The sequence below is a fragment of the Aeromicrobium duanguangcaii genome, from assembly GCF_024508295.1.
GTDB lineage: Bacteria > Actinomycetota > Actinomycetes > Propionibacteriales > Nocardioidaceae > Aeromicrobium > Aeromicrobium duanguangcaii.
In genome coordinates this window covers 1,409,809-1,465,987 of the sequence record NZ_CP101990.1, presented here as the reverse complement: position 1 = coordinate 1,465,987, position 56,179 = coordinate 1,409,809, and the positions used below count along the sequence as shown (strand labels likewise).

The 56,179-nt window shown below is 70.2% G+C and carries 57 protein-coding genes and 1 pseudogene (2 of these 58 running past the window's edge); 18 read left to right on the top strand and 40 right to left on the bottom strand.

Annotated elements, in window-relative coordinates:
* From NP095_RS07355 to NP095_RS07315, 9 genes are all read right to left on the bottom strand, one after another.
* Nucleotides 1–140 carry the 5' end (the start) of an RsmB/NOP family class I SAM-dependent RNA methyltransferase gene (locus NP095_RS07355; RefSeq protein WP_232416567.1) on the bottom strand. Its footprint begins 1,132 nt before the window's first position, so 140 of the gene's 1,272 nt are visible here — the first part of the coding sequence; it begins with the start codon at nucleotides 138–140; its stop codon lies beyond the left edge, outside the window.
* Nucleotides 137–1,060: a methionyl-tRNA formyltransferase gene (gene fmt, locus NP095_RS07350; RefSeq protein ID WP_232416569.1), complete on the bottom strand. Its 924-nt coding sequence runs from the start codon at nucleotides 1,058–1,060 to the stop codon at nucleotides 137–139. Before fmt ends, NP095_RS07355 begins: the two co-directional genes overlap by 4 nt.
* A 31-nt stretch (nucleotides 1,061–1,091) precedes the next feature.
* Nucleotides 1,092–2,987 (bottom strand): primosomal protein N', encoded by a 1,896-nt coding sequence (locus NP095_RS07345; protein WP_232416570.1) that lies wholly within the window; start codon nucleotides 2,985–2,987, stop codon nucleotides 1,092–1,094.
* A 5-nt stretch (nucleotides 2,988–2,992) separates the two neighbouring features.
* Nucleotides 2,993–4,180, bottom strand: a complete 1,188-nt coding sequence (gene metK, locus NP095_RS07340; protein ID WP_232416572.1) for a methionine adenosyltransferase — start codon at nucleotides 4,178–4,180, stop codon at nucleotides 2,993–2,995.
* Nucleotides 4,181–4,258: 78 nt separating this feature from the next.
* A complete protein-coding gene (coaBC, locus tag NP095_RS07335; RefSeq protein ID WP_232416574.1) occupies nucleotides 4,259–5,461 on the bottom strand; it encodes a bifunctional phosphopantothenoylcysteine decarboxylase/phosphopantothenate--cysteine ligase CoaBC in 1,203 nt (400 codons plus the stop codon).
* Nucleotides 5,462–5,471: 10 nt separating this feature from the next.
* Complete coding sequence (rpoZ, locus tag NP095_RS07330) at nucleotides 5,472–5,765, bottom strand: DNA-directed RNA polymerase subunit omega (RefSeq protein ID WP_232416576.1); 294 nt, start codon at nucleotides 5,763–5,765, stop codon at nucleotides 5,472–5,474.
* 26 nt (nucleotides 5,766–5,791) lie between these two features.
* Nucleotides 5,792–6,388, bottom strand: coding sequence for a guanylate kinase (gene gmk / locus NP095_RS07325; protein ID WP_232416578.1), 597 nt, complete (start codon nucleotides 6,386–6,388; stop codon nucleotides 5,792–5,794).
* The gene (gene mihF / locus NP095_RS07320; protein ID WP_232416580.1) at nucleotides 6,381–6,701 is read right to left on the bottom strand and encodes an integration host factor, actinobacterial type; all 321 of its coding nucleotides are present in this window, start codon (nucleotides 6,699–6,701) and stop codon (nucleotides 6,381–6,383) included. Before mihF ends, gmk begins: the two co-directional genes overlap by 8 nt.
* 10 nt (nucleotides 6,702–6,711) lie before the next feature.
* On the bottom strand, nucleotides 6,712–7,143 hold the full coding sequence (locus NP095_RS07315; RefSeq protein ID WP_232416582.1) for a hypothetical protein: 432 nt from the start codon (nucleotides 7,141–7,143) through the stop codon (nucleotides 6,712–6,714).
* A 103-nt stretch (nucleotides 7,144–7,246) separates the two neighbouring features.
* On the opposite strand from NP095_RS07315, the gene NP095_RS07310 reads away from it, so the two are divergent.
* From NP095_RS07310 to NP095_RS07295, 4 genes are read left to right on the top strand one after another with little or no spacing between them, the layout of a single operon-like run.
* The gene (locus NP095_RS07310; protein WP_232416583.1) at nucleotides 7,247–7,843 is read left to right on the top strand and encodes an RNA polymerase sigma factor; all 597 of its coding nucleotides are present in this window, start codon (nucleotides 7,247–7,249) and stop codon (nucleotides 7,841–7,843) included.
* The gene (locus tag NP095_RS07305) at nucleotides 7,840–8,277 is read left to right on the top strand and encodes a hypothetical protein (protein ID WP_232416585.1); all 438 of its coding nucleotides are present in this window, start codon (nucleotides 7,840–7,842) and stop codon (nucleotides 8,275–8,277) included. Before NP095_RS07310 ends, NP095_RS07305 begins: the two co-directional genes overlap by 4 nt.
* A 10-nt stretch (nucleotides 8,278–8,287) precedes the next feature.
* On the top strand, nucleotides 8,288–9,958 hold the full coding sequence (locus NP095_RS07300; protein WP_232416586.1) for a S8/S53 family peptidase: 1,671 nt from the start codon (nucleotides 8,288–8,290) through the stop codon (nucleotides 9,956–9,958).
* Between the two features lie 48 nt (nucleotides 9,959–10,006).
* Entirely contained in the window at nucleotides 10,007–12,403 is a 2,397-nt protein-coding gene (locus NP095_RS07295) for a CHAT domain-containing protein (RefSeq protein ID WP_232416588.1), read from the top strand.
* A 77-nt stretch (nucleotides 12,404–12,480) separates the two neighbouring features.
* On the opposite strand, the gene pyrF is transcribed toward NP095_RS07295, so the two are convergent.
* From pyrF to NP095_RS07250, 9 genes are all read right to left on the bottom strand, one after another.
* Nucleotides 12,481–13,302, bottom strand: coding sequence for an orotidine-5'-phosphate decarboxylase (pyrF, locus tag NP095_RS07290; RefSeq protein ID WP_232416590.1), 822 nt, complete (start codon nucleotides 13,300–13,302; stop codon nucleotides 12,481–12,483).
* On the bottom strand, nucleotides 13,299–16,613 hold the full coding sequence (gene carB / locus NP095_RS07285) for a carbamoyl-phosphate synthase large subunit (RefSeq protein ID WP_232416592.1): 3,315 nt from the start codon (nucleotides 16,611–16,613) through the stop codon (nucleotides 13,299–13,301). The genes pyrF and carB overlap by 4 nt, the downstream gene beginning before the upstream one ends.
* Nucleotides 16,597–17,721, bottom strand: coding sequence for a glutamine-hydrolyzing carbamoyl-phosphate synthase small subunit (carA, locus tag NP095_RS07280; RefSeq protein WP_232416593.1), 1,125 nt, complete (start codon nucleotides 17,719–17,721; stop codon nucleotides 16,597–16,599). Before carA ends, carB begins: the two co-directional genes overlap by 17 nt.
* Nucleotides 17,718–18,995 (bottom strand): dihydroorotase, encoded by a 1,278-nt coding sequence (locus tag NP095_RS07275; protein WP_232416595.1) that lies wholly within the window; start codon nucleotides 18,993–18,995, stop codon nucleotides 17,718–17,720. Before NP095_RS07275 ends, carA begins: the two co-directional genes overlap by 4 nt.
* Complete coding sequence (locus NP095_RS07270; RefSeq protein ID WP_232416596.1) at nucleotides 18,992–19,924, bottom strand: aspartate carbamoyltransferase catalytic subunit; 933 nt, start codon at nucleotides 19,922–19,924, stop codon at nucleotides 18,992–18,994. Before NP095_RS07270 ends, NP095_RS07275 begins: the two co-directional genes overlap by 4 nt.
* The gene (pyrR, locus tag NP095_RS07265; protein WP_439647415.1) at nucleotides 19,921–20,478 is read right to left on the bottom strand and encodes a bifunctional pyr operon transcriptional regulator/uracil phosphoribosyltransferase PyrR; all 558 of its coding nucleotides are present in this window, start codon (nucleotides 20,476–20,478) and stop codon (nucleotides 19,921–19,923) included. The genes NP095_RS07270 and pyrR overlap by 4 nt, the downstream gene beginning before the upstream one ends.
* 568 nt (nucleotides 20,479–21,046) lie before the next feature.
* Nucleotides 21,047–21,175, bottom strand: a complete 129-nt coding sequence (locus NP095_RS07260) for a hypothetical protein (RefSeq protein WP_255668654.1) — start codon at nucleotides 21,173–21,175, stop codon at nucleotides 21,047–21,049.
* A gap of 53 nt (nucleotides 21,176–21,228) precedes the next feature.
* The gene (locus NP095_RS07255; protein WP_232416598.1) at nucleotides 21,229–21,807 is read right to left on the bottom strand and encodes a dihydrofolate reductase family protein; all 579 of its coding nucleotides are present in this window, start codon (nucleotides 21,805–21,807) and stop codon (nucleotides 21,229–21,231) included.
* Between the two features lie 226 nt (nucleotides 21,808–22,033).
* On the bottom strand, nucleotides 22,034–22,678 hold the full coding sequence (locus tag NP095_RS07250) for a TetR/AcrR family transcriptional regulator (protein WP_232416599.1): 645 nt from the start codon (nucleotides 22,676–22,678) through the stop codon (nucleotides 22,034–22,036).
* Nucleotides 22,679–22,772: 94 nt separating this feature from the next.
* Here NP095_RS07250 and NP095_RS07245 point away from each other — a divergent pair, with 94 nt between their 5' ends.
* Nucleotides 22,773–23,813 (top strand): NAD(P)-dependent alcohol dehydrogenase, encoded by a 1,041-nt coding sequence (locus NP095_RS07245; protein WP_256766133.1) that lies wholly within the window; start codon nucleotides 22,773–22,775, stop codon nucleotides 23,811–23,813.
* Nucleotides 23,814–23,979: 166 nt separating this feature from the next.
* On the opposite strand, the gene NP095_RS07240 is transcribed toward NP095_RS07245, so the two are convergent.
* The gene (locus tag NP095_RS07240) at nucleotides 23,980–24,927 is read right to left on the bottom strand and encodes a DUF2510 domain-containing protein (RefSeq protein ID WP_232416614.1); all 948 of its coding nucleotides are present in this window, start codon (nucleotides 24,925–24,927) and stop codon (nucleotides 23,980–23,982) included.
* Nucleotides 24,928–24,998: 71 nt separating this feature from the next.
* Here NP095_RS07240 and NP095_RS07235 point away from each other — a divergent pair, with 71 nt between their 5' ends.
* The 3 genes from NP095_RS07235 to NP095_RS07225 are packed head-to-tail and all read left to right on the top strand — an operon-like array spanning nucleotide 24,999 to nucleotide 25,983.
* Nucleotides 24,999–25,193, top strand: a complete 195-nt coding sequence (locus NP095_RS07235) for a hypothetical protein (protein ID WP_232416615.1) — start codon at nucleotides 24,999–25,001, stop codon at nucleotides 25,191–25,193.
* 23 nt (nucleotides 25,194–25,216) lie between these two features.
* Entirely contained in the window at nucleotides 25,217–25,483 is a 267-nt protein-coding gene (locus NP095_RS07230) for a LysR substrate-binding domain-containing protein (protein ID WP_232416616.1), read from the top strand.
* Nucleotides 25,484–25,515: 32 nt separating this feature from the next.
* Nucleotides 25,516–25,983, top strand: coding sequence for an SAM-dependent methyltransferase (locus NP095_RS07225; protein WP_232416618.1), 468 nt, complete (start codon nucleotides 25,516–25,518; stop codon nucleotides 25,981–25,983).
* A 6-nt stretch (nucleotides 25,984–25,989) separates the two neighbouring features.
* Here NP095_RS07225 and NP095_RS07220 read toward each other — a convergent pair whose 3' ends face one another.
* The 5 genes from NP095_RS07220 to NP095_RS07200 all read right to left on the bottom strand — a co-directional run bounded on the left by NP095_RS07220 (nucleotide 25,990) and on the right by NP095_RS07200 (nucleotide 30,768).
* Complete coding sequence (locus tag NP095_RS07220) at nucleotides 25,990–26,940, bottom strand: class II glutamine amidotransferase (RefSeq protein WP_232416619.1); 951 nt, start codon at nucleotides 26,938–26,940, stop codon at nucleotides 25,990–25,992.
* Nucleotides 26,941–27,215: 275 nt separating this feature from the next.
* Nucleotides 27,216–27,980 (bottom strand): ABC transporter permease, encoded by a 765-nt coding sequence (locus NP095_RS07215; RefSeq protein WP_232416621.1) that lies wholly within the window; start codon nucleotides 27,978–27,980, stop codon nucleotides 27,216–27,218.
* On the bottom strand, nucleotides 27,977–28,876 hold the full coding sequence (locus tag NP095_RS07210; protein ID WP_232416623.1) for an ABC transporter ATP-binding protein: 900 nt from the start codon (nucleotides 28,874–28,876) through the stop codon (nucleotides 27,977–27,979). Before NP095_RS07210 ends, NP095_RS07215 begins: the two co-directional genes overlap by 4 nt.
* Nucleotides 28,877–28,969: 93 nt before the next feature.
* Nucleotides 28,970–29,626 (bottom strand): response regulator, encoded by a 657-nt coding sequence (locus tag NP095_RS07205; protein WP_232416625.1) that lies wholly within the window; start codon nucleotides 29,624–29,626, stop codon nucleotides 28,970–28,972.
* Entirely contained in the window at nucleotides 29,623–30,768 is a 1,146-nt protein-coding gene (locus tag NP095_RS07200) for a sensor histidine kinase (protein ID WP_232416627.1), read from the bottom strand. Before NP095_RS07200 ends, NP095_RS07205 begins: the two co-directional genes overlap by 4 nt.
* A 187-nt stretch (nucleotides 30,769–30,955) precedes the next feature.
* Here NP095_RS07200 and NP095_RS07195 point away from each other — a divergent pair, with 187 nt between their 5' ends.
* From NP095_RS07195 to NP095_RS07185, 3 genes are all read left to right on the top strand, one after another.
* Nucleotides 30,956–31,663: a hypothetical protein gene (locus NP095_RS07195; RefSeq protein ID WP_232416629.1), complete on the top strand. Its 708-nt coding sequence runs from the start codon at nucleotides 30,956–30,958 to the stop codon at nucleotides 31,661–31,663.
* Complete coding sequence (locus tag NP095_RS07190; RefSeq protein ID WP_232416630.1) at nucleotides 31,663–32,196, top strand: RNA polymerase sigma factor; 534 nt, start codon at nucleotides 31,663–31,665, stop codon at nucleotides 32,194–32,196. Before NP095_RS07195 ends, NP095_RS07190 begins: the two co-directional genes overlap by 1 nt.
* Nucleotides 32,197–32,359: 163 nt before the next feature.
* Nucleotides 32,360–34,051, top strand: a complete 1,692-nt coding sequence (locus tag NP095_RS07185; RefSeq protein ID WP_232416631.1) for a TolB-like translocation protein — start codon at nucleotides 32,360–32,362, stop codon at nucleotides 34,049–34,051.
* Between the two features lie 15 nt (nucleotides 34,052–34,066).
* On the opposite strand, the gene NP095_RS07180 is transcribed toward NP095_RS07185, so the two are convergent.
* The 14 genes from NP095_RS07180 to NP095_RS07115 all read right to left on the bottom strand — a co-directional run bounded on the left by NP095_RS07180 (nucleotide 34,067) and on the right by NP095_RS07115 (nucleotide 46,037).
* Nucleotides 34,067–35,170, bottom strand: a complete 1,104-nt coding sequence (locus NP095_RS07180) for a ScyD/ScyE family protein (RefSeq protein ID WP_232416633.1) — start codon at nucleotides 35,168–35,170, stop codon at nucleotides 34,067–34,069.
* Between the two features lie 122 nt (nucleotides 35,171–35,292).
* Nucleotides 35,293–36,330 (bottom strand): zinc-dependent alcohol dehydrogenase family protein, encoded by a 1,038-nt coding sequence (locus NP095_RS07175; RefSeq protein ID WP_232416634.1) that lies wholly within the window; start codon nucleotides 36,328–36,330, stop codon nucleotides 35,293–35,295.
* A gap of 33 nt (nucleotides 36,331–36,363) precedes the next feature.
* Nucleotides 36,364–36,900, bottom strand: a complete 537-nt coding sequence (locus NP095_RS07170) for a hypothetical protein (protein WP_232416635.1) — start codon at nucleotides 36,898–36,900, stop codon at nucleotides 36,364–36,366.
* Nucleotides 36,901–36,954: 54 nt separating this feature from the next.
* On the bottom strand, nucleotides 36,955–37,599 hold the full coding sequence (locus NP095_RS07165) for an NAD(P)-dependent oxidoreductase (protein WP_232416637.1): 645 nt from the start codon (nucleotides 37,597–37,599) through the stop codon (nucleotides 36,955–36,957).
* Between the two features lie 123 nt (nucleotides 37,600–37,722).
* Nucleotides 37,723–38,712, bottom strand: coding sequence for an aldo/keto reductase (locus NP095_RS07160; RefSeq protein WP_232416639.1), 990 nt, complete (start codon nucleotides 38,710–38,712; stop codon nucleotides 37,723–37,725).
* Nucleotides 38,712–39,572 (bottom strand): aldo/keto reductase, encoded by an 861-nt coding sequence (locus NP095_RS07155; RefSeq protein WP_232416640.1) that lies wholly within the window; start codon nucleotides 39,570–39,572, stop codon nucleotides 38,712–38,714. The genes NP095_RS07160 and NP095_RS07155 overlap by 1 nt, the downstream gene beginning before the upstream one ends.
* An 88-nt stretch (nucleotides 39,573–39,660) precedes the next feature.
* The gene (locus NP095_RS07150; protein ID WP_232416641.1) at nucleotides 39,661–40,068 is read right to left on the bottom strand and encodes a DUF6069 family protein; all 408 of its coding nucleotides are present in this window, start codon (nucleotides 40,066–40,068) and stop codon (nucleotides 39,661–39,663) included.
* Entirely contained in the window at nucleotides 40,065–41,051 is a 987-nt protein-coding gene (locus NP095_RS07145) for an RNA polymerase subunit sigma-70 (RefSeq protein WP_232416642.1), read from the bottom strand. Before NP095_RS07145 ends, NP095_RS07150 begins: the two co-directional genes overlap by 4 nt.
* Nucleotides 41,052–41,151: 100 nt before the next feature.
* Nucleotides 41,152–41,820: an enoyl-CoA hydratase-related protein gene (locus tag NP095_RS07140; protein WP_232416644.1), complete on the bottom strand. Its 669-nt coding sequence runs from the start codon at nucleotides 41,818–41,820 to the stop codon at nucleotides 41,152–41,154.
* A 63-nt stretch (nucleotides 41,821–41,883) separates the two neighbouring features.
* Nucleotides 41,884–42,828, bottom strand: coding sequence for a GNAT family N-acetyltransferase (locus NP095_RS07135; RefSeq protein WP_232416646.1), 945 nt, complete (start codon nucleotides 42,826–42,828; stop codon nucleotides 41,884–41,886).
* 4 nt (nucleotides 42,829–42,832) lie between these two features.
* Nucleotides 42,833–43,288, bottom strand: a complete 456-nt coding sequence (locus NP095_RS07130; protein WP_232416648.1) for a GNAT family N-acetyltransferase — start codon at nucleotides 43,286–43,288, stop codon at nucleotides 42,833–42,835.
* Nucleotides 43,289–43,307: 19 nt separating this feature from the next.
* Nucleotides 43,308–44,261, bottom strand: a complete 954-nt coding sequence (locus NP095_RS07125) for an NAD(P)-dependent alcohol dehydrogenase (protein ID WP_232416650.1) — start codon at nucleotides 44,259–44,261, stop codon at nucleotides 43,308–43,310.
* 7 nt (nucleotides 44,262–44,268) lie between these two features.
* Nucleotides 44,269–45,444, bottom strand: coding sequence for an SGNH/GDSL hydrolase family protein (locus NP095_RS07120; RefSeq protein ID WP_232416651.1), 1,176 nt, complete (start codon nucleotides 45,442–45,444; stop codon nucleotides 44,269–44,271).
* A complete protein-coding gene (locus tag NP095_RS07115; protein ID WP_232416653.1) occupies nucleotides 45,441–46,037 on the bottom strand; it encodes a TetR/AcrR family transcriptional regulator in 597 nt (198 codons plus the stop codon). The genes NP095_RS07120 and NP095_RS07115 overlap by 4 nt, the downstream gene beginning before the upstream one ends.
* A 216-nt stretch (nucleotides 46,038–46,253) precedes the next feature.
* Between NP095_RS07115 and NP095_RS07110 the strand changes: the two genes are divergently transcribed.
* Both NP095_RS07110 and NP095_RS07105 read left to right on the top strand, forming a co-directional pair.
* Entirely contained in the window at nucleotides 46,254–46,769 is a 516-nt protein-coding gene (locus NP095_RS07110; RefSeq protein ID WP_232416655.1) for a DUF1269 domain-containing protein, read from the top strand.
* A 208-nt stretch (nucleotides 46,770–46,977) separates the two neighbouring features.
* Entirely contained in the window at nucleotides 46,978–47,640 is a 663-nt protein-coding gene (locus tag NP095_RS07105; protein WP_232416657.1) for a GAF and ANTAR domain-containing protein, read from the top strand.
* A 70-nt stretch (nucleotides 47,641–47,710) separates the two neighbouring features.
* Here NP095_RS07105 and NP095_RS07100 read toward each other — a convergent pair whose 3' ends face one another.
* Entirely contained in the window at nucleotides 47,711–50,143 is a 2,433-nt protein-coding gene (locus NP095_RS07100) for an immune inhibitor A domain-containing protein (protein WP_256766132.1), read from the bottom strand.
* Between the two features lie 211 nt (nucleotides 50,144–50,354).
* On the opposite strand from NP095_RS07100, the pseudogene NP095_RS07095 reads away from it, so the two are divergent.
* A pseudogene (locus tag NP095_RS07095) lies at nucleotides 50,355–50,825 on the top strand (GAF domain-containing protein); the annotation flags it as partial.
* 108 nt (nucleotides 50,826–50,933) lie between these two features.
* Here the strand turns inward: NP095_RS07095 and NP095_RS07090 are convergent.
* Nucleotides 50,934–51,752 (bottom strand): alpha/beta hydrolase, encoded by an 819-nt coding sequence (locus tag NP095_RS07090; protein ID WP_232416661.1) that lies wholly within the window; start codon nucleotides 51,750–51,752, stop codon nucleotides 50,934–50,936.
* 410 nt (nucleotides 51,753–52,162) lie between these two features.
* On the opposite strand from NP095_RS07090, the gene NP095_RS07085 reads away from it, so the two are divergent.
* The 4 genes in view from NP095_RS07085 to efeB are tightly spaced (at most 52 nt apart) and all read left to right on the top strand, a layout consistent with a single transcriptional unit that may run on beyond the window.
* On the top strand, nucleotides 52,163–53,332 hold the full coding sequence (locus NP095_RS07085) for an HNH endonuclease signature motif containing protein (RefSeq protein ID WP_232416663.1): 1,170 nt from the start codon (nucleotides 52,163–52,165) through the stop codon (nucleotides 53,330–53,332).
* Nucleotides 53,333–53,384: 52 nt separating this feature from the next.
* Nucleotides 53,385–54,242, top strand: a complete 858-nt coding sequence (efeU, locus tag NP095_RS07080; RefSeq protein WP_232416665.1) for an iron uptake transporter permease EfeU — start codon at nucleotides 53,385–53,387, stop codon at nucleotides 54,240–54,242.
* Entirely contained in the window at nucleotides 54,239–55,450 is a 1,212-nt protein-coding gene (gene efeO, locus NP095_RS07075) for an iron uptake system protein EfeO (protein WP_232416667.1), read from the top strand. Before efeU ends, efeO begins: the two co-directional genes overlap by 4 nt.
* Nucleotides 55,447–56,179, top strand: the 5' portion of a protein-coding gene (efeB, locus tag NP095_RS07070) for an iron uptake transporter deferrochelatase/peroxidase subunit (protein WP_232416669.1). The gene runs 506 nt beyond the window's last position; only the first 733 of its 1,239 coding nucleotides appear in the window; it begins with the start codon at nucleotides 55,447–55,449; its stop codon lies off the right edge, out of view. Before efeO ends, efeB begins: the two co-directional genes overlap by 4 nt.

Below are 56,179 nucleotides of genomic sequence, written 5' to 3'. Positions count from 1 at the left end.
TCGGTCGCCAGCGCGGCGTCGCGATCGGACAGTCCACCGAGCAGCGTCGGCAGCAGCAGATTGACGTACACCTCACGCGTGCGGACGGCGGACATGACGTCGAACGCGACCTCGCGGGGATCGGTGATGGCGTTGCTCATGCGAACACCACCTCCGTGGCGCCGCCGAGACCTCGGCCCCAGTCGGCGGCGGCCATGGCCTTCTTGCCGTGCGGCTGCACCTCACCCAGGACGACGTCCGTGGTGGCGGTGCCGACCCGGACCTCGCGCTTCGCGATCGAGACGACGCCGGGCTCGAGAGTCGACTCCTCGGCGATGGTGAGCGGGCCGACCTTGAGCCGGGCCCCGCCCACCTCGGTCCAGGCGCCGGGTGCCGGAGTGCACCCGCGCACCTGCCGGTCGATGGCGAAGGCCGGACGACGCCAGTCGATGCGGGCGTCCTCGGTGGTGAGCTTGTGGGCGTACGAGACGCCGTCCTCGGGCTGGCTGACGGCGCCGATGTCGCCGTCCTCGATGTGGTCGACCACGTCGACGACGAGGCGGGCGCCCTGGTCGGAGAGTCGGTCCAGCAGCGTGCCGGTCGTGTCGTCCTCGCGGATCCGCTCGGTGATCGTGCCCAGCACCGGGCCGGCGTCGAGCGCCTCGACGAGGCTGAACACGGTGGCGCCGGTGACCTCGTCGCCGGCCATGATCGAGCGCTGGACGGGCGCCGCACCACGCCAGGACGGCAGCACCGAGTAGTGCAGGTTGATCCAGCCGAACTCCAGCGCGTCGAGGACGTCGCGGCGCAGCAGGGCCCCGTAGGCGACGATCACGCCGACGCGGGCGCCCGTGGCGGCGAGCGCCTCGAGGAACTCCGGGTCGGACGTCGAGCTCGGCTTGAGGACCTCGATGCCGTGGGCCTCGGCGGCGACCGCGACCGGCGACGGCTGCAGCGACCGCCCCCGGCCGACGCGGGCGTCGGGACGGGTGATGACGGCGGCGACCTCGTGGCGGCTGGCGACGAGCGCCTCGAGGGTCGGTACAGCGGTGGCCGGGGTGCCGGCGAACACGATCTTCACCCGCCGAGTCTAGGTCGTGGTCACCCGAGGCTCAGAAGGCGACGGGGTCGATCTGGATCCGCACCGGCGGTTCCTTGGCCGCGCTGCGCTCGGCGGCGATGCCCTTGAGCACCTTCGCCAGGGCCAGACCCTCGCGTCGGGGCACGCGCAGGATCAGCCGATCCCTGCCCGGCTCGACCGGGACCGGCCCGAGCACGTCGACGAACGGCGGCCACTCACGCGTCGAGAGTCCGGTGATGACGGCCTCGGGTCCGTCGACCGTGGCCAGGCGGCCCACCGGGGGCAGGTGGGTCTGGGCGCGGTCGGCCAGCTCGCGGGCGGCGACGCCGGCCGGGTCGGCTCGCACGAGGCCCTGCAACGTGCCGCTGTCCCCCACCGCAACCGCGCGGGCGCCGTACGCGGCCAGCGCGAGGGCGTTGAACCAGCGCCGGTGCGACTCCTCGAAGACCCGGACGTCGTCGCGCGCCAGCATCAGCCAGGTGTCGAGCAGCACGACCACGGCGTAGCCACCGGGCACCACGGGCTCGGCGCCCGGCGTGGCCAAAACCAGAGCAGACTCGTCGCGCTCGATCCGATCGAGCACCGTCTGGCCACCGGACGTCACGATCGCGCGACCGGGAAACGCCGCGGCGAACTCCTCGGCGGTGCGCAGCTGGCCCACGACGGGCGCGCGCAGCCGGGTGCCGTGGCACTCGCCGCACTGCCACTGCGCGACCGTGGTGGCGCACCAGCGGCAGACCAGGGGCGCATCGGCGCGATGCTGGACCAGCGGACCGGCACACGCGGGGCACTGGGCCGGGGTCCGGCACTGGTCGCACACCAGCGAGGTGCGATAGCCCCGTCGCGGCACCTGCACCAGCACCGGGCCCTCGGCCCCGCGGACGGTCTCGAAGACAGCCGCCGGGAGCCGTGCGGGCGCGGCGCCGTGCTCGGTGCCGTCGGTGACGTCGACGACGGGCCACTCGCGGCGCCGGGCCGGCTGGTCGCCCACGATCTCGGCACACCAGCCCTGCTCGACGAGGGACTGTGCCTCGGCCGTGCGTGCGTGGCCGGCGATCAGCACCGCGGCGCCGGTCTCGACGGCCCGGGTCAGCAGCACCTCGCGGGTGTGGGGGTAGGGCGCGCGCGGCTCGGCGTGCAGATCGTCGCCGTCGTCCCAGATCGCCACCAGTCCGAGGTGGTGCACCGGCGCGTAGGCAGCGCCCCGCGTTCCGAGGACCACCTGGACCTCGCCACGGGAGACGCGCAGGAAGTTGCGGTAGCGCGCGGCGGGCTTGTCGGCCGCCGTGAGGGTGACGTGGGCATCGGGACCGAGGGCCTCGGCGAAGACCGCGTCCCAGCGCGCCACGTCGCGCACGTCGGGCACGCAGACGACGGCGCCACGGCCTGCGCGGACGGCCGCGGAGACCGCCTCGGCGACGGCGCGCTCGGGCTCGTGGCGCGGCAGGACGTTCAGGACCGCCCGGGGTGACTCCCCCGCTCCCAGCGCGCGCACGAACGCGGCACCGTGCAGGTAGGCGTGCCAGGACGCGTCGCCGATCGCAGGCGGCTCGGGCGGCGTCGCGCCGCCCGGGTGGGCCTCGGCGCGGGCATGCCGCGGCGGGATCGCCAGGCGCAGCACGTCGCCGGCCGTTCCGGCGTACCGGTCGGCGACATCGCGCGCGAGCTTCGCGATCTCCGGCGTCAGGACCGGCTCGGACGAGACGACCTTGGCGATCGGCGCGAGCTTGCCCTCGTGATCACTGTCGTCCGCGAGCTCGAGCACGTAGCCGTCGACGAGGCGCCCCGCGAAGCGCACCTTGATGCGGCACCCCGGGACGACGGAGTCAGCCAGGTCGTCGGGGACGACGTAGTCGAACGGGCGGTCCAGATGCGACAGCGGCGTGTCGACGAGGATTCTCGCGACACGCCGCTGGGCGGGACTCACTCCGGTCAGAGGCCGGCTGCCGCGCGCAGTGCGTCGGCGCGGTCCGTGCTCTCCCACGGCAGGCCCGGGCGGCCGAAGTGACCGTAGGCGGCCGTGGCGGCGTAGATCGGGCGCAGCAGGTCCAGATCGCGGACGATCGCGGCCGGGCGCAGGTCGAAGACCTCGAGCACGGCGTCACGGATCGTGTCGACCGGGACCTTCTCGGTGCCGAAGGTGTCGACGTAGAAGCCGACGGGGCGGGCCACGCCGATCGCGTACGCGACCTGGACCTCGGCCTTGGTGGCCAGACCCGCGGCGACGATGTTCTTGGCGACCCAGCGCATGGCGTAGGCGGCCGAGCGGTCGACCTTGCTCGGATCCTTGCCGGAGAAGGCGCCGCCGCCGTGACGGGCGTAGCCGCCGTAGGTGTCGACGATGATCTTGCGGCCGGTCAGGCCGGCGTCGCCCATGGGGCCGCCGATGACGAACTTGCCGGTCGGGTTGATGTGCGACTTGTAGTTCGAGGAGTCGATGTCGTACTGGCTCAGCACCTCGTCGATGACGTGCTTCTTGAGGTCGGCCGGCAGCTGGTGCTCGAGGTCGACGCCCTCTTCGTGCTGCGTCGAGATGACGATGGCCTCGACGCGGACGGGACGGTCGTTGTCGTCGTACTCGATGGTGACCTGGGTCTTGCCGTCAGGACGCAGGTACGGCAGCGTGCCGTCCTTGCGGACCTTGGTCAGCTGCTCCGAGAGACGGTGCGCGATCGTGATCGGCAGCGGCATCAGCTCGGGGGTCTCGTCGCACGCGAAGCCGAACATGAGGCCCTGGTCGCCGGCGCCCTGCAGGTCGAGCGGGTCGGTGGCGCCGCCGACGCGGGCCTCCTCGGCCGTGTCGACGCCCTGCGCGATGTCGGGCGACTGAGCGTCCAGCGTGACCTGCACGGCGCAGGACTCACCATCGAAGCCCTTGGTGGACGAGTCGTACCCGATCTCGAGCACGCAGTCACGGGCGATCCGAGCGATGTCGGCGTAGGCCTCGGTCGTGACCTCACCGCCGACCAGGACGAGTCCGGTGGTCACGAACGTCTCCGCTGCGACGCGGCTCTTGGGGTCCTGCGCGAGCAGGGCGTCCAGGATGCTGTCGCTGATCTGATCGGCGATCTTGTCCGGGTGACCCTCGGTCACGGACTCGGAGGTGAAAAGACGGCTCACGGTTACCTCTCTGGCTGTTGGGCTACGACGTCGCGGACGTCGTGTCGACTGTAGTGGGCGTACGGTGACGCCCTTGGTTCATTCCACCCGTTGGACGATCGCGTCCCAGATGGCGTGGGCGATTTCGCCCTTCGCCGCGCGGGGCACGGGGTGCTCGGATCCGTCGGCGGACAAGATGGTGACCTCGTTGTCGGGGCGGCCGAAGACCTGCTCGGACCCGACGTCGTTGACCACGAGCAGATCGCAGCCCTTGCGGGCCAGCTTGGCCCGGGCGTGGTCGAGCACCGTGCCGTTGGCGTCACCGGTCTCGGCGGCGAAGCCGGCGATGACCGGCGACCGGCTCGTGCGGGTGCGCACGAGCTCGACGAGGATGTCGGGGTTCTCGGTCAGCTCGATGGTGGGCGCGACGCCGTCGGCCTGCTTCTTGATCTTGGCGTCGGCCATCGAGACGGGCCGGAAGTCGGCCGGGGCGGCCGCCATGACGATGGCGTCGGCCGAGGCGGAGGCCTTGCGCATCGCCTCGCGCAGCTCGGCGGTCGTGACGACGCGCACGACCTCGGCGCCGGCCGGCAGATCGAGGCTGACGTTGGCGGCCACGAGAGTCACGGAGGCGCCACGGGCCAGCGCGGCCTCGGCCAGGGCGATCCCCTGGCGGCCCGAGGACCGGTTGCCCAGGAAGCGCACCGGATCGAGGAACTCGCGGGTGCCGCCGGCCGAGACGACGACGTGCCGTCCGGCGAGGTCGCGCGGGCGACCCTGCAGGACCTGCAGGCAGAAGGCGAAGATCGCCTCGGGATCGGGCAGCCGTCCCGGTCCGGTGTCGGCACCGGTGAGGCGGCCGGAGTCGGGATCGATCACCAGGACGCCGCGGTCACGCAGCGTCTCGACGTTGGCGACCGTGGCCGGGTGCTGCCACATCTCGGTGTGCATGGCCGGAGCCATGACCACCGGGCACCGTGCCGTCAGCAGGGTGTTGGTCAGCAGGTCGTCGGCCAGGCCGTGGGCGGCCCGCGCCAGCGTGTTGGCGGTGGCCGGCACCACGACGACGAGGTCGGCGGTCTGGCCGAGCTTGACGTGCGGGACCTCGGGGACGTTCTCGAAGACGCCGGTCTGGACCGGGTGGCCCGAGAGCGCCTCCCACGTCGGGGCTCCGACGAACTCGAGCGCGGCGTCGGTGGGGACGACGCGGACGTCGTGCCCCGCCTCGGTGAAGAGCCGCAGCAGCAGCGCCGCCTTGTACACGGCGACGCCTCCGGTGACGCCGAGGACGATGCGGCTCATCGCGACAGGCTCAGGCCTCGTCGGTGGACGCCGCGGCGGTCTCGGACGGGATGTCCTCGACGGTCAGCAGGCCGGCGTTGATCTCGCGCAGGGCGATCGACAGGGGCTTCTCCTGGACCTGCGTCTCGAGCAGCGGGCCGACGTACTCGAGCAGGCCCTCGCCCAGCTGGGAGTAGTAGGCGTTGATCTGACGGGCGCGCTTGGCGCTGTACAGGACCAGCTTGTACTTGGAGTCCGCCTTCTCGAGCAGGTCGTCGATCGGCGGGTTGGTGATGCCTTCGGCGGCAGAACGTGTCGTGGACACTCAGAATCTCCAGAAGTGTGGTGGGGTCACCCGGCAGGGTCGGCCGTCGGGTGGGATCTGAACAAGTCTACCAACTCGCGCCCTGCTTCATCGACTTCGGTGTTGACGATGGTGGTGTCGAACTCCGAGACCGCCGCCAGCTCCTCGCGCGCCGTCTCCAGGCGCCGCTCGCGCTCGGCCTCGGTCTCGGTGCCGCGCCCGACGAGGCGGTTCACCAGTTCCTCCCAGCTGGGCGGCGCCAGGAACACCAGATAGGCCTCCGGCATGTGCGCGCGCACCTGACGCGCGCCCTGCAGATCGATCTCGAGCAGGACGGACTCGCCCTGCGCCAGCTTCTCCTCCACCGCGGCGCGCGGAGTGCCGTAGCGGTTGACCCCGTGGACAACGGCCCACTCGAGCAGCCCGTCGTGGGCGACCAGCCGGTCGAACTCCTCGTTCGAGACGAAGTGGTAGTGCTCGCCCTCGATCTCGCCGGGACGCGGCGGACGCGTCGTGGCCGAGACCGACATCCAGATCTCGGGGTGGTGCTCGCGGACCCAGGCCGCCACCGTGCCCTTGCCGACGGCGGTGGGGCCGGCCAGCACGATCAGCCGGCCGCGCGCCGGACGCTGCGGATCAGCCACGGCGGGCGATCTCGGCGATGAGGACCTTGGCCTGGTTGGCGCCGAGCCCGCGCAGACGGCGGCTCTGGGCGATCTTGAGGTCGTCCATGATCTGCTGGGCGGTCAGCTTGCCGATGCCCGGGATGCTCTGCAGCAGGTCGAGCACCTTGATCTTGGCGATCGCCTCGTTGCGCTTTGCCTCGGCCAGCACCTGGGCGACCGTGGCGCCGGAGTGGCGCAGCCGGTTCTTCACCTCGGCACGCACCTGGCGCGCCTCGGCGGCCTTGGCCAGCGCCTGGCGGCGCTGTTCGTCGGTCAGTTCGGGCAGGGCCACGATCAACTCCTCACTTCTCGGACAGGTCGATGCCGCACTCGTCGTCCACGTTCTCGACGACCGCGACCCGCTGGGACCGGGTGTCGTTGAAGGCCTCGTGGGCGGCGGTGATGCGGTCGATGTCCTGCTGGGACAGCGCGTTCACCTTGACCTCGTCCTTCATGTCCTGCAGACGGAAATCGGCCTTGCGGTGCGCGACGACGACCTTGCGGGTGGCCTTGGCGATGGCCTGCCACTCCTTCTTGACGTCCTCCGGCGCGACCTCGGCGATGTCCTTCGTGACCTTGGCGTACGAGGCGAAGGCGGCGTCGGTCTGCTTGCCGAAGGAGGTCAGTGGCTCCTTCGCGTCGTCGATCGCGTCGCAGTACGGACCACCGCCGGAACACCCCGTCAGCGTGCCCAGACCGAGGACCAGACAGAGCAGCAGGATGGGTCGTCGCACCCCGACAGGCTACCGGTGCGGGCTGGCCGGACGATGCTCCCGGTCCGCATGTATCAGCCGAAACCCTTCTCGGCTCGTCCCGGATGTGCGCACAATGAAACCTGTGACCGACAGCAAGTCACACGAACCAGCAGAAGACGACGACGGCCCCTGGATCCGATCCGGCGAGGCCTTCGCACGCTGGCGTGACGGGGACCGAGCGGCGATCGACGAGCTGGTGCGTGAGATGACCCCGGTGCTGTGGCACGTGGTCCGCGCCTACCGGCTCGATGAGGACGTCTGTGAGGACGTCATCCAGTTCACCTGGCTGACCCTGGTCCGCAAGGCCGACGCGGTCGAGAACCCCCGCGCCGTGGCCTCGTGGCTCATCATCACCGCGCGCCGGCAGGCGTGGCGGGTGGCCTCGCGGAACCGACGCGAGGACGCCACCGACGACGAGGCCCTGGCGCCGGTCCTGCCGACCACGCGCGCCGCCGAGTCCGAGGCGGTCGAGGCCGACGAGAACCACCGGCTGTGGGCCGCGGTCGCACAGCTGAACGAGCGGTGCCAGCGGCTGTTGCGGGTGATCGCCTTCGACGACCGGCCCGACTACCACCACATCTCCGAGGACCTCGGGATGCCGGTGGGCAGCATCGGCCCGACGCGCCGGCGCTGCCTCGAGAAGCTCAAGTCCGTCATCGCCAAGGGGGCCTCGTCATGACTGAACGTGAACCGGTCTTCACCGACCTGCGGGCCATGTACGAGGCCGTCGACCCGCCGCCCGCGCACCTGGTCGACGCGATGATCGCCGTCGTCGCCGCCGAGGATCTCGACTCCGAGTACGAGCTCCTGAGCCTGATGAGCCGCACCAGCGAGCTCGTGGGCACGCGCGGATCGGGCGTGATGACCATCGAGTTCTCGCACGACGAGACCTCGGTGCTGCTGCGGATCGCGACGGTCGACGAGTCGATCCGCCGGATCGACGGCTGGGTCACCGGCGCCGCGCCGACCCAGGCGCGGCTGACCGCGGGTGATCGCACCTGGACCGGCGACGTGACGGACGGGCGGTTCGAGTTCGACGCCCTGCCGGCCGGGCTGATCCGCATCTACTTCCTCGGCGACGCCGAGCTCGCAACCCCCACCTTCGAGATCTGAGGAGCACCGGATGCGTCCGACTGGCAACGAGCCACCGTGGGAGGAGCAGGACCCCTGGGAGCGGGACGATGAGCTCGAGAGTGCGGCCGCCCGTGAGGGTGCGACCCTCGACCCGTCCCGAGCGACAGTCAGCCCCAACGGCGCCGAGACGCATCCGACGGCGTACCTCTCCACCAAGCTGCTGATCTCGACCCTCGTCGACGTCGACGCGGCGATCGAGCTGTTGCAGGCGGCGGCGGGCACGTTCAACTGGCTCGTCGAGGAGGACCCGACGTATCCCCGGATCGTGATCGAGGAGTCCGAGGAGGAACGCCGCGAGCGGACCGAGCGGTACCCGTGGGCCACGGGCTACGTCGGCATGGCGCGCGTCGTCATCTCCGCGACCGCCGAGTCGCTCGCGCGGCCGCCGGACGCCTGGACGCTGTTGCAGGCGGCCCGTGCTCTCGGGGCCGGGATCGACCTGCTGCAGGGCATCGGCCTCGACCACGTGATGCAGAGCAGCCCGTTCACGCGCGGCGCGCCGTTCACCCGGGGTGCGCCCTTCACCCGCGGCGCGCCCTTCACGCGCGGCGCGCCGTTCACCCGGGGTGCGCCCTTCACCCGCGGCGCTCCGTTCACCCGCGGCGCCAGTGTGGCCGTCGACTCCTACGGCGAGCAGGGCTCCGGCGGTCGCCAGCCCGTGGCTTGGGTCGGTCCTCCGCCGCACCGCTCCGCCGACAAGCCGAACGGGCCACGGCGGCCGCGGATCGGCGTGCTCGACTCCGGGTGCGGCCAGCACCCGTGGTTCACGAACGGCGCCGTCAAGGACGGATCGGGGCTCATGCAGGGTGTCGTGATCGGCAAGACCGACCCCCGCACCGACCCCGAGACCCTCGGCAACGTCTCTGGCCCGCTCGACGGCTCCATCGACGACGCGTCCGGCCACGGCACCTTCGTCGTGGGACTGCTCCACCAGGGCTGCGCCGACGCCGACATCCACTGGTGGCGGGTGATGGACTCCGACGGGACGCTGGCCGAGTCCGACTTCGTCGTCGCCCTCGCCCGGATCGTCCAGCTCGTCCGTGCCGGCGACGAGGGAGGCGGGAAGGACCTGGACGTGCTGAACCTGTCCTTCGGCTACTACCACGAGACCCCGTACGACCTGGAGTTCGATCCGACGCTCTACGAGCTGCTGGCCCTGATCGGTCGCACGGGAACGGCCGTCGTGTGCGCGGCCGGCAACGACGCCACGTCGCGACCGCTGTTCCCCGCCGCCTTCGGGCCCTGGGCTGATGTGCGCGACGAGGTGATCCTGCGTGACCCGCGGGCCACCCCCATCGTGGCCGTCGGCGCGCTGAACCCGAACGGCCGGACCGATGCCATGTTCACCAACACCGGCCCCTGGGTGCACGCCTACCGACCGGGGGCGTCCCTGGTCAGCACCATTCCGCCGTTCGAGGGTGGGCTGCAGGCCATCGCGAGGGCGACCTTCCAAGGTCGGGTCCGCGAGACCATCGACCCGGACGACTTCTCCAGCGGCTTCGCCGTGTGGAGCGGCTCGTCGTTCGCGGCGCCCGTCTTCGCGGCCGAGCTGGCCACCGAGCTCGCGAAGAACCTGCCCGCCGTGGAAGCGACCGAGGACCACGACGTCGCGATCGAGCGCGCGAGCGACGCCATCCGGCGTCTGACCGAGCCCCGGTGACGAGGCATGCTCTCGGCCGTTGAACTCCATCGGCGGGGCCGGGCAGCCATGGATGCGGGCCGGTTCCGCACGGCGCTTCGTCTGCTGGCGACCGCCTTGGAGCGCAACACCGAACCCGATCTGGCCGTGCGCATCATGCTGAACCTGTCGCACGTCGAATCGGCGCTGGGGGATCAGCTGGCCGCCCTGCGGTGGTGTGACGAGGCGGCGAGACTCGCGGACACGCCTCCGACCCGTGCCCTCGTGCACAGCCAGCGCGCCACCCTGCACCTGAACAACGGCGACGCCGAGCGCGCCGCCGCGCTCTACGACCTCGCGGTGCCGGCCCTGACCGGCTCGGCGCGGGCCAACGCGCTGATGAACCGCGGCGTGCTGCACCTGCAGCAGTGGCGCAACGACCTGGCGCGCCGCGACTTCCAGGAGGCGGCCCGGCTGTACGACGCGGGCGCCGACGAGACCGGGTGGGCCCAGGCCATGCACAACGACGGCTACGCGGCGTTGCAGGCCGGCGAGCTCGTCGTCGCGCTGGAGGCGATGGACACCGCACGCGGCCACCTCGCGGACCTCTCCCCCGTCGCCGCCGCTGTCTGCGACCAGGACATCGCCGAGGCCCTGCTGGCGGCTGGGCAGACCCGTGAGGCGGTTGGGCTGATTCTCGGCGCCGCCCGGGTCTTCGCCCAGTCACGCCTGCGCCAGCACCAGGGCGAGTGCGAGGCGACGGCCGCCCGGGTGCTGCTGTTCAGCGACCCACGGCGGGCACGGCGCCTGGCCCGGCAGGCGGCACGACGCCTGCGGGGCACCGGCAGTGAGTGGTGGGCGCTGCGCGCCGACACCGTCGCCCTGGCCGCCGAGGCCTCGTTGTTCCCTCCCGACAAGGCGTGGCTCGATCGGGCCGACGAGACGTCCCGTGCGCTGCGACAGCTCGGACTCGACCATCCGGCACAGCTGCTGGACCTGCTCGCCGCGCGGCAGGCGGTGACGACCGGGGACCTCAACCGGGCCACCGCGCTGTTGCGCCGGGGGCGGACCACCGAGCGTGACTCCCTGACCGAACGACTCCTGGAGTCCGTCGCGTTGGCGGCGCGCTCGCTGGCGCGCGGTCGGCGGCGCCAGGCTCTCGCGGACCTGCGCCGTGGGTTGGACCTGCTCCACCACTGGCAGTCGACGTTCGGCAGTCTCGACCTCGCGTCCGGCGTCGCCGGCAGTGGGCGCGCGCTCGCGCTGACCGGGATCAGGGTGGCGTTGGCGTCCCAGGACCCGGCGCTGGTGTTCGAGTGGTCCGAGCGAACCCGTGAGCTGAGCAGTCGGGTCGTCCCGGTCCGGCCCCCGCACGACCCGGAACTGGCGGCCGACCTCAGCCGCATCCGACGACTGACGATCACCGAGCCCGAGGAGGGATCGCCGGAGGCCGATGAGCTGTCCCGGCTGCGCGGCCGGGTGCGCCACCGGGTCTGGCTGTCGCGGGGGTCTGGCCAGATCGGCGAGGTCGTCGAGCCCTCGGACCTCGTCTCCTCCCTCGGCGCCGAGGACGCCCTGGTCAGCTACGTGTGGGACCGGCGCCGCCTCCACGCCCTCGTGATCACCGACGACACCCGCGTCGTGATCGAACTCGGTCCGCAGGAGCCGTTGGTCGAGCGGCTCGCCGGGCTGCAGGCCGACCTCGACATGGCGGCATCGAGGTGGAACCCGGCCCTGGCGAACGCGGTGCGTGCCTCACGCGACCGCCGCCTGACCGAGCTCGCGAGGATGCTGGTCGACCCGGTCCTGTCCTCCGTGGGCGATCGCCGCCTGGTGATCACTCCGGCCGGGCTGCTCTCGGGGTTGCCGTGGTCGATGCTGCCCGGCTTCATCGGGCGCCCCGTGACGGTCCCCGTGACCGCCACCCGCTGGCTCGCCACGCGCGGCGTGCCGGTCCCCCAGGAGGCCGCGTTCGTGGCCGGACCCGACGTCGCGCGTGCCATCGAGGAGGTCAAGCAGTCGGCAGCCCGATGGCCGGGAGCGGTGACCCTCACCGACGACGCGGCCACCGTCGCGGCCACGCTCCATGCAGCCGATGGAGCCGATCTGCTCCACGTCTCGGCCCACGGCAGGCACGCGGTCGAGAACCCCCTGTTCTCGGGCGTGCTCCTCGCCGACGGACCACTCTTCGGCTACGACCTCGATCGACTGGCCCAGGTCCCGGACGTCGTGATCCTCTCGGCCTGCGAGGTCGGTCGCTCGACCCAGCGCTGGGCCGAGGAGTCGCTCGGGATGGTGAACGCGTGGCTCCACGCCGGGGCCCGCTGCGTGATCGCCTCGCCCGCGGCCGTCGCCGACGACGAGGCCTGCGAGGTGCTGCAGGACGTGCACCGGCTCATGGCCGGCGGCACTCCCCCAGGCGTCGCGCTGGCCGAGGCCACCGCCGACCGGCCGACCTCGTTCGTCTGCTTCGGCGCCGGTTGGTGACTCGCGCCGCCCCGAGATTTGCTCCCATTTCGACCTTTCAAACCCTCTGAAAAGTGGAAATGGGAGCAAAATTCGGACTAGAGGAGCGACAGCGAGTCGTTCGCGGCGGCCGCGGCGGCGCGCAGCGCGATGACGTCGGGGCCCTTCGCCAGCACCTCGCGCGAGGTGCTGGGGACGATCGAGTCGCGCACCGGTCCGAACAGCTCGCGCAGGTGCTCGACCGTGCCGCCCTGGGCGCCGAACCCGGGCACCAGGATCGGGCCGTTGATGTCGAGCCTGCGCGTGTCCACGTGGGCCACCCGTGCGCCGATGACGGCGCCGAAGGAGCCCATCGGCTCGGCACCCTCGTTGGCCAGGGCCAACTGGGCCAGGACCTGGTCGCCCACCGTCATCCCCGACGAGGTCTTCGCGGTCTGCAACCGGATGGCCTCGGGGTTCGAGGTGAACGCCAACACGAACACGCCGGCGTCGTTCTTCTCGGCAGCCGCGAAGAACGGCGTCAGCGAGCCGAAGCCCAGGTACGGGCTGACGGTGATCGCGTCGGCGGCCATCGGCGCGTCGTCGTCGAGGTAGGCGTCGGCGTAGGCCTCGGTGGTGCTGCCGATGTCCCCGCGCTTGACGTCCAGGATCGTCAGCGACCCGGTGTGCCGCAGGTCCTGCAGCGTGCGCTCCAGGATGGCGACGCCGCGGGCGCCGAAGCGCTCGAAGAACGCCGACTGCGGCTTCACGAACGCGACCTTGCCGGCGAACGCCTCGACGCAGGTGGCGGCGAACCGGTCGAGTCCCTCGACCGAGTCCTCCAGCCCCCACTCCTCCAACAGGTGGGGGTGCGGATCGATGCCGACGCACAGCGGACCGTACGCCTGCATCGCCACCTGGGCGCGGCTGCCGAAGCTCATCGCGTCACCGTCTCCGCCCAGGACTGCAGCGAGCGCACGCCGATGCTGCCGGCGATCTCGGCCTCGATGCCCTGGACCGCGGCGGCCAGCGCCTGCACGGTCGTGAGGCACGGGATGCCCTCGGCCACCGCGGCCGTGCGGATCTCGTAGCCGTCGACACGGGCGTTGACGCCGCTGCCCAGACCGTGCGGGGTGTTGACGATCAGCTGGACCTCGCGGTCGTTGATCTTCTCGACCACCGTGCTTCCCGTGGAGCCCTCCTCGTGCAGCTTGCGCAGGACCGTGGCCTTGACGCCGTTGCGCTGCAGGACCTCGGCGGTGCCGCTGGTCGCGAGGATCTCGAAGCCCAGATCGGCCAGGCGCTTGATCGGGAAGATCATGTGGCGCTTGTCGCGGTTGGCGACGGACACGAAGACCGTGCCCGAGGTGGGCAGGCCGTTCTGCGGTCCGGACGCCGACTGGCTCTTGGCGAACGCCGAGCCGAAGGAGGCGTCGATGCCCATGACCTCGCCGGTCGAGCGCATCTCCGGGCCGAGCAACGTGTCGACATAGCGACCGTCGTAGGTCCGGAAGCGGTTGAACGGCATGACCGCCTCCTTGACCGCGATCGGCGCGGTGGCCGGCAGCCGGCCCCCGTCGCCCTCGGCGGGCAGGACACCGGCGGCACGCAGGTCGGCGATGGACTCGCCGAGCATGATCCGGGCGGCGGCCTTGGCCAGCGGGGTCGCCGTGGCCTTGGAGACGAACGGCACGGTGCGCGAGGCGCGCGGGTTGGCCTCGAGCACGTAGAGCGTGTCCGAGCTGAGCGCGAACTGGATGTTCAGCAGTCCGTGCACGCCGACGCCGCGGGCGATGGCCTCGGTCGAAGCGCGAATGCGGTCGATCTCGAGGGTGCCCAGGGTGATCGGGGGCAGGGCGCACGCCGAGTCGCCGGAGTGGACGCCGGCCTCCTCGATGTGCTCCATGACGCCGCCGAGGAACAGCTCCTCGCCGTCGAACAGGGCGTCGACGTCGATCTCGACCGCGTCGTCGAGGAAGCGATCGACCAGCACGGGCCGGTCGGGCGAGATCTCGGTGGCGTTCTCGATGTAGGTCGAGAGCGACTCCTCGTCGTAGACGATCTCCATGCCACGGCCGCCGAGCACGTAGGACGGGCGGACCAGTACCGGGTAGCCGATCTCGTCGGCGATGCGCTTGGCGCCGTCGAACGTGGTGGCGGTGCCGTGCTTGGGCGCGGGCAGTCCGGCCTCGGCCAGGACGCGGCCGAAGGCGCCGCGCTCCTCGGCGAGGTCGATCGCCTCGGGCTGGGTGCCCACGACGGGCACGCCGTTGGCCTTGAGCCCGGCCGCGAGACCCAGCGGGGTCTGGCCGCCGAGCTGCACGACGACGCCCGCGATGGGGCCGGCGAGCGACTCGGCGTGCACGACCTCGAGCACGTCCTCGAGCGTCAACGGCTCGAAGTACAGCCGGTCGCTCGTGTCGTAGTCGGTCGAGACGGTCTCGGGGTTGCAGTTGACCATGACGGTCTCGTAGCCGGCGTCGGACAGCGCCAGCGACGCGTGCACGCACGAGTAGTCGAACTCGATGCCCTGGCCGATGCGGTTCGGGCCGGAGCCCAGGATCAGCACGGCCGGACGCTCGCGCGGCTCGACCTCGGTCTCCTCGTCGTACGACGAGTAGTGGTACGGCGTCTTGGCGGCGAACTCGGCGGCGCAGGTGTCGACGGTCTTGTAGACCGGGCGGACACCGAGCGCGTGCCGGACGCCGCGGACGACGTCCTCGGACATGCCGCGGATGCGACCGATCTGCGCGTCCGAGAAACCGTGACGCTTGGCGTGACGCAGCAGGTCGGGCGTGAGCCGCTCGGCCGCGTTCAGCTCGGCGGCGACCTCGTTGAGCAGCGCCAGCTGGTCGACGAACCACGGGTCGATGCGCGTGGCCTCGAAGACCTCGTCGGGGGTGGCCCCGGCGCGCAGCGCATCCATGACCAGCTTGAGCCGGCCGTCGTGCGGCACGGAGGCCCGCTGCAGCAGGTCGTCCTTGTCCAGGTCGACCCACTCGCGCTCCCACGAGAACGCGGCGGCGGGCCGGTCGAGCGAGCGCAGCGCCTTCTGCAGCGCCTCGGTGAAGTTGCGGCCGATCGCCATGGCCTCGCCGACGGACTTCATGTGCGTCGTCAGCGTGGCGTCGGCGGCCGGGAACTTCTCGAACGCGAACCGCGGCACCTTGACGACGACGTAGTCCAGGCTCGGCTCGAAGCTGGCCGGGGTCTCCTGCGTGATGTCGTTGGGGATCTCGTCGAGCGTGTAGCCGATGGCGACCTTGGCGGCGATCTTGGCGATCGGGAAGCCGGTGGCCTTCGACGCCAGCGCCGACGAGCGCGAGACGCGGGGGTTCATCTCGATGACGACGATGCGGCCGTCGACCGGGTTGACCGCGAACTGGATGTTGCAGCCGCCGGTGTCGACGCCGACCTCGCGGATGACACCGATCGAGATGTCACGCAGGCGCTGGTACTCGACGTCGGTCAGCGTCATCGCCGGGGCGACGGTGATCGAGTCGCCGGTGTGGACGCCCATCGGGTCGAGGTTCTCGATCGAGCAGACGATCACCACGTTGTCGGCGGTGTCGCGCATGACCTCGAGCTCGTACTCCTTCCAGCCGAGGATGGACTCCTCCAGGAGCACCTCGGTGGTGGGGCTGAGCGCCAGGCCGCTGCCGGCGATGCGCAGCAGGTCTTCATGGTTGTACGCCAGGCCGGAGCCCGAGCCGCCCATCGTGAAGGAGGGGCGCACGACGACCGGGTAGCCGCCGAGCTCGTCGACGCCGGCCTCGCACTCGGCCATCGTGTGGCAGATGACGGACTTGGCGACCTCGGCGCCCCACTCGGCGGGCAGGCCCTCGACGATCCGCTTGAAGGACTCGCGGTTCTCGCCCTTCTCGATCGCGTCGATGGACGCGCCGATCAGCTCGACGCCGTACTTCTCGAGGATGCCGCGCTTGTCCAGCTCGATGGCCGCGTTGAGGGCGGTCTGGCCGCCCAGGGTGGCCAGCAGCGCGTCGGGACGCTCGGCGGCGATGACCTTCTCGACGTACTCGGGCGTGATCGGCTCGACGTACGTGGCGTCGGCGAACTCCGGGTCGGTCATGATCGTGGCCGGGTTGGAGTTGACCAGGATGACCCGCAGGCCCTCCTCGCGCAGGACGCGGCAGGCCTGGGTGCCGGAGTAGTCGAACTCGGCCGCCTGGCCGATGACGATCGGGCCGGACCCGATGACGAGAACGGACTCGATGTCAGTGCGCTTCGGCACGAGCTGCCTCCATGAGGTCGGTGAAGCGGTCGAAGAGGTAGCCGGCGTCGTGCGGACCCGCGGCGGCCTCGGGGTGGTACTGGACGCTGAAGCCGGGCTGGTTCAGCAGCGCGATGCCCTCGACGACGTCGTCGTTCAGGCACACGTGGGTGACCCGGGCCGGCCCGAAGGGCGTCTCGAAGTCCTCGTCGAGCGGCGCGTCCACGGCGAACCCGTGGTTGTGCGCGGTGATCTCGACCTTGCCGGTCGTGCGGTCCTGCACCGGCTGGTTGACGCCGCGGTGTCCGTACTTGAGCTTGTAGGTGCCGCGTCCGAGGGCGCGGCCGAAGATCTGGTTGCCCAGGCAGATGCCGAAGTACGGCGTGCCGCGCTCGAGGACGCCCTGAACCAGCTCGACCTGGTGGTCGGCGGTGGCCGGGTCGCCGGGGCCGTTCGACATGAAGACGCCGTCGGGCTCGACAGCGAGCACCTCGTCGAGCGTCGCGGTGGCGGGCAGCACGTGCACCTCGATGCCGCGCTTGGCCATGAGCTTGGGGGTCATGCCCTTGATGCCCAGGTCGAGCGCGACGACGGTGTACTTCTTCTCGCCCTCGGCCGGGACGACGTGCGCCTCGGGAACGGTGACGTCGGCGAGGTAGTTCGAGCCGGTCATGGCGGGCGCCTGCTGCACCTGCTCGAGCAGCTTCTCGGGGTCGAGGACCTCGGTGCTGATGCCGGCGCGCATGGAGCCGCGCTCGCGCAGGTGGCGGGTCAGGGCGCGGGTGTCGATGCCGCTGATGCCGACGACGCCCTGCTCGGCGAGCAGCTCGTCGAGGGTGCGGTCGGAGCGCCAGTTGGAGCGCTGGCGGGCGGGGTCGCGCACGACGTAGCCGTCGACCCAGACCCGGCCGGACTCGAAGTCCTCGGGGTTGGCGCCGGTGTTGCCGATGTGCGGGGCCGTCATGACGACGATCTGGCCGCGGTACGACGGGTCGGTGAGCGTCTCCTGGTAGCCGGTCATGCCGGTGTTGAAGACGATCTCGGCGATGGTGGTGCCGGTCGCGCCGTACGAACGACCGCGGAAGGTGCGTCCGTCCTCGAGCACGAGGATGGCGGGGGTGAACGTCACTGCAGCTTTCCTTCCAGGACGGTGGGCTTGCCGGCGAGGAACGTCGCGACCACGCGGCCGGGAAGTTCCCTTCCGGCGTACGGCGTGTTGCGCGAGAGACTCGCGGTGTCGGCGGGTTCGATCGTACGCTTCGCCGTCGGGTCGTAGAGCACCACGTGGGCGGGTTCGCCGACCGCCAGCGGGCGGCCGTGGGTGGTGGCGCGGCCGATGCGAGCCGGGTTGGCGCTCATGACCTCGGCGACGCGGGCCCAGGTCAGGGCGCCGGTGTCGACCATGGTCTGCTGCACGATCGACAGGGCGGTCTCGAGGCCGATCATGCCGAAGGCCGCGGCCTGCCACTCGCACTCCTTGTCCTCCATGGGGTGCGGAGCGTGGTCGGTGGCGACGATGTCGATCGTGCCGTCGGCCAGGCCCTCGCGGACGGCCAGGACATCGTCCTTGCTGCGCAGCGGCGGGTTGACCTTGTAGATCGGGTCGTAGCTGCGGACCAGCTCGTCGTCGAGCAGCAGGTGGTGGGGCGTGACCTCGGCGGTGACGTCGATGCCTCGGCTCTTGGCCCAGCGGACGATCTCGACCGAGCCGCGCGTGGACAGGTGGCACACGTGCAGGCGGCTGCCGACGTGCTCGGCCAGCAGCACGTCGCGGGCGATGATCGCCTCCTCGGCGACGGCGGGCCAGCCGGTGAGGCCGAGCTCGCCCGAGAGCGGACCCTCGTTCATCTGGGCGCCTTCGGTGAGGCGCGGCTCCTGCGCGTGCTGGGCGATGACGCCGTCGAACGCCTTGACGTACTCCAGGGCGCGTCGCATGAGGACGGCGTCGCTGACGCACTTGCCGTCGTCGCTGAAGACGCGGACCTGGGCGGCCGAATCGGCCATCGCGCCCAGCTCGGCGAGGTGCTCCCCCGCCAGGCCGACGGTGACGGCGCCGATGGGCTGGACGTCGGCGTAGCCGTGCTCGCGGCCCAGGCGCCAGACCTGCTCGACGACACCGGCGGTGTCGGCGACGGGCTCGGTGTTGGCCATCGCGAAGACGCAGGTGAAGCCGCCGCGCGCGGCGGCCTGGGTTCCGGTGAGGACGGTCTCGGCGTCCTCGCGGCCGGGCTCGCGCAGGTGGGTGTGCAGGTCGACGAGGCCGGGCAGGGCGATGAGGCCCTCGGCGTCGACGGTCTCGTCACCGTTCAGGTCGGTGCCGATCTGGGTGATGACACCGCCCTCGATGAGGATGTCGGCCACCTCGTCGCCCAGGATGCGGGCGCCCTTGATGACGGTGCTCATGCGTTCTCTCCTTCGGTGGCGCCGCCCAGCAGCAGGTACAGGACGGCCATGCGGACGGCGACGCCGTTGGTGACCTGCTCGACGATGACGGAGCGGTCGCTGTCGGCGACGTCGGCTCCGATCTCCATGCCGCGGTTCATCGGTCCGGGGTGCATGACGATGGCGTGGTCGGGCAGGCGGTTCATGCGGGCGACGTCGAGCCCGTAGCGGCGGCTGTACTCGCGGGCGCTCGGGAAGTACGAGGCGTTCATCCGCTCGCGCTGGACGCGCAGCATCATCACCGCGTCGGCCTTCTCCAGGCTCGCGTCGAGGTTGTAGGAGGTCTCGACGGGCCAGGTCTCGACGCCCACCGGCAGCAGCGTCGGCGGGGCGACGAGCGTGACGTTGGCGCCGAGCGTGTCGAGCAGCAGCGCGTTCGAGCGGGCGACGCGGCTGTGCAGGACGTCGCCGACGATCGTGACGTTCTTGCCCTCGAGGTCGCCCAGGTGCGAGCGCATCGTGAACGCGTCGAGCAGCGCCTGCGTGGGGTGCTCGTGGGTGCCGTCGCCGGCGTTGACGACCGCACCCTTGGTCCACGCGGAGGTGGCGAGGCGGTGCGGCGCGCCCGAGGCGTGGTGGCGGATGACGACCGCGTCGGCGCCCATGGCCTGCAGGGTCAGCGCGGTGTCCTTGAGGGACTCCCCCTTGCTGACGCTGGAGCCCTTGGCGCTGAAGTTGATGACGTCGGCCGAGAGGCGCTTGGCCGCGGCCTCGAAGCTGATCCGCGTACGGGTCGAGTCCTCGAAGAACAGGTTGACGATCGTGCGCCCGCGCAGGGTGGGCAGCTTCTTGATCGGCCGCTGCGCGACGCTGAGCAGCTGCTCGGCGGTGTCGAGGATCAGCGTGGCCTCGTCGCGGCTCAGGTCGCCGGCGCTCAGGAGGTGCTTCATGCGTCACTCCCCTCGATCGAGACGGAGTCATCGGCGCCGTCGGTCTCGGTGAGCCGGACGCGGACCTTCTCGCTCTTCGAGGTGGGCAGGTTCTTGCCCACGAAGTCGGCCCGGATCGGCAGCTCGCGGTGGCCGCGGTCGACCAGGACGGCCAACTGCACGGCCTTCGGGCGGCCGAGGTCGCTGAGCGCGTCGAGCGCGGCGCGGATCGTGCGGCCGCTCATCAGCACGTCGTCGACCAGGACGACGACGCGACCGTCGATGTCCTCGGGGACGTTGGTGCGCTCCAGCGCGCGCGGAGCCTTCAGTCGCAGGTCGTCGCGGTACATCGTGACGTCGAGAGCGCCGGGCTTGATGGTGGTCCCCTCGACCTCGGCCATCTTCGCGGCGATGCGCTCGGCGAGTTCGACGCCGCGGGTGGGAATCCCCAGGATCACCACGCCTTCGGCGTCGCGATTGCGCTCAAGGATCTCGTGGGTGATGCGTGTCAGCGCACGCGAGATGTCGGTGGCATCCATGACGGTGCTCAAAGCCGACCTCCTTCTCCGCCTCACAGGACGGTGGTTAAAGGATGGTTCTTCGTCAGGTTACCAGTGGGCTTGCGTTGGACTCCTCCGCACCCGCGGGACGGCTGACGCGTGGCCGTTGGCTATTGCGACGGAAATACTTCCGTTCAGATCCGCTCCCGCTCAATCGACGCGCTGAAGCGCCGAACCGATTCGCGTTCGGCAGGGCAGCTGCGGCATTTCGCCGTTTATGGGCACGCACGCCAGGTGCACATCCGCTCCTGCCGAGATTCGATCTTCAGTCGACCACGCGGGTCGAGGTCGTCGAGTATCCGCCACCGCCCGGATAGTGCCACGCGCCCGTGAGGGTGTTTCCCTCCTGATCGAACGTGCCTTGGTAGTACGCCAGCGATTAGCGTTCGCCCATCCGGATCGTGAGCGTGTCGTCGAGGACCTCATAGGTGTAGTCGAGGGTCTCTCCCTCCGAGAATCCGTAGTAACGAGACCGGATGTCGACGCTCGGTTCCTCGCCGTACTTGGATTCGTGACCGATGACTTCGAGGCCCTAGTTGCCGCCCAGGTCGACGTGCTGCAGCAGGAAGAACCCTCCCTCGGTTCACTCGTAGATGACCGTGCCCTCAGCCCCACCCGACACGGTCCAGGTGCCGACCAGTTTGTCGAGCGTCTTCAGATTGGTGTTCGGCTGCGTAGCCGAGAGCTTTCCGATCTCGTCATTGTCAGACATGTTCATCACCTCTCACTGACGGAGTTGGCGGAAGTTGCGTGGGTTGTATCTGGTTAGCGGCGACTAGGTCGGTAGACCAGCTCTTGGGTGCGCCGGTCGAAGGTGCGGCTCTCCAGCAGCTCCAGGTCGAAATCGCCCGCTCCCTTGAGGATGGGGCTGGTTCCGGTCCGCCCTGAGATCACAGGGAAGATCGTGACTTTAAGGCGGTCGACCAGACCTGCGGCCATCAGCGACCAGTTCAGCGACAAGCTGGCCTGTGAGCGCAGAGGGATGTCTGATTCGTCCTTCAGCCTGGAGACAATGCTGACAGCGTCGCCGCTGACGATGGTCGCGTTCGGCCAGCCGAGGGTGTCATGCAGGGTGGAGGAGATGACGGTGGCGGGCATTCGCAGCATCCGAAGGTTCCACTCGTCCTGATTGTTCGGGTCGTCGGTGCGACACAGAACCTCGGCGTTCTCCCGGAAAGTGGTGGCTCCAAAGATCATCCGTTGCTCGGTGTCGAAGAGAGCGGCGCGGTGTTCGAGCAGCTCAGGTCCCTGCTTGCCCCAGTAGCCGCCCCAGTCGCCCTCCGGGCCGAACGAGCCATAGCCGTCCAGTGTGGAGAAGACGTCCCAGGTGTAGGTCGCGGTCATCGTGTACTCCTCCGCCACCGAAGCGGCGGCTATCTGCTGTGACTTCGACCATCAACTATCCGAGTCGACGAAGCAAGCAGATGTCGCCCCTTCAGCCGCGCGGAACCGCAAGACGGATGTGCGCAGACATGTCCCGAGGCCCAGGCTCAGTGGCGCGCCCGCATCTGCCGCAAGTCGCGCACTCCAGGATCTGCGTCTTACCGCCGCTATGGCAGCACCAACCGGCTCACCGACGTACAGCAACGGGCCGCGGCTCATGGTCCTGTGGTTCGAAGGCGCGCCGTACCGTCTCGCGGAGCAGATCGCGGCGCCGTTCGTGGACGGCGGCCGGCTCGTCCGCGGTCGCGGCGTAGACGTTGCTCACGGGTGACCACGCCATCGACATCGCGATCACCATCGCCATCACGTCGAACGGGTCAGCCCGGCCGGCGACGTCGCTGATGGCGCCTGACCGCTGTGCCGACGCGATCGCCGTGAGCTTGGGCTCATCGATGCTGTCGTCGCCCGTAAGGTGCCCCGTCGGCTGTCGTTCGAGCCGGGCCCAGGTCGCGAGCCGGATCAGGTCGGGGCGGTCGAGGTACTCGTCGTACAACCGCACCGCCCAGTCGGCGAGGTCGTCGGCGGAGATCGGTACGACCTCCATGATCCGCTCCAGCGACGCCGCGAAGACGGTGTCGAAGAGTTGGTCCTTGCTTCCGAAGTAGGAGTAGAGCTGGGCCTTGTTCGTGGCAGCGGCGGCGGCGATCCGGTCGACCCGAGCCCCGGCGATCCCGTGCCGGGCGAACTCGTCGGTCGCGGCCTCGAGGATTCGTTGGCGGGTGGCCTCACCCTTGCTCGTCAGGGAGGGACCCGCGGATCGTGGCGCGCTCACAGTCTGAGAGTACCAACCAGTCTGTTTGGCAACCGCGACTTCGTGTTGCTAACCTCCAGAGACAGACTAACCAGTTGGTTTTTAGGAGCGCGAGATGCGAAGCACCACCGCCTACCAGGCGACAACACCCGGCTCGACCCTTGAGCGGGTGACGATCGAGCGACGCGACCTGCGATCCGACGACGTGGCGGTGCGGGTGACGCACTGCGGGGTCTGCCACAGCGACTTGCACGCGCTCGGGGCCTCGGAGTCGAGTGCCTTTCCGGTCGTGCCCGGTCATGAGTTCGTCGGGGAGGTCACTGCTATCGGTGCCGCGGTGACGGCGTTCGCCGTCGGAGACCCGGTCGCGGTCGGCAACATCGTGGACTCCTGCGGCTCCTGCCCGATGTGCCGGGCCGGCCAGGAGAACTTCTGCCAGGAGTTCCCTACCCTCACCTACGGCGGACGCGATCGCCTCGACGGCACGTTGACCCACGGCGCGTACGCCGCGGAGTACGTCGTGCGCGATCGGTTCGTCTACCACCGTCCGCCCGGCCTGGACCCCGCCGCCGTCGCACCGCTGATGTGTGCCGGCATCACCGTCTGGGAGCCGCTACGCCGCTGGCAGGTCGGCCCCGGAACCCGGGTCGGCGTGGTCGGCCTGGGCGGGCTCGGCCACGTCGCGGTCAAGCTCGCGCACGCGCTCGGCGCCGAGGTCACGGTCTTCACCACCTCGCCGAGCAAGTCGGAGGACGCGCGCGAACTGGGCGCTCACCACGTCGTTGTCTCAACTGACGAGGCGGCGATGGCCGCAGTCGCCAACTCCCACGACCTGCTCATTGACACCGTCTCGGCCGCCCACGACCTGACGCCTTACCTTGCGACCGTCGCGCTCGACGGCACTCTGTGCTCCCTCGGACACCTCGGCACGGTGACCATCGAAACCATGGCGCTCCTGGTCGGTCGCAAGAGCCTGTCATCCGGCGGCAGCGGAGGCAGGCCAGCCACCCAGGACCTCCTCGACTTCTGCGGCCGACACGGCATCACTGCCGACGTCGAAGTGCTGCCGTCCAGCGCGGTCGCGACCGCGCTGGACCGGCTCGCCCGCAACGACGTCCGCTATCGATTCGTCCTGGACCTCACGGACCTCAGCTGAGACACAGCCGTCGATCCACTAGTCCCCTATCGGTACCGATCGCAGTCATAGCCCGCACACGCCGTGCCAGGCAAACATGTCTCCGGACCAACCCCGAAGCCGCGTCATGTCACCGCCAGTGACGCGCGGGAAGAGGAGGTTCCAGGGCACCCGGGTTGCGTGGCGTCTAGTCGCACCCAGTGCCGTCGCCGTCCCGGTCCAGCCGGTACGGATCGTTGCCGGTCACCGTGACGGGGTGGCCGATCTCGCCGCAGTCGAGGTCGTCAACGATCGGCAAGCATGGTGAGTACCCGGCCATGCAGTCCTTCGCTGGGGCCTTGGTCTTGCGGGGCTTCTGGACGAGGGGCACCGGTGCCGCAGACTTCCGGCAGCCCGGCTTGGCAGCCGACGCCAAGGCACGGTCGAGACGACGAGCCAGGTCCGGGTTCTCATGGCGGAACTGATCGAGGTAGCGGCCATCGCCGAGTCCGCTCTTGGCGAGCTCGACATTGAGCGACCTGCCCTTCGGGTCAAACACCTCCGCGACCTCGCGACCGTACGTGTCAGTCGCGTACGCATCGGCCGTGAATCCGTCGCTGAGGAAGTCGCGCGTGAAAGCGGTCGCCTCAGGGCCGCACTTCTCGTTCCGCTCCGGCGTGTTGACGAGCCCCAGGCGGTACTCCTTGCCATCTGATCCCACCCAGGAATCGCCGTCCTTCTGGTCCTTCATGACCAGAAGGACAACGGGCTCTTCCGCTGGTTCCTCGGTGGGCGTGGGAGACGGTTCGGGGCTGGGCGTGGTCTGCTCCGCCGTCGGAGCAGATTCGGTTGCCTGGACGGACTGCGGCTTGGGGTCGTCGGCGTTGTCCGGGGTGGCGGCAGCTCCGAGAGCCCCGATCCCGAGGAGGACCGCGCAGCCTGCCACCAGCCAGACCTTCCACCGACGAGCCCATGGAACCTTCGCTCTCGCCGAAGGGTTCTCGCGCGCAAGGCTCGTGGGTGTCTGCCGGTCTGCGCCCTGTGCGTACCGATAGTTGCTCGCCGTGTGATCGGTCCAGGCCGCACCGTCCCAGTAGCGCAGCTCGCCCTCCGCATCTGGATACCAGCCGGCAGGGGGCAGGGCGCCGTTCGTCATCAGGCGAGCGTCCCACGCGCGGCCGTCGATTGATGCCGAATTGACTGAGATGACGGCTCGCGGTCTGGTGCGTGAGCGGCGAGGCGGTGGCCCGGTTCCAAGATGATCGCTCGGGCACGGTGTCGGTGGCGGCCTTCCACAGTGCCGGGCTCGCGATCTTCGCGCCGCTGATCATGGCCCTCAACGGCGCCGACCAGCCGGACGTCCGGTTGACCGACTTCGACGTGGCCCAGGAGGACTTCCCCTCGAACAGGCCATCTCCCTGATCGCGGGCCTCGGCGGCAACGAGGTGCGCATCGAGCACCGGATCAACGAGTTCCAGGTGGCTGCCGCCGTCGTGTCAGCCGGCGACTGCGTCGCGCTGATGCCCCGATACACGAGCGACCTGAGCAGCCACCCGGGCCTGGTGCTGCGCCCGCTGGCCCATCCCGGCGTGGGTCGTTACATCGACTGCCTCGCTCGACCCGAGACGCTCGAGCGCGTCACCGTGCAGACGGTCCTGGCTGAGGTCAGGAACATCACGACGAGCCTCACCGAGCATCCCGCCGAGGGATAGGCGAGTGTCACGTCATCAGTTACAACGTGGGTATGGACCCTTTCACCATCACCGCCATCGGCTCGGTCCGCAACGACCGCACCGACGTCCAGCACTCAGACCAGTGGGGTGCGGTTCGCAGCACCATCACCGTCGATGAGCGGTTCGGCGACAGGTGCCTCCAAGGCCTGGAGGGGTTCTCGCACGTCGAGGTGCTCTTCATCTTCGACCAGTTCGAGGAGCTCGACGACTACCGCGAGCCGAAGCCCTATCGCGGGCGCACCGACCTGCCGGCACTCGGCGTCTTCGCAGGCCGCGCGCCCCGTCGGCCGAATCGCATCGGGGTGACCTGCTGCGTGATCGAGTCGGTCGACGGTCGCGAGCTGACCGTGATCGGCCTCGACGCCGTCGACGGCACCCCGGTCGTCGACCTCAAACCGGTGATGCGCGAGTTCCTCCCGACAGACGTGCGCCAACCCGAATGGGTTGGCGACGTCATGTCCGAGTACTTCGAGCCCTGAGGCGGTCTACACCTTCAGCCGGTCGACGGTCTTGGTGATCTTCTCGCCGTCCCTCTCCAGGAACACGATCTCGCCGAACTCCAACGTCGACCAGTCCTCGGTGCTCTCGGTCAGCGGCTCGGAGGCGAAGATGACCGAGGTCGCCTCGGCGTCGGTGGTCTCCTCGAAGTCGTACGTCGGACCGTCGTAGTCGAAGTTGCGACCCATCAGCAGGTACATCGGCTCCAGGAGCATCGAGAGGGCGTAGTCGTCCGTGCCCGGCCCGGACTTGCGCAGCTCGCGCCAGTCGCCTTCCGGATCAGGCTCTCCCTGGTGCCCGGTGCCGACGTTGACGCCGATGATCCGGTTCGGCGAGACCAGCGCCATCTTCAGCTTGGCCAGCGCCGGCAGATCGAGATCCTCCATCGCCTGCACGAGGAGTCGGATGACCTCCTCGAAGGCGCGCTTCACGTCCTCGTCGCTGTTGCTCTCGAGCACCGAGAGCAGGAGCACGTAGAGGAACTCCGTGTCCGTGGTGCCCACCATCTGCTCGAGGTACTCGTCCTTGCAGTGCTGCAGCAGCTCGCGCTGCAGGAGCTGCCAGTTCGGCACGTCGCCGTTCTGCGCGACGATCCACGGGGTTCCCTCGAAGGAGAACGGGTGGCAGTTCTCGTCGGCCAGCACGGTCTTGGCGTTGTAGTCCGCCGCCCTGACATGGGCGAGCATCGTGCTGACCTGGAGGCTGGGCACGATTCCGGCGACGTTGTCGTCGTAGAAGGCAGCCATCGGCCGGTGGTAGAGGAAGGGCTTGTCCGGCTTGAGCAGATGCTCGCCCCACGCCCCGAAGCCCCATCCGGCCAGTTGCAACTGCGGGTGGCGCTCCGGGTCGAGGGACTGGTTGATCAGGCTGTTCTCGGGCTTGATGAGCAGATCCTCAAGCGGAACTTCGGACCCGAGATAGGCGAGAACGCGGCACATGGGCTTCCTTCACTGGGGGGGTCGTGGGTACGCGACGTGGTGACGACGCGAGCCTCCCGAGCCTAGGGCCGATCCGCTGCGGCCGCTGAGGACGACAGACCCAGGGCCAGGTCACCGGTGATCAGGTCACCGGAGATCACGGGCTCGAACAGCGCGGCGGGGGTGGCTGCGGACGTCGCGGCGCCGGATGGCCACGAAGCCTCGGACGATGCTGAACACCACCCTCAGCTTCGCTTCGACGACAGGCATGCCCACACGCTGGTGGGCGAGTCCGGTCACTTGACCTCGCCATGGCGCAGGGACAGCAGTCCGAGGACGAGGGGCGTGACGATCCAGATCATCGTCGTCGAGGCGAGCATGGCCCACTCCTCAGCGGTGTTGGTGGTGCCCTCGAAGAGCGCCACCTGCGTCTCGTTCCAGTCGATCCACGGCTGCAGGTCCTCGAACCACGGGCGCACCTGTGCCAAGACGACGAGGATCCCCGACAGGACGAACGAGACGACGAAGTAGCCCACGATCGCGGCCGCGGAGTTGCGCAGGACCACGCCGAGGGTGAAGCCGATGCCCATGCCGACGAGGTTGCCGAGCACGATCTGGGGTGCGGCGGCAAGCGAGACATCCCAGACGGTGTCGACGCCGGCGAGTCCGGGTCCGACGAGGTTCCCGAGGGCACCCACCGCGAAGGCGACCACCATGGAGCCGACGCCCACCAGGAGCGCTGCGATCGCCTTGGCGCCGATCACGCGCCCGCGGCTCGGCACCAGGGTGAAGGTCGTGAGCCCACTGCGCTGGCTCCACTCGCTCGTGACGGCCAGGATCGCGATGATCGGCAGGATCACGGACATCGGGAACCCGATCGCGGTCCCGAAGCTCCAGTAGGTGATGTTGGCGTCAGGAGCGACGACGACGACCGCCACGGTGGAGCCGACCGCCAGGACGCCGATGCTGACGAGCAGCCAGAACCCCAAGCGGGTGTCGAACATCTTGCGCAACTCGACTCGGACGAGTCGAGTGATCGGGATGGTGATCGTGGTGGTCATGCTGCGACTCCTTCGCGCTGGGTGTCGGCGGTGAGCGACAGGAACATCTCTTCGAGACCGGCACCATCGGCCGATCGAAGCTCGGTCAGGGCGATGCCGGCGGTCAGGGCGACGGCTCCCACGCGTGCGGGGCCGGCTTCCGTGCGGACCGAGCCGTCGCCGGCGAGTGTGCTGGCGATCCCGGCCTGCTCGAGGGCGTGGGCGAGATCGAGGGGTGAGGTCGAGCGGGCGAGCGTCCCGGCCGCCGCGAGGAGTTCCTCCTTCGTACCGGACGCGACGATCCTGCCGTGGCCGATCACGACCAGGTCGTCGGCGATGACCTCGATCTCGTGGAGCAGGTGGGAGGACAGCAGCACGGTGCCGCCGCGGCCGGCGAAGTCCGTCAGCAGGTCGCGCATCCACCGGATCCCCGCGGGGTCGAGCCCATTGGCGGGCTCGTCGAGGATCAGCACCCGGGGATCCCCGAGCAGTGCGGTGGCGATGCCGAGGCGTTGACGCATCCCGAGGGAGTAGTGGCGCACGCGGCGCCGGGCCTCGGTGGGCGTCAGGCTCACCAGCTCGATCATCTCGTCGACGCGGGCTCGGGGCAGCCCCATCGTGTCGGCGGCGACGGCGAGGATCTCGCGTCCCGTGCGGCCGGCGTGCTGTGCCGAGGCGTCGAGGAGGACGCCGACCTCGAGCCCGGGGTTGGGCAGGTCGGTGAACCGGACCCCGTCGATGGTGGCCGAGCCGGACGTCGGGGCGGTCAGTCCCACCATGACGCGCATCGTGGTGGACTTGCCGGCGCCGTTCGGACCGAGGAATCCGGTCACGCGGCCGGGCTGGGCAGTGAAGGAGACGTCGTCGACGGCGGTGAAGCCGGCGTACCTCCGGGTCAGTGACTCGACAGTGATCATGGGTTCCACGCTCGCGGCAACGCGGCGGTCGCGGATCGGTCTGACGGCCCGTCCTGTCCTGACCGAAAGTACGAGGCCGGGCCCGGGTCGCGCCTACTCCCGGATCCGGCCGGTCTCGTACCCCCACATCGCGACCTCCACCCGGTTCCGGGCGCCGAGCTTGGCCATGAGGCTGCCGATGTGGGTCTTCACGGTGCTGAGGCTGATGTGCAGTTCGGCGGCGATCTCGGCGTTGGTACTGCCGCGCGCGAGGGTGAGCAGCACCTGCTCCTCGCGTTCGGTGAGCGGGTCGATGGGCTGCGCGGGAGGTGCTGCCCGACCCGTGCGCGCGAAGGTCGACAGCAGTCGGCGGGTGATGCTCGGCGAGATGAGCGAGTCCCCTCGGGTGGCCGCCCGGATCGCCTCGCCCAGCAGTTCGGGCCCGGCGTCCTTCAGCAGGAAGCCGGTGGCGCCGGCCGCCAGCGCACCGTGCACGTACTCGTCGAGGTCGAAGGTGGTGATCACGACGACCGCGACCGGATCCACGACGCCTGGCCCGGCCAGGAGGCGGGTCGCCTCGACGCCGTCGAGGACGGGCATCCGGATGTCCATCAGGCACACGTCGGGGCGCAGTTCGCGGGTCAGCCGGACCGCCTCCTGACCGTCGCGCGCCTCGCCCACGACCTCGATGCCCTCCAAGGTGCCCAGGATCAGCCGCAGCCCGGTCCGCACGAGATCCTGGTCATCGGCGACCAGCACCCGGATGCTCACGCCGGCACCTCCCGCGGCAGGGTGGCGCTGACGGCCCAGCCACGATGGGGGCAGGGTCCGGCCTGGCAGGCGCCGCCCAGGAGCAACGCGCGTTCCATCATCCCGGTGAGCCCGAACCCCGCATCGGGCACGGGGTCGGGTCCTCCCGGGTCGCCGTCGTCGCGGACCACGAGGCTCACCGTCGTCGGCTGGCCGATGACGCGCACCTCAATCAGTGTGGCGTTCCGGGCATGCCGCAGGGCGTTGGTGACCGCCTCCTGGGCGATCCGGAAGATGGCGGCGTCGATCGCCGCCGGGAGGGTGACCAGGTCGCCCGAGACCGTCACCTCCACCCGCGGCCCGGCGGGCGAGGCGCCGGACAACAGCTCGAGGTCTGCCACACCGCGTTGCGGCGCGTAGTCGGCGGGCGCCTCGTTGCGCAGGACGCGGACCATCGTCCGCATCTCGGCCAGGGTCCGCGACGCCTCCACCTCGATCACCTCCAGCGCTTCGAGTGACGCGGACGGACTGGTCGCCGCGAGGACTCGTCCAGCCTGGGCGTGGATGGCGATGGCCGAGACGTGGTGGGCCACCGTGTCGTGCAGCTCCCGGGCCAACAGGACCCTCTCCTGCGACTTCACCTGTTCCAGCCATCGCTCGCGGGCCCCGTGCTGGGCACGCACGGCCCAGCCCAGGGCGAACGCGGAGAACAGGACGGCGACCCCGCCGATCGCCTCCGCGAACCCGGTCCAGCCGACGACGATGGCCAGGGTGGCCGGAACGGCGATGATCGCCAGCCCCGCCACGACCTCGCGCCCTGAACCCCAGCGGAACAGGGAGTAGGCCAGCAGCAGCACGAAGAGCAAGGTGTTCACGTCGAGAGCCGGCGCACCTGCCACGAGCAAGGCGATGTCGACCAGCGCGATCACGCCGAAGACGGTCGCCACCACGGCCAGCGGATGGGTGCGTCGCCACAGCAGCAGCGGCGCCAGTGCGACCACCAGGATTACCGACAGCACCGGTAGCGGCATGTCCGTGCGCAGAACGCCCTCCAGCACCCCAGCGACCACCACGAGCGCCACCAGCGCCCAGTCGCGCCAGAGGCGCACCGGCGGGTCCGGAGGCCGGGGTTCCTCCAGGAAGGAGCGCAGCAGGTTGCTCACGCCCTCAGCGTAGAGAGGGAACGCCGTCAGCGGACCGTCCGAAAGTCTGATCCGGTCAATGTCGCTGGATGACCACGCCCGAGGTCGCCGCGCCTCACGCACGACTGAAAGAGTGGGACGCGTAGCGTCACATTTCTCGAGCGTCTGGACATTTCCTTCCTGAAGGACACCACCCGAAGGAGCACACATGCCCAGTACCGACCTCGACCACCTGCTGCGCCAGACGTCACCGGAGGTGCAGGTCCCCTCCGCCGCGGGTCCCGCCATGGCCGCGACCGCCCGATCGATCACGAACGGTGAGCGTCGACCGCTGCGCTCGACACGCCGCGCACGTCGCGTCGTGCTCGCCGGCGGTCTCGCGGCGGTCTGCGCCGGAACGGCGTGGCTGGGCACCACCGACCCGGGTTCCACACCCGAGACCGATGTGGTGCGTGCAACGGACCTCAGGTTGGTCGCCGAGAAGCTGGCCCCCTCGTCGCTCCCCCTGCCCGATGGAGTGACGATGGACGACGCGACGGCGCATGTCGCCGGCCTGCTCAAGGCGAACCCCGCTCTCGAGTCGAAGGGCTCCTACGTCCTCGACCGCGGCATCGTCGGTTCCGTCGGCTCCCAGCTGTCGGTTCCCGCCGAGGAGACGGGAGTCTCGGCCTCCTACGTCTTCTATGCGCGGTGCCAATGGCAGCGTGTGATGCTCGACGGTCAGGTCGATTCCGACACCGGCATGGCGGCGCTCGACCGACTCGCGGACTCCGCTGCCTTCGCCGCCGACGACATGGGCGTGCACGCGGTCGAGCACGAAGGAGTCGGAGCCGTACCCGCCGACACCGAAGCGGTGCGGCGCGACTTCGAGACCAACTGCTCGCACGGGTTCGGCGATGCGCCGGGGGCCCGCTGATGCGCAGCCGCGACCAGTTGGCCGCCAGGTTCGAAGGACTCGTCGAGCGCTATGGCGACCGCCTGCTCGCGTACCTCCTGCGGCGAGTGCCGGCCGAGGACGCCGCGGACGTCGCCGCCGACACCCTCATGACGGCGTGGCGGCGTGTCCGCGTGATGCCAGATGACGACGAGCAGGCGTTCTGGTGGCTTCTGTCCATCGGTCGCCGTTCAGCGGCGAACCATCGTCGCGGGATCGTCCGGCGCACCGCTTTGGGCGATCGCCTGCGGGCCCTGCCCACGTCGGCGATCGCACCCGCGCTCGACGACACGGGGCTGCTGATCCGACAGTTGCTGGATCGGTTGTCGGACGACGACCAGGAGTTGATCCGGCTCGTCTATTGGGACGACCTGCCGCTCCGAGCCGCCGCCACCGTGCTCGGCATCGGGGAGTCGGCCGCACGCAAGCGCCTGCAACGGGCCCGGGACACCCTGCGCGTCGCGCTGGACGGCACCCCTGACGAGGAGATGTCAAGGGTTCCGATTCGTCGGTGACGTCAGCCGAGGTCTGCCAGTAGCGCCACTTCTCCCGCGGCTCGGCGGCCAGGGCCACCCCGTCGAACTCGTCCCGGTCCGCCACGGTCATGGATCCGGGAGAATAGTCCACCGGCTGTACCAAACGTCGGACAGCAGGTGATCGGACCCCTAGCCTTGGCCGGTGACCCGACCTCCGCGCGCCATCAGCGTCCCTCGCACCACCATCGCGATCCTCGCCGCGCTCGCCGTCGCCCTCACGTGCCTCATCGCCGTCTCCGCGCCCGCCGAGGCGGCCCCGCAGCGGAAGGTCAGCCTCAAGACGTCGGCGACCACCGTCCACGTCGGCAGCAAGGTCTCGTTGTCGGGCAAGGTCACTCGCACCAAGAAGCGCATCAAGGTCAGAGTCCAGAAGCAGACCGGCAAGAAGTGGCGCACCGTCCGCACGGTGCGCACCCAGCGCACGGGCACCTACAAGCTCTCGATCACGCTCACGGCGGCGGGCCGGACGAAGTTCCGGGTCCTCGCCCCGAAGACCGGCCGACTGAAGGCCAAGGCCTCCAGGACCCGCACCGTCACGGCACGACCCAGGCCCAGGGCGACGCCGGCACCCAAGCCGCCCGCTCCCCAGCCCCGCACGACGCTGATCAGCCGGTCGCCGTCGGGCGCCGGCGCCGACGGGGGGTCAGGGTTTCCGGCCGTCGCCGCGGACGGCACCTGGACCGCCTACGTGTCCGACTCCTCGAACCTGGTGACCGGGGCGACCCAGGCGGCCGGCGACGTCTACGCGACCAACAACGCGACAGGCGCCACCGTCCGGGTCAGCCGTCCCCCGAGCGGGGGATACGGATCGGGCCGCTCCGAGGCGCCCTCCATCTCGGCGGACGGACGCTGGATCGCGTACCGGTCGAGAGCCATGGAGATGGCGGCAGGTGGCCGCGGTCCCGACCACTTCCAGGTGTTCCTGTGGGATCGCGAGAACCCCGACGCCACGCAGCTGATCAGTTCGAAGCAGCCGGGCTGGTCGTCGAGTCACGAGTCGGGAGTGCCCTCCATCTCCGATGACGGCAACCGCGTCGTGTGGAGCACCTCGGCCACCAACCTCGTCGATGAAGACACGGGAGGCCGGTCGAACGCGTTCCTGTGGACACGCGGCGAAGGCGTCACCGTGCTGACGCGCGCGTCGGGCGGTGGCAGCGCCGACGGGGACTCGGTCAACCCGGTGATCTCCGGCAACGGCCGGTTCGTCGCCTTCACCTCGTCGGCGACCAATCTCCTGGCGAGGGAGAGCTCCGCGACCCCCTCGGCCTACGTGATCGACCTGTCCGCTGCGACGACGAGCCCCGTCCTGGTCTCGCGGGCCGCCACCGGTGGCCAACCCGACGGGGATTCCGCGGCCGAGTCGCTCTCCGACGACGGTCGCTTCATCACCTTCAGCAGCAGCGCCGACGACATCTCAGCAGGTCACACCGGCGGACACCACGACGTCTTCGTGTGGGACCGGCTGGCTCCCTCCACGGCGGCCGTCCTGGTCTCCCGGCGGATGGGCGGCGGAGCGGCTGACGAACGGTCGAGGCATGGCGACATCTCGGGCGACGGACGCTACGTCTCGTACGTCAGCTGGGCCAGCGACATCGCCCCCGGCGACGAGAACGGGGCCAGCGACATCTTCCTCTGGGACCGCACCTCGCCCGCCGCCACCTCGTCACTGATCAGCGCGGGCGCCGCGGGGAAGGCGGGCAACCAGCAGTCCGGCTGGTACGCCCGCACCTCCCGCAACGGCCGCCACATCGTCTACACCAGCTACGCGACCGACTTGGTCAGCGGTGACGACAACCGACGTGAGGACGTCTTCCTCTGGGACCGCCGGCGCTGAGTCGGTGAGGTCCCGTCAACGGAACGCCCGAGGGCTCAGCGCGACGATCTGGCCGGTGCCGAACTGGCCGAAGAAGCTGCCGAGCGACCAGGCGGTGGAGTAGAGCTTTCCACCCGTCCAGACGATGCCGGTCGGCGTCGTGATCTGCGCGTAGGTGCGCTGACCGCGCGGGCTGACCTTCACGACCTGACCCACGGTCGAGGGATCGAAGTCCGGACCCGGCTCCGATGTCGGCTGGCCCTCGAGCGCCTCGGTCACGTAGACGGTTCCGTCGGGAGCGACCGCGACGCCGGTCGGCGAGGTGAAGCCGCCGATGACCTTCTTCACGGTGCCGCGACGGGCATCGAGGACGTAGACACGTCCTTGCCCGGGTGCCTCACCCGAGAGCGTCGAGACGTAGAGCGTGTTGCGAGGTCCGTACGCCAGTCCCGTCGGCACGGGGTCACAGCCCGTCGAGGCGGCGTCGTTGTTCGGTCGGCCCGCGCACGCACCGGTCGTGACGACCGGCGGGACGAAGAACGTCGACACCCGTCCGCTCGCGCTGACCCGCAGGACGACGTTCGCGCCGCCATCGGCCACCAGGACTCCCCCGCCCCGGGCGGCCAGCAGGCTGAACGGGTTGGACAGCGCATCGAGCGGCGCCCCGTCGGGTCCGAACTGCGTCTGACCGTCGGGGTTGTTCCTCAACTCGTACGCGAGCAGGTCGGCGAACTGGCTGATCCGACCCTTCGACGCCACCAGCACCGAGGACCCGGGATACGGCGACGGCGGCCGCGGCGGAGCATCCGGAGGTCCGCCCGCCTCGGCTGTCGCGATGAACACCCGGTTCCCGATCCGAACCGCGCCCGCCGCGGCACCTTCGCCCAAGCCGCTGACGAGTGTTCTCACCGATCCTCGCCGGTGCCGGTTGATCGCGATCACGCGACCGGCGTCGGCCTCCGTGACGATCAGATCTCGACCCGACGACGAGACCTGATAGGGACCGGCCAAGCCGCTGGCGACGACGGTGACGGGAGCAGGCGGGCGGTGCTTGCCGTGGGCTGACGCCGAGGGAGCCAGCCCCAGGGCCACGCCGGCTGCGATGCCGATGGCGGTGATCGTTCTGAAGGTGGTGCGCATCTCGAACACTCCGGTTCCAGAGGGGTTCCCGAGACGTGGACCCCATCACCGTAGGCAGGGTCGGGCCGCGCCCGGGACCACTCATCGGAGGGGTTCGGGCGGGTTCGTCGGACCTAGTTCCCTCAGCGACGCGGGTCGATGATGGTCATCCCCGCGAGCGTCGCGCCGTCGAAGACCGGCAGCAGCTCCGCCGCCTCGGCGAGCCCGATCGTCCGCTCGATCAGACGGTCGGGCCGCAGCGCACCGGACTCGATCAGCGCCATCATCCCCGGGTAGTCCGCCGCGGCCATGCCGTGACTGCCGAGCACGTCCAGCTCCCAGCCGATGACGCGGCCCATCGGCACGCGCGGGTTCCCGTCGAGCGCCGGCAGCAGGCCCACCTGGGCGAGGCGACCACGGCGGCGCAGGCTGAGGATCGCGTCGGCGCAGGTCTGCTCGCTGCCGACCGCGTCCACGGCGACGTGGCTGCCGCCGGTGAGCTCGGTGACCGCTGCGGGGATGTCGCGCCGGTCCGCCGGGAGCGTGTGCTCGGCACCGAGCTCGGCGGCGACGGCGAGTGCCTCGGCGTTCCGGTCCACCGCGATCACCCGGGCAGCCAGAGCGCGGGCGATCATGACCGAGCTGAGGCCCACTCCCCCGGCGCCGATCACCGTGACCCACTCACCCTCGGCGACGCGGGCCCGGCCGACCAGCGCCCGGTACGCGGTGGCGAACCGACAGCCCAGACTGGCGGCCGTCGCGAAGTCGACCGACTCCGGGATCGCCACCAGGTTGGTGTCGGCGGCGTGGACCGCGACGTACTCGGCGAACGAGCCCCAGTACGTGAAGCCCGGCTGCTCCTGGTCCGGGCACACCTGCGCGTCCCCGGCCAGGCACCACTCGCACGTGCCGCAGCCGGCCACGAACGGGACCGTGACCCGGTCGCCGACCTTCCACTGCGTGACGCCGGCACCGACCTCGCTGATCTCTCCGGCCAGCTCGTGACCCGGCACGTGCGGGAAGGCGACGCCGTCGTCGTGGCCCGCCCAGGCGTGCCAGTCGCTGCGGCACAGGCCCGTGGCGACCACCCGGACGACGACGCCACCGTCCGGGGCCGTCGGCTCGGGGACCTCGCGGATCTCCGGCTGAGACCGAGCGGAATCGAGGACGAGAGCGCGCATGCGCACATCGTGCCAAGGCGCCGGCAGCGACGGTCAGCCGAGGTCGGAGCGGTCGGCCGCGCCACGGCTCAACGCCAAGTGCCCGCCCAGCAGGCCCGCGCCCGCCACGACCACGTTCCCGGCCAGCCCGAGCGCGACACCGGGGCCGTGCCGTCCCCGGAACCGCGCGATGAGGGAGCCGGCGAACAGGAACGTCGCCACATCGGTCGCGAGGGAGTGCACGGCCCCGATCCGGCGGTCGTCACCCTCGAGCTCGGTCCAGTCCCCCGCCCCGGCGAGCGCCGTGGGCACCGAAGCCACCAGCCCGGCCGCCGCCAGCAGCGTCGCTGCACCACGGGCGTCCCGTCCGGCGAAGATGTCGAGCAGGGAGGCACTGAGCCAGCAGCCGGTCACCACGTCGGTCAGCGGCGGGTGCACCGAATGACCGAGCGCGTCGGTGTGCAGCGGACTGTCACGAGCCCAGTCGAGCAAGGGCCGGTACAACCTCTCCTGGGCGACCGCGAGCCGCTCCGAGGCGGGACTCTCACCCACCGCCTGGAACAGTCGTCGTGCAGACGCCGTCGTGGCCATGTCCTCACGGTAAGCCTGCGCGGAGGACCTTGACCAGACCCGCCGCTGCCCGCGTCAGTGGCCGACGGTGAACCGCTGACGCGAGTGCGCCGGCTTCTCGATCTCGTCGACGTACGCCAGCGCGAAGTCGCTGCCCGAGATCTCCGACGAGCCGTCCTCCTTCGTGACGAGGACGTCGCCGCCGGTGCGGTACGAGCCGGTGGTCTCGCCCGGCGAGTAGGAGCCGAACAGGGCAGCCGGGCTCACGTAGAACCAGTCGAGGTCCTCAGGCGCCTGACGCAGCGCCTCCAGCACCTCGGCGTGGGACAGCGCCTCGGGCTTCCAGTCCTCGTGGAAGTCCGGCGTGTCGACCAGGCGCGGGCCGTCGGGCGCGACCAGGGACGAGCCGGCGCCGCCGACGAACGACAGGCGGGCGCCGTTCTCGCGCGCGGCCTCGATCAGCTGCGGCACGTAGGAGACGAGCGGGGCGCCGTCGACATCGGCGCCGTGGACGGCCACGACCAGGACGTCGGCATCGGCGGCTGCGGTCGCCAGGACCTCCGGCGAGGCCAAGGAGCCGGTCCGGTACTCGACGCCCTCGAGCGGCTCTGATGGAGCGCTGCGGGTGTACGAGATGACCTCGTGACCGCGAGACGACGCCTCACGCGCGATGTTCCCGCCGGCGTAGCCGGTTCCTCCGAAGATGACCACTCGTGACATGTCGGACCTCCGCCGCGTGACCCCGGCTGGTCCGGGTGACACAGGTTCCAACCGGATGCCGTCGACGACCATTCCCCTGCGGTGACGCCGACCTACGCTGACGCCATGGGCCGCTGGCCGGGCTCAGCGATCGATCATCGACTGCATCTGCGCGGGATAGCGGTCCCCCATGACGCGCACCTGCTCCGCGACCTCGCGGAGCTCGGTCAGGTCTTCGGCCGAGAGGTCGACGCTCGCCGCGCCGATGTTCTCCGCCAGCCGATGCGGTTTCGTCGTCCCCGGGATCGGCACGATCCACGGACGCTGGGCCAGCAGCCACGCCAACGCGATCTGCGCCCGAGTGACGCCCTTGCGCTCCGCGATCGTCCCCAGCGCTTCGACCACCGCCTCGTTCGCTCGCCGCGACTCCTCGGAGTAGCGCGGCATCGTTCCGCGGTTGTCGCCCGTCCCGAACGTGGTGTCCGCCGTGATGGCGCCCGTGAGGAAGCCGCGCCCGAGCGGACTGAACGGGACCAGTCCGATCCCGAGCTCGTCCAGCACCGGCAGGATCGCGTCCTCGGGCTCGCGCCACCACAGCGAGTACTCGCTCTGCAGCACGGTCACGGGCTGCACCGCGTGCGCGCGGCGGATGTTCGCCACTCCGGCCTCCGAGAGCCCGAAGTAACGGACCTTGCCCTCCTCGATCAGCTCGCGCACGGCTCCGGCGACGTCCTCCATCGGCACGTCCGGATCCACCCGGTGTTGGTAGAACACGTCGATCCGATCGGTGCGCAGGCGCCGGAGCGACGACTCGGCCACCTGCCGGATGCGCTCCGGGCGGCTGTTCAACCCGTGCAGAGTGCCCTCGTCGTCGAGGTCGAAGCCGAACTTCGTGGCGATCACGACCCGGTCACGCACCGGTTCGAGTGCCTCGCCGACCAGCTCCTCGTTCGTGAACGGGCCGTAGACCTCGGCGGAGTCGAACAGGGTCACTCCCCGGTCCACGGCCTCGCGGAGCAGCGCCACCATCTCGGCGCGGTCCTTCGGGGGCCCGAGGTTTCCGGTCATCCCCATGCAGCCCAGGCCCACGGCCGAGACCTCCGGGCCGCTGCGTCCGAGCCGGCGCGTCCGCATCAGACGGCCGCGCTGTTCAGTCGCCGGACCAGCTCGGGGTCGTGATGGTCGACGATCACCGAGGACCCCGTGTCGAGGGTGGCGATCTGATCCATCTCACCGTCCGTCAGCTCGAAGTCGAAGATGTCGAGGTTCTCGGCCATCCGCTCGGGCCGCACGGACTTGGGAATGGCCACGGCTCCCCGCTGGATCAACCACCGCAGCACGACCTGCGCCACCGACTTCCCGTGCGCGTCCGCGATCCCCGTGAGGACCGGCTGCCCGAAGATGTCGTTCTTGCCCTCCGCGAGCGGTCCCCAGGACTCGATCTGCACGCCGTGCTCGGCCATCAGCTGCTGGTACTCGGCGCGCTGGAAGAACGGGTGCGTCTCGATCTGGTTCACGGCCGGCGTCACCTCGCTGTGGGCGATGAGGTCGACCAGCCGGTCGGGGTAGAAGTTGGAGACGCCGATCGCCCGGATCGCGCCCTCGCGGTACAGGTCCTGCATGGCCCGCCACGCGGAGTAGTAGTCGCCGAACGGCTGGTGGATCAGGTAGAGGTCGAGGCGCTCGAGACCCAGGCGCTCCATCGACCCCTCGAAGGCCGCCTTCACGACATCCTCGCCCGACCGCTGCTGGATCCACAGCTTCGTCGTGACGAACAGGTCCTCGCGGGGAATGCCGCTCGCGGCGATCGCCCGACCCACGGCCTCCTCGTTGGCGTACGCCGCGGCCGTGTCGAGGTGCCGGTACCCGGCCGCCAGCGCGTCGGCCACCACGCGCTGGGTGTCCTCCGGTGGGATCTGGAAGACCCCGAACCCCAGCTGGGGCATCTCGACGCCGTTGTCGAGGGTGACGTTCGGAACCGCGGGGTGGGTCATGGCGGGGCCTCTCTGCGACAGGCGCCCGCGGTGACGGGCGCCTGTCTCCACGCTACGTCCGATGCGACGGCGTGCGAGTCGGCCGTTCTCAGCCCCGCAGGCTCCGCATGAAGGCCGGGATCACGACGGCGGCGGCGAGCAGGTGCAGTCCGACCAGCGTGGCCGTGGTGGCTCCGTTCCCTCCGACCGTGAAGGGCGGGACCAAGGACACCGCTGTCAGCGTGACCGTGATCTGCAGGAACCGCCGGGCCGGGCGAGCACTCCACCGAGCCAGGGCGACCGCGAGGACGACACCCACCAGCGAGAAGCCGGCGGTCACGGTCGCGAAGGCACCGGTGGGGATGGACTCGCCGCCGTCGGGGATCTCGAAGTCGACACCCGTCGCCTTCGCGAGCGCGCCGCACGCGGTGGTCACGGCGGCGGCCCCGACGGTCGCAGCCAGTCCGGTCAGAGCCACTCGGCCGAGTCGGGGACGAGCGATGTCCACGCTGCTCATGCGTTCGCCTCCAGTCGCTCCGGCAGGCCCAGCCGCGGGAACTGGTCGCTGTGGAAGATGACGATCTCGGTGATCGTCCCGCCCTCGATGCGCAGGACGTCGATCGTCAGCGGCAGGTACGCCTGCTCCTTCTCCTCCCAGATGTACGCGGCGAGGCCGGGCTGCCGGTTCGCCGAGATCGGGAGCACGCGCAGACCCGTCATGGTCTCGAAGCCGGACTGCACCCAGTCGTCCACCACGGCGTCGCGACCCACCAGCACACCGGGCGTGGGCGGCATCGCGAACCGCACCTCGTCACTCAGCATCGCGGCGAGCGCGTCGATGTCCGCGGCGATGGACGCCTCGGTGTATCGCCGCACCAGCTCGAGTGTCTGGGGGTCCTCGTCGCCCCCGGTCCAGTCCTGGCGCTCGGCGGGCAGGTGCTCGCGCAGGCCGGCGCGGGCCCGCTGCAGCGCACTGTTCACGGAGTTGACCGAGTCGCCCAACAGGTCGGCGACGTCCTTCGCCGGCCAGCCGATGACGTCCCGCAGGATCAGCGCCGCACGCGGTCGGGGCGCGAGGTGCTGCAGCGCGACCAGGTACGCCAGCTCGATCGTCTCGCGGGCGACGGCGGCGGACTCGGGATCATCGGTGTCCTCGGCACGCAGCTCGTCCAGCAACCGGTCGGGGTAGGGCTGAAGCCACAGCACCTCGCCGCCGGTCGCCGGCTCCGGCCGCTTCTTCGCCAGCAGGTCCAGGCTGGCGTTCGTCGCGATCTTGTAGAGCCAGGCCTGGAAGGACGAGCGGCCCTCGAAGGTCTCGCGCCGCCGCCAGGCCCGCAGGAACGTCTCCTGCACCGCGTCCTCGGCATCCTCGAACGAGCCGAGCATCCGGTAGCAGTGCACGTGCAGCTCGCGCCGGTGCGGCTCGGTCATCGCCGAGAACGTCGGCTCGTCGACGCCGGTCATGTCGCCCCGCTCCCCCACTGGTGTGTCCACGCTCATGGTCATCCTCTTCCGTCGGTTCGTGTCCTGTCACACGTATGACGGCTGGGAGCGCGAGAACTCATCACTCGGGCGGAGGTGCGGGGCGCCGAGCCCCGGGTCAGTGGTCGCGCAGGACCTTCAGCGTCTCCTCGTACATGCGTGCCTTGATGGTGCCGAGGGTGTCGCCGGTCTTGCCGGCGTTCGCCGTGGCGATCTCGAGCGCCGTGGGAAGCACCGCGTCCTCCGAGACGGCTCGATCGACGATCGCGAGGTCACGCGCGTCGGCCCCGCCGTAGCGGCGACCGGTCGTCATCGACTCGTGGGCGACCTGCGGGGCGAGGCGCGCAGTGATGAGCGCGTTCATGCCGGGCGTGAACGGGATGTGGATGTCCACCTCGGGCAGGCACCAGAAGCCGCGGTCGTCGCGCATCACCCGGAAGTCGTGAGCCAGCGTCAGCATCGCGCCGGCGGCGAAGGCGTGACCCTGGATGGCGGCCACCGTGATGAGGGGCAGACCCAGCACGCGGGCGAACAGCCCCTCGACGGCGGCGACGTACTCGCCCATCTGGTCGGCGTGGCTGCCGAGCCACTCCAGGTCCAGACCGTTCGAGAAGAACTTGCCGGTTGCCGTGGTGACGAGGGCCTTGGCGCCCTCGGTCTTCTCGACCTCGTCGAGCGCGGCGTCGACCGCGGCGACCCAGTCGGGGTGGAAGCGGTTCTCTCCGTCACCGAGGTTCAGGACGAAGACGTCGTCACGGCGGTCGAGGTGGGGGGCGGCTTGGCTCACATCGGGTCCTTCGGTCGGCGGCGCGATCACCCACGAGTGTGCCGCAGCCCTGCGCGGTTCGGCCTACCGGGCGTGGACGATCCGCACCCGCGTCGTCTCGAACCCGGCGCGCCCGAAGGCGGCGGCCATCGGAGCGTTCGCGGCGTCGGTCGTTCCCACGATGCGCTGCTCCCCGTCGTCGTGGTGCAGGTGGACCATCTGCGCCAGCAGCTCGTCCACGAACCCGCGCCCGCGGTGCTCCGGCAGGACACCGAGGTAGCTGATGCTGGCGTCGTAGGCCGTCCTGGTCGCGATCGTGAAGCCGACCGTCGTGCCATCGGCGAGAGTCGCGATCCGCCAGGCGTCGCGGCTGCCCGGCAGGGAGAGGTAGAACTGCAGATCGTCGTCGGCCAGCGCATCGACGCCCTGCTCCGCCACCATCGCGAGGGTGTGGGCATCGAGGCTGCCCGGCGCGACCGCCGCGAACAGGGTTCGGAACTCGTCGTCGGTCCCGGGCCGGAAGCCGAGCCGCCGAGGCCGCTGCGGACGCGGCGTCGAGTCGATCCGGGCGAAGCTGAGTCGCTCTGTCGAGCGGGTGAACCCGCCCGCGCGCGCGGCCCGTGAACGCCACTCGACGGCCTCGACCGCGGCCGGGTTCTGCGTCCACCGGACGTCGACGTCGACGTTGAACTCCAACGCCGGGCCGGCCCCGAATTCGGCGATCCCGGCACGGATCAGCGCGGCGCCGACCCCGTCGGGACGGGGCTCGGACTCCGCGACGAGGAGGCAGTCGAGAGTCACCGGGCGCTCGGCGTTCTCGCTCCCCCACCACAGGGCGCGGCCGACCGGGCGGTCACCGCGCTCAGCGATCCACGACCACTCGTACCGGTAGTTCCGTGTCCCCAGCTCGGCTGAGAGACGGGCTCGGTCGACCCAGGCCACCGGGTCCCTGCTCGACCACGCTTCGAGCGTGGGCTGGTCATCGTGCCGGGCCGGCCGGACCGTGAGAGCGCTGACGTCGTCGGTCACCGCGTCAGGCCCGCGGCCGGCGCAGCACGATCTCGTCGTCCTCCATCTCGCCAGTCTCCACGAACCCGAGCGACCGGTACAGACCGATCGCGGCCTGATTGTCCGGCGACACGGACAGGGCGGCCTCCCGGTACGGGGTACCGGACAGGGACGGCTCCTCGCGCTCCCACAGATCGAGCAGCGCCTGAACGGTCGCTCGACCCAGGCCACGGCGCTGGTGCTCGGAGTCGATGACGAGGCCGCCGATCCAGTGGCTGCCGTCATCGGGGTCCACGGCCCACATCACGTGTCCGACAGTCGCGCCGTCGGCCTCGACGGCGTAGGAGCGCCACAGGTCGCCGTACGCCGACAGGCACAGGTAGTACGTCGTGTCCGCGACCCACTCGCGCTGCCCTTCTGCTGGTCGGACGCGAGTGATGTCGCGCCAGTTGTCGGCGTCGACGGGAGTCAGGAGGACCATGCGCCCATTCTCGCGGTGCTCACGGCACGACCACGACCTTGACCCGGGTACGCCCCTCACCGACGTACGCGACCGCGTCCGCGACCTGATCGAGGGTGAAGATCCGCTCCGCGTGCGTGATGACCTCGCCACCGGCCACGAGCGCGCCGATCGGCTCGAAGAACGCGGGTCCCTGCTTCACCGCGAGGACGCCGAGCGAACGGCCGGTGGCCGCCCCCGTGACCGCTCCGACCGTCAGCACGCCCAGGAGCGTGCCCACGGATCCGCCCACGCAGCGGTAGGTCCCGCCGCGGGCGAGGGCGCGGCGGTACGCCAGCGGCGACCGGTGGGCGACCAGGTCGAGGACGAGGTCGTACGGCTCGGCCGTCCGCGTGAAGTCCTCGCGCTCGTAGTCGACAACCTCGTCGGCGCCCAGCGAGCGCATGAAGTCCTGCTTCGTGCCGTTGTCGACCGCAATGACGTGGGCGCCGCGTCGCTTCGCGAGCTGGATCGCGAAGGACCCTGAGCCGCCACCGGCTCCGTTGATCAGCACCCGCGCATCCGGGAGCGCCTTCTCGGTGCCCTGCCACGCGATGGCACCCGCCTGCGGGATCGTGGACGCCTCGGCGAAGCCGAGGCCTTCGGGCACGGGGGCCAACGCCGACTCCGGAGCGAGTGCGTACTCGGCGAAGCCGCCCTTGAGAGCCAGGTTGTCGCCGTACACCGCATCGCCCGGGCGGAAGCGGGTCACGGCCTCCCCGACCCGCTCGATCACACCGGCGATGTCCGAGCCGAGTGTCCTACGCGCCGGCCGACGCAGGCCGCCGATCCGCGCATAGACCGGCGAGCCCGTGAGGCACTCCCAGTCGCTCAGGTTCACCGACGTCGCCTCGATCCGAACGAGCACCTGACCTGAGGACGGCGACGGCACGGGCACGTCCTGCACCTGGAGCTGCTCGGGACCGCCGTACCGGTCGTACACCGCAGCTCTCATGCGGTCATCATCCTCTGCGCGCGAGCAACCCACCAGGAATCAGCGCCAGCTTCGCGAACCGCTCACCCATGAGGACGTGGGTCTCCGCGTCGGGGTGCAGAGCGTCCGGCAGCGGGTGGACCACTGCGTCGTCCTCGCCGTACAGCTCCGAGCCGTCGAGGTAGTGCAGGTTCGGGTCGTCCTGCCGGCGAGCCTCGACGATCTGGCGCATCTGCTCACGGATGACGCGCAGCGTGAGCTTGCCCCACGCCACGTCCGCGGGGTCGCCCACGGCCATGAACTTCACCGCGTCGGTCCCGAGCGTGGCCGGGTCCGGCCGGCCCGGGCCCGGGGTGTCCTCGTGGATCGGGCACAGGATCGGCGAGATCAACAGCAGCGGCGTGTCCGGATGACCGTCGCGGATCGTGTCGAGGAAGCCGTGCATCGCCGCGGTGAATCCGCGCAGCCGCATGAGGTCCGCGTTGACCAGGTTGATGCCGATCTTCACGCTGATGACGTCGGCCCGGAGGTCGCGCATCGTGCGCGCCGTCGCCGGGTCGAGCAGGGCGCTGCCACTGAAGCCGAGGTTGATCAGGTCCACCCCGGCAGCCGCCGACGCGATGGCCGGCCAGGTGCCGGTCGGTGTCAGCGCGTTCGAGCCGTGGCTGATCGAGCTGCCGTGGTGCAGCCAGACGGGACGGTCACCGGCGGGAACGGCCGACACCGGCGCGTCGGCGCGCAGCGCCACCAGCTCGGTCATCTCGTTGTGGGGAAGCCACAGCTCGACGGTCTTGTCCGTGCCGGGAAGACCGCCGAACGTGAGGGTTCCGGGCTCGCCGGCGCTCACGTCGCGCCCTCCGGTCGTCATGTCGATCGTCAGCACGACTCCCCCGTCGACCGAACCGCGCGCGGTGGGAACACCGTCGACGATCAGTTCGTAGACGCCGAGCGGTCGCGGTGGAGCGCCCACGTAGGCCACCCGGGTCGGGAACGCCTCCACCTCGATCGTGGTCGCGGCCGTGCGGAACACGAGCCGGACTCCGGACGGCTGCGCCTGCGCCATCAGCAGTTGCGGATCGGGCAGCTGGCGGCGCGCCCATGCCGGCAGCCGGTGTGGCTGCACGCCGCGTGGGGTGTGCTCGACCTCGACGACCCCGCGGAACAGCGAGGCATCGAGCGGGACGTCCTGCAGGTGGTCGGTCATCGGGCGGTCTCCTCGGAGGTGGCCGTGGTCGGCCAGTGGGTCAGGGCGGTGTCGAGGGCCTGCGTCATGCGCAGCCACGACGCCTCGGGATCGGGGTCGGAGTGGTCGAAGCTGCCGTGCACGTGCAGGCGGACGAAGCCGTTGACCGTGCTGCCGATCAGCCGCACGGCGTGGGTCTGCTCCTTGGGCGGAAGCCCGTAGCCACGCACCACCGCCAGCATCAGCGCGGCCACTCGGGCACCGGCAGCTCCGGCCTCGGGCGCGGTGATGCGCACCTGCGTGGACGCCCATCGGCCCGGGTGCTCGACGGCGTAGCCGCGCACCGCGTCGACCAGCGCCTCGAGCGCGTCGCGGCCCGCACGCCCGGCGAGCGCGAGGGCGAGCCGCTCCCCCAGCTCGGTCAGTGCCAGGGCGCTGACCCGGCCGCGCAGGTCGTCGGCGCCGTCGAGGTGGAAGTACACGCTGGCCGGCTTCACCCCGACGCGCCGGGCGACCTCCGAGACGGTGACGTGCTCGAAGCCCAGCTCGTCCGCGACGTCCGCGGCCGTGGCGCTGAGCGTCTGGCCGTTCAGTGCCGGTCTGGCAGATGCCATGGTGAACCTACTCCCCATCGATGGCCACCTACAGGCTATAGGCAACGTGTCGGGGAGGCGGCCTTCCGTCCCCCGACCTACCGTCGAAGAAGGCGGGCAGTGTGCCTCACCACACATCCGGCGAGGGGCCCCGTCCGCCGATCGCACCGACCGGGCAGCCGCCCGGTCGACAACTCGAGGTGGTCGAAGACGACCACCGCCCATGGGGGGCCCAGCATGTCAGAGCACAACTACACCCTGTTCGTCTCGACGTACGACGACACCGAGTCCGCCGCCGACGACTTCACGGCGATCAAGGACGTCGACGACCTCGTGGTCGCCGGTGTGGTCCTGTCTCGTGATGCGTCGGGGCAGACGAAGGTCGAGGAGCACGGCGGCAGCGTGGTCGCCGCCGGCACCACGGTCGGAGCCGTCGCCGGCCTCGTGGTCGGGCTCTTCGCGCCGCCGCTGCTGCTGTCAGGCGTGATCGGTGCCGCCATCGGCGCCGGCGCGGGCGCCATCGCGAAGCGGCACGAGGAGAAGAAGATCGGCGTGGACGCCGAGGAATGGCTCCCGCCGGGCTCCTCCGCACTGGTGGCCGTCGTCGACGACCTCTACCTCGACCGTGTCGACAAGGCGGTCACCAAGGCCGCCAAGAGGATCAGCAAGGCCATCGACAAGGGCGACTACGACGCCGTCGTGAAGGCCGTGAACGAGGGCGACGAGAAGGTCTTCGAAGCCGTCACGTCCTGACTCGAGCCGGGTCATCGCCGACGGCGGCGCGTGACCGCGCGAGGCGCGGGTACCTCGTCGTTACGCGTATGTCTCCAGCGCGCAGAGACATCCGCGAGGTCTGCCGGGTCGAGCCAACGGCCCGGCGGACCGCTTATGATCGGGTCCTCGACAACAACGAGCTCCCGGGGGGTGGCTGGTCGTGGGTCCCGAATCATCTGACATCGCCATGCGCATGGCGGACGCGGCCCGCGAGTTGGAGGATCAGCACGATCCTGCCGCGACCGTGAAGAACGCCGTCGAGTTGCTGGTCCGCCATGTCGAAGCGTGTTCCTCAGCCAGCATCTCGCTGGTGTACAGCAAGCGGCGCGTAGAGACCCCCGCCGCCAGTGACGACCTGGCAGCCCTCGGCGACCAGCTCCAGGAGCAGTTGAGCGAGGGTCCCGCGCTGAGCACGCTGTGGGAGCACGAGACGGTCTACATCCCGAACCTCATCGAGGACGCCCGTTGGCCCCGGTGGGGCTCACACCTCGCCGAGGCCACCGGTGCCCGCACCGTCCTGACCCTCCGCCTGTTCACGCTCTCGGAGGTCATCGGGGCACTCAGCATGTACTCGACCGAGGTCGACGCCTTCACCGCCGAGGATCAGGCGGAGGGACTCGCCCTGGCCGCTCACATCGCCATCGCCGTCCTCGCCGCGCAGAAGGTGGAGCGGTACGAGACGGCGTTGGACTCGCGCGCCATCATCGGCCAGGCCTGTGGCTTGCTGATGGAGCGCTACGACATCGACGCGACGAGGGCGTTCGCCCTGCTGACCCGCGTCTCCTCGACGGAGAACGTCAAGCTGCGCAGCATTGCGGCAGAACTCATCCACACCCGACACCTGCCGTAGCAACGAGGCCATGACACGACCGGTGCCGGGGCGAATCGCCCCGGCACCGGTCGTTCCTCAGGTGATCCGGCTACTGCACCCGGATCCGCATCGAGGTGCCGTACTGCTCGAGCACCCGGATCTTCACCCCGGCCCCGGCGACCTTCACGCCCGTCCGCGGCTGGCCCGCTTCCGCGAACGGCGTGAAGTACCGGTTCGGGTCGGAGTCGTCGAACAGCGGCTTGGCCGCCGCCCCACGGACGTAACTGCGGCGACCGTCGGCCGTCAGGTAGAACGAGTCCGACTTCTCCAGACCGAACGGTGCGTCGTACGTCTGGATCCGTCCGCGCCACGGCTGACCCTGCAGGTTGTAGAGCACCTGCGGGTTGGCGTCCACCGGCAGCACCAGTCCCGCACCGGGGTGCTGGCTGGTGTTGTTGTCGGTGTACGACGCGTCCCAGTAGTTCACCAGCAGGCCGTTCTGGTACGGGAACTTCTCCGCGAAGTTCGGCCGGTCCGGGAACCCGAAGTGGTACGGCCCGGTCCGCAGGTACTTGTCGTACGACACGTACGCACGGTTGCTGGCGAGGTAGAACCGGTCGGTCGCGGCCGTGATGCTGCTGCCCACCGACCTGAACCCGTCGAGCGTCCACCCGTTGGGTGAGGTCTCGGCGCCGTCGGCGAGGACGACCGTGGCACCGGCGGTGACGCGGATGTCGTCCACGAACAGACCCGACCAGCCCAGATCGGCATTCTGGCCCTGCACCGCACCGTCAGTGCGGTAGCGAGCCCGGAAGCCGATGGTCTGACCGGCATAGGGCGCCAGATCGTAGGACGCCGACACGTAGCCGTTGCTGACGCCGTCGATTCCGACCTCGTCAGCATCGGTCTCCGCATCAGGATCGATGGCCGCGGTCGGGAGCTGGACCCAGTTCCCACTGCCCGCGGGAGCCTCGACCTCGAACCATGCGTAGTCGTAGTCCTCCTCGATGTTGAACTGCGTCCTGAGGCTCAACGTCGCACCACCAGCGGGCACCGCGATGTCCGCACGGGACATGGAGGACTCGTAGTCGTCGCCCTGTCCGGACCACCACTGCCTGCTGCCCTCGGGCGGCGTGGGCAGCTGCGTGACGGTCTGCTTGTCCGGCAGCACCACGGCGACGCCTTGGGCATCCTCGGAGTTGTACTCGTGCGGGCCGAGCTCGATCGTCCGGTTCTGTCCGGCCACCACCGTCTCGTAGTCGAGCCAACCCAGCTGCAGCTTGTCCCAGACGCCGAGGTCGGCGGCACGCGTGCCGAGACCCTGGTCGCCCGTGTCCGACACGCGGCTCTGGGCCATCAGCGTCCACCAGTTGACGGGGTTGTCACCCGACGCCGAGGTGTCGTAGTGATCGGGCAGGCCGAGATCGTGACCGTACTCGTGAGCCACGACCGACAGGCCGCCGTTCTCGGGCTGGATCGTGTAGTCGGCCACCCAGACTCCGGTGTCGCCGATCTGCGCGCCCCCGTCGAGGTTGCCCTGGGGGCCGAAGACCCCGTCGCCGTTCTGGAACGCCTTCCAGCGGTGACTCCAGATGGCGTCCTCGCCGTAGATCGGATCCCCGTCGGCCTGGTCGCCGCCGGAGTGGATGATCTGGAAGCGATCGATGTAGCCGTCGGGCTCGTCGAAGTTGCCGTCACCGTCGAAGTCGTAACGGTCGCGGATGTCGTACTGCGCCACCGTCCGTCGGATCTGGGCGTCGGTCTTGCCGGCGGCCTTCTGGTCGGCGACCCACTGGGTCATGCCGTCCGCGACGAGGTTCCAGGTGTTGCTGCACACGTTGGAGGCGCACGGGTAACCGTCACTGCGGCCGTAGCGCGCCTGGTTGTAGGGCACCCGCGTGAAGTTGGTGACCATGCCCTCGACGCTGTACCGACCCGACGACTGACGCTCGTAGTAGGTCTTGAGCGACTCGACGCCGTCGCCCTCACCGAAGTAGAGGTTCTTGTAGTAGTTCTTGGTGTAGTTCTTGCGCCATTGGGTCCGGTTGTCGTCCGGGCCCGGCTTCGGGATCTCGTTGAACCGAGGCCCGTCGAAACGGGCCGGACCGACGGTGTTCGGCGCGGTGTCGCGGTCGGGGAAGTTCGGATGACGCTGGTCACCGAACTCCACCAGCAGGACGAAGACCTTGTCGGTGCGCTCGTTGGAGAGCTCGACGTACTGGTCCTGCGTCTCGTCCGCAGCAGCCTGGCGGCGGGCGTTCGGACTGGCGGCCGCGGGCTCGCGCCCGACCTTCAGCACCTCGTTGCCCTTGACCGTCTTGGGAGTCGCCTCCCCGCTGAGCACCTTGGCCCAGGCCTCCTGCCGCAGCGCGACCTGCTTCTCCGACTTGGGGTTCGGCAGGACGTGCGCGGGGTTGGACCCCTGTGGTTCTCCTCCGGGGCCTGTGGGCCCGGCAGGTGCGGCCGAAGCCGCCGGGACGACGGCGATCAGGCCGGCTCCCGCCATCAAAGCCAGGCTGACCCCGGCATGCGTGATTCTCACGTGGACATTCCTTTCGAAAGAAAGGGGAATCCGGCCGGGGGGCGTCGCGGCTCTCCTGTGTGATCTACGACATTAGGCCTCCGGGGCGCGCTTGGACAGTCCGAAATCTCGCGGACTCCTGTGTTCGCGTTGTCGGGACGAAGCATTAGTGTGTGCCCTGGTTCAACCCGGAGCCGATCAGGACTGAGCATCGACGTGTTCCGGAGAACGCATGACCGACAGTTCCCGTATGGCGGCCGCCCTGACCGAGGCCGCCCGCACCCTTCACGGCCCGCGCTCGCTGGCCGAGACCCTCGACACGATCGTCCAGACCGCCGTCATGACGCTGCCGGCGTTCGACCACGCCGGCGTCTCGATCATCCATCGCGACGGCCGCATCGAGACGGTGGCCGGCACCGATCCGCTGGTGTGGGAGCTCGACTCCCTGCAGTACGAGCTCGACGAGGGTCCCTGCCTCGACAGCCTGCGCGAGGAGCCGATGGTGCTGGTCGAGAACGCGGGCCAGGAGCACCGCTGGGCCAGCTACATCCCGAAGGCCCTGACGTCCGGGCTGCGTGCCCAGATGGCGCTGCGCCTGTACATCCAGGACGAGACCCTCGGCGGCCTCAACCTCTACTCGACGCGCGCCGACCGGGTGGATCCGGAGTCCCGCGAGTTGGCCGAGCTCTTCGCAACCCATGCCGCGATCGCCCTGGGCCGCGCCCGCCATGAGGACCGGCTCAACCAGACGATCGGCATCATCATGGAGCGCTACCAGCCCCCGAGGACGCGCGTTTCAGCCCCTGACCAGTCAGGGAGCCAGAGCACTGCTGCGCAGTGCCCACTCGAGGGCTCGGTCGGCCACCGCCTCCCAGCCGGGCGCCGCGCAGGTCCAGTGATCACGACCCTCGAGCTCGACGTACTCGGTGAGGGCCGGTGACTTGCGGTACCGACGCGCGTTCGACCGGTTCACCGCGGCCGGCATGATGTGGTCACTCCCACCGGCGATGAACAGCAGCGGCGCCCGATCCGCGGAGTAGTCCACCCATGTCTCCTGGTGACCGGGCTTAAAGTTCGCGGTCAGCCCGTACTCCCAGATCCAGTGGCCGGGGGCGGGGACGTGGTACGTGTCCCACACCTCGCGCGACTCCTGTTCTGTCAGGGTGTTGGTGAAGGCGTAGTGGAACTGCTCGGGCGTGAAGCCGAAGGCGCGCTTGCGCGTGGCCGGGTTGCTCAGCGCGGGCAGGAGTGACTTCAGCTGCGACGGCGGACTGACGCGCACGCCTTCCGTCGGCGCCGAGTCGATCACCACGCCCGCCGCCCCGAGGCCGCGCGCCAGCAGCAGTTGGGCCAGGGTGCCTCCGAAGGAGTGACCCATGATGATCGGCGGCTCGTCGAGTTCGCCGATCACCTGGGCCAGGTGATCCACGGTCTGCGGCACGGTCAGGTCGGCGATGACCTGCGGGGCCTGGCGCAGTGCCTCGACCTCGATCTCGAATCCGGGATAGGCGGGTGTGAGGACGCGGAGACCCTGGCCCTCGTAGTAGGTCTTCCAATGGTCCCAGCTGCGGGGAGTCATCCACAGTCCGTGGATGAGGACGACGGTGGTGAGGCGGTGGGGGTCGTTCATGGCGGGCCCTTCGGCGGCGCGGGGTGAAGCGGGGCTCGTGACCGAGCCGGGAGGACCGCAGCCCCGGGATGCCCGGCGACCTCTTCTGGCGTCCGCTTCGTTGCGCACACCGGCGACTGCTCGTGACTCTATCGCCGGGCGACGCGAGGACGCCAGAGCGCGAGACCCGGAAACGCTGGGTCTGGACGGACGGGCGTCGACCAGGCTCCCCCGGCTCGCTGACCGTGGGGTCGATCCAGGGACAGACGAGGGCGCCGAGGATCTCGGGCTCCTCGTGCAGCACCATCACCGGGCGGCCTCGCCCGTGCCTGGAGCAGTGGACACTCCATCCCTCAACGGATCTCGCGGCACCTCCAGAGTCAGCGCGCACGACCGAAGATTCTGTCAGTGGGGCCCACTACGTTGGGTTCATGAGTTCGAACCGGGCGATCGTGGCAGGTGACGCGGTCCGTCGCGCCCGGGCCGTCGCGGAGTTCGAGGAGTGGGAGTTCGTCGCCTCGTTCCACACCGGGCGAACGGCCGAGATCGACCGCACCGACGAGATCGTGCTGAGCAAGGAGCTGGCCCGCCGCGAGGTCACGCTCGAGTTGGCGCAGGCGTTGCACGTCACCGAGCGTCAGGTCTGGGCGATGGTCACCGAGGCGGCCACGGTCCGTGAGCGGATCCCCGGCGTGTGGCGTGCGTTCCACGACGGCGACATCGACGCCGCACGCGTCTCGGCGATCGCCGACACCGCCGAGCGTCTCCAGACGCCCGCTGCGTGGGCGCTCCTGGAGCACTCGGCGCCCGCGTACGCCGCCTCCCACACCATCACCGAGTTGCGCGGCTGGTTGCGCCGACTCCGTGCCCGGCTCGAACCCGACCACGTCCGCGAGGAAACCGCGCGGGCCGTCGAGGAACGCCGCGTGTCGATCACCCACCAGAGCGACGGCACATCTTGGCTGAACGCGCTGCTGCCCACAGGCGTGGCCATCGCCGTCGGCGAACGACTCCGTCGCGCAGCGAAGGCACTCCCCTCGATCGATCCCGACACCGGCGACACCGACCGCCGCACGCGCGATCAGAAGCAGGCCGACCTCGTCGCGCACTGGCTCACCTCGTGCACCGGCACGTCCACCGACATCCGCGCCGAGATCGCCATCAGCATCGACGCCACCGACCTCATCGGCCTGACCGACGGACCCGGACTGACCCACGACGGCGAGCCCGTCGGGGCCGACTGGGCCCGCGAGCTCGCCGCCTCCGAGCACGCCGTGCTGCGCCGGCTCGTCCTCGATCCGATCGGCCACGTCCTCGACACCGAGGTCCTCACCTATCGACCGCCCGAGAAGCTGCGCCAAGCACTTCGGTGGCGCGACGGCACCTGTCGCGTCACCGGCTGCCGCGCCCCGGTCCACGACACCGACCTCGACCACGCCACCGCGTACGACCGGGGCGGCACCACCGCCGCAGCCAACCTCCGGTGCCTCTGCCGCAAGCACCACAACATGAAGTCACACGGTCACCTCGCCGACCGACATCTCGACCCACCCCGCCGATTCATCGAGAGATACAGCGGTTCCCCGCGACCCCCGGGCTGATGTACCTTTGCTGAGGCTCGCCTAACTACGGGCGTCCGGCTGAGGTGAAACGATGCTCGGAACCTTCCTGATCGGCCTGCGCGAAGGCCTCGAGGCCTCCCTCGTGGTCGGCATCCTGATCGCCTACGTCCGCAAGATCGGTCGCGACGACGTCGTCCCGCGGATCTGGGCCGGAGTGGCGATCGCGGTGGCCCTCTCGCTGGGACTCGGCGCCCTGCTGACGTTCGGCACCTACGGGTTGACGTTCGAGGCGCAGGAGATCATCGGCGGCACCCTGTCGATCCTCGCGGTCGCACTGGTCACCTGGATGATCTTCTGGATGGCGCGCACGGCCCGCGGTCTCAAGCGCGACCTCGAGCACCAGATCGACGCCCGGCTCGACGGGCCCGGCTGGGGGCTCGTGGCCGTCGGCTTCGTCGCGGTCGCCCGTGAGGGCCTCGAGACGGCCCTGTTCCTGTGGAGCGCCGTCCGCTCGAGCGACGACGCTCCCCTGGCCTGGGTCGGCGCGGTGCTCGGACTGCTGACCGCCGTCTGCATCGGCTGGCTCATCTACCGGGGCATCGTGCGGATCAACCTCGCCACGTTCTTCACCTGGACGGGCGCGCTGTTGATCGTCGTCGCCGCGGGCATCCTCGCCTACGGCGTCCACGACCTGCAGGAGGCCGGCGTCCTGCCCGGACCGTGGACCCAGGGCGCCTCGGCGTGGGCGTTCCAGCTGAGCGACACCATCGACCCGTCGGGCCTGCCCGCCGCCCTGCTCAAGGGCACGATCGGCTTCTCCCCCGACATGACCAAGCTCGAACTCGCCGTGTGGGCGATCTACCTGGCCGTCGTCGGCGCCGCCTACGCGCGCGTCGTCCGCAAGCCCCGGCGCGCGGCCACCACCTCGACCGAAGGAACCCGTGCATGAACCGTCGCTCCCGCTCCACCGTGCTGGCCGTCGCCCTGGCGGGCACGCTCGCGCTGAGCGCCTGCGTGAAGAACTCCGAGTCGTCGGACGACGCCATCAAGGTCACCAGCACCGCCGACGGCTGCGAGGTCTCGGCGGCGAAGGCCGACAGCGGCACCATCACCTTCGACGTCACCAACGAGGGCGACAAGGTCACCGAGTTCTACCTGCTCGACAGCGACAAGCTGCGGATCATCGGCGAGGTCGAGAACATCGCGCCCGGCACCTCGCGCGGCCTGACGGTCCAGGCCCAGCCCGGCGACTACTTCACCGAGTGCAAGCCCGGCATGGTCGGCGACGGCGTCGGCAACGCGAAGTTCACCGTCAGCGGCGACGACCTCGCGGTCGACGAGGACGAGCAGAAGGCCATCGACGCGGCGGTCGCCTCGTACACGGCCTACACGAAGGACCAGGTCGCCGAGCTCGTCACGAATGTCGACGACTTCGTCGCGGCGTACACCTCCGGCGACGACGACACCGCCCGCCGCCTCTTCCCGATCACCCGCATCAACTACGAGCGCATCGAGCCCACGGCCGAGCAGTTCGGCGACCTCGACCCCAAGATCGACTACCGCAAGCCCGGCGCCGAGGCCGAGAACCTGCCGTTCACCGGGTTCCACCGCATCGAGATGGACCTGTGGCTCGACGAGGCGAAGACGAACTACCCCGACGAGAAGCTCAGCGCCCTCGACGACACAGGCCGCAAGGAGCTCGGCGAGCAGCTGGTCACCGACATCAAGGCGCTCTACGACAAGGTGCACTCGGCCGACTTCGTGTTGACGATCGGTGACATCACCAACGGGTCCATCGGCCTGCTGGACGAGGTCGCGGCGCCCGACGGCAAGCTCCCCGGCGAGGAGGACGAGTTCAGCCACACCGATCTGTACGACTTCTACGCCAACGTCGAGGGCGCCAAGGTCGCCTACGACTCGGTCCGGGAGATCGCCGCCGGCAAGGGCGCCGAGGGCAAGCAGCTGGTCGGCGACCTCGACCGGCAGTTCGCGGCCATGTTCGCGCTGCTGGAGACCCACGGCGACTACGAGCAGGGCTTCGTCTCGTACGACACGGTCAGGCAGCCGCAGCGCAACGAGCTGGGCGCCCAGCTCAACGCCCTGAGCGAGCCCCTGTCGCAACTGACCCACACCGTCCTGGGGGTCTCGAAGTCATGACCGGCGGACGGCTGTCGCGTCGGTCGGCCCTCGGGCTGATCGGAGCGGCGGGCGCCGTCGGCGTGACCGGCGGGTTCGCCGCCGGTGCCGCACGTGACGACGACGCCGAGCCGCAGGAGTCCGTCGTCCCGTTCCACGGCAAGCATCAGTCCGGAATCACGACACGGGTCCAGCAGCACCTCTACTTCGCGTCGTTCGACATGACCTCGACCGCCACGCGCGAGGACCTGAAGTCGCTGCTGGCCGACTGGACCGACGCCGCCGCGCGACTGACGCAGGGACGTGAGGTCACGACCGAGGGCGCCACCGGAGGCGGCCCGTACAAGCCGCCGGACGACACCGGCGAGGCGCTGGGCCTCGAGCCCAACGCGCTGACGATCACGTTCGGCTTCGGCCCCACCCTGTTCGCGGCCGACAGGTTCGGCCTCGAGAAGAAGCGACCGAAGGAGCTCGTCGAGCTGCCGTCCTTCGCCTTCGAACTGCTGGAGGACCGGTTCAGCGGCGGCGATCTGTGCATCCAGGCGTGCGCCGACGACCCGCAGGTCGCCGTGCACGCGATCCGCAACCTCTCGCGCATAGCGTTCGGCCGGGCACAGGTGCGCTGGACCCAACTGGGCTACGGCCGCACGTCCACCACCTCGAAGTCCCAGTCGACGCCGCGCAACCTCTTCGGCTTCAAGGACGGCACGGCCAACGTCTTCAGCAACGACGACTCCGACCTCGCCACGT

Coding starts and splice junctions, on each gene's coding strand:
- coaBC (WP_232416574.1), bottom strand. CDS start 5,461: ATGAGCCGCATCGTCCTCGGCGTCACCGGAGGCGTCGCCGTGTACAAG.
- NP095_RS07305 (WP_232416585.1), top strand. CDS start 7,840: ATGACTGAACGTGAACCGGTCTTCACCGACCTGCGGGCCATGTACGAG.
- NP095_RS07300 (WP_232416586.1), top strand. CDS start 8,288: ATGCGTCCGACTGGCAACGAGCCACCGTGGGAGGAGCAGGACCCCTGG.
- NP095_RS07295 (WP_232416588.1), top strand. CDS start 10,007: ATGGATGCGGGCCGGTTCCGCACGGCGCTTCGTCTGCTGGCGACCGCC.
- pyrF (WP_232416590.1), bottom strand. CDS start 13,302: ATGAGCTTCGGCAGCCGCGCCCAGGTGGCGATGCAGGCGTACGGTCCG.
- NP095_RS07275 (WP_232416595.1), bottom strand. CDS start 18,995: ATGAGCACCGTCATCAAGGGCGCCCGCATCCTGGGCGACGAGGTGGCC.
- NP095_RS07270 (WP_232416596.1), bottom strand. CDS start 19,924: ATGAAGCACCTCCTGAGCGCCGGCGACCTGAGCCGCGACGAGGCCACG.
- NP095_RS07260 (WP_255668654.1), bottom strand. CDS start 21,175: ATGTCTGACAATGACGAGATCGGAAAGCTCTCGGCTACGCAGCCGAAC.
- NP095_RS07255 (WP_232416598.1), bottom strand. CDS start 21,807: ATGACCGCGACCTACACCTGGGACGTCTTCTCCACACTGGACGGCTAT.
- NP095_RS07245 (WP_256766133.1), top strand. CDS start 22,773: ATGCGAAGCACCACCGCCTACCAGGCGACAACACCCGGCTCGACCCTT.
- NP095_RS07240 (WP_232416614.1), bottom strand. CDS start 24,927: ATGACGAACGGCGCCCTGCCCCCTGCCGGCTGGTATCCAGATGCGGAG.
- NP095_RS07225 (WP_232416618.1), top strand. CDS start 25,516: ATGGACCCTTTCACCATCACCGCCATCGGCTCGGTCCGCAACGACCGC.
- NP095_RS07220 (WP_232416619.1), bottom strand. CDS start 26,940: ATGTGCCGCGTTCTCGCCTATCTCGGGTCCGAAGTTCCGCTTGAGGAT.
- NP095_RS07215 (WP_232416621.1), bottom strand. CDS start 27,980: ATGACCACCACGATCACCATCCCGATCACTCGACTCGTCCGAGTCGAG.
- NP095_RS07210 (WP_232416623.1), bottom strand. CDS start 28,876: ATGATCACTGTCGAGTCACTGACCCGGAGGTACGCCGGCTTCACCGCC.
- NP095_RS07195 (WP_232416629.1), top strand. CDS start 30,956: ATGCCCAGTACCGACCTCGACCACCTGCTGCGCCAGACGTCACCGGAG.
- NP095_RS07190 (WP_232416630.1), top strand. CDS start 31,663: ATGCGCAGCCGCGACCAGTTGGCCGCCAGGTTCGAAGGACTCGTCGAG.
- NP095_RS07180 (WP_232416633.1), bottom strand. CDS start 35,170: ATGCGCACCACCTTCAGAACGATCACCGCCATCGGCATCGCAGCCGGC.
- NP095_RS07175 (WP_232416634.1), bottom strand. CDS start 36,330: ATGCGCGCTCTCGTCCTCGATTCCGCTCGGTCTCAGCCGGAGATCCGC.
- NP095_RS07170 (WP_232416635.1), bottom strand. CDS start 36,900: ATGGCCACGACGGCGTCTGCACGACGACTGTTCCAGGCGGTGGGTGAG.
- NP095_RS07165 (WP_232416637.1), bottom strand. CDS start 37,599: ATGTCACGAGTGGTCATCTTCGGAGGAACCGGCTACGCCGGCGGGAAC.
- NP095_RS07160 (WP_232416639.1), bottom strand. CDS start 38,712: ATGCGGACGCGCCGGCTCGGACGCAGCGGCCCGGAGGTCTCGGCCGTG.
- NP095_RS07155 (WP_232416640.1), bottom strand. CDS start 39,572: ATGACCCACCCCGCGGTTCCGAACGTCACCCTCGACAACGGCGTCGAG.
- NP095_RS07150 (WP_232416641.1), bottom strand. CDS start 40,068: ATGAGCAGCGTGGACATCGCTCGTCCCCGACTCGGCCGAGTGGCTCTG.
- NP095_RS07145 (WP_232416642.1), bottom strand. CDS start 41,051: ATGAGCGTGGACACACCAGTGGGGGAGCGGGGCGACATGACCGGCGTC.
- NP095_RS07130 (WP_232416648.1), bottom strand. CDS start 43,288: ATGGTCCTCCTGACTCCCGTCGACGCCGACAACTGGCGCGACATCACT.
- NP095_RS07125 (WP_232416650.1), bottom strand. CDS start 44,261: ATGAGAGCTGCGGTGTACGACCGGTACGGCGGTCCCGAGCAGCTCCAG.
- NP095_RS07120 (WP_232416651.1), bottom strand. CDS start 45,444: ATGACCGACCACCTGCAGGACGTCCCGCTCGATGCCTCGCTGTTCCGC.
- NP095_RS07115 (WP_232416653.1), bottom strand. CDS start 46,037: ATGGCATCTGCCAGACCGGCACTGAACGGCCAGACGCTCAGCGCCACG.
- NP095_RS07110 (WP_232416655.1), top strand. CDS start 46,254: ATGTCAGAGCACAACTACACCCTGTTCGTCTCGACGTACGACGACACC.
- NP095_RS07105 (WP_232416657.1), top strand. CDS start 46,978: ATGCGCATGGCGGACGCGGCCCGCGAGTTGGAGGATCAGCACGATCCT.
- NP095_RS07090 (WP_232416661.1), bottom strand. CDS start 51,752: ATGAACGACCCCCACCGCCTCACCACCGTCGTCCTCATCCACGGACTG.
- NP095_RS07085 (WP_232416663.1), top strand. CDS start 52,163: ATGAGTTCGAACCGGGCGATCGTGGCAGGTGACGCGGTCCGTCGCGCC.
- efeU (WP_232416665.1), top strand. CDS start 53,385: ATGCTCGGAACCTTCCTGATCGGCCTGCGCGAAGGCCTCGAGGCCTCC.
- efeO (WP_232416667.1), top strand. CDS start 54,239: ATGAACCGTCGCTCCCGCTCCACCGTGCTGGCCGTCGCCCTGGCGGGC.